Origin of the sequence: uncultured Metabacillus sp., assembly GCF_947503125.1 — a bacterium.
In the GTDB taxonomy this organism is placed as follows: domain Bacteria; phylum Bacillota; class Bacilli; order Bacillales; family Bacillaceae; genus Metabacillus.
Genome location: NZ_CANNCR010000035.1, coordinates 1 through 45,608 on the forward strand (window position 1 = coordinate 1; position 45,608 = coordinate 45,608).

The 45,608-nt window shown below is 38.3% G+C and carries 42 protein-coding genes, 2 pseudogenes and 1 riboswitch; of the genes and pseudogenes, 12 read left to right on the plus strand and 32 right to left on the minus strand.

Going from position 1 to position 45,608, the window contains the following annotated elements; all coding sequences use genetic code 11:
* Positions 1 to 152 precede the first annotated feature (152 nt).
* Together Q1B07_RS18315 and Q1B07_RS18320 are read right to left on the minus strand one after the other, a co-directional pair.
* A pseudogene (locus Q1B07_RS18315) lies at positions 153 to 836 on the minus strand (TerC family protein).
* Between the two features lie 354 nt (positions 837 to 1,190).
* Positions 1,191 to 1,862: a hypothetical protein gene (locus Q1B07_RS18320; protein WP_299833238.1), complete on the minus strand. Its 672-nt coding sequence runs from the start codon at positions 1,860 to 1,862 to the stop codon at positions 1,191 to 1,193.
* Between the two features lie 1,083 nt (positions 1,863 to 2,945).
* On the opposite strand from Q1B07_RS18320, the gene Q1B07_RS18325 reads away from it, so the two are divergent.
* Together Q1B07_RS18325 and Q1B07_RS18330 are read left to right on the plus strand one after the other, a co-directional pair.
* Positions 2,946 to 3,542: a carbonic anhydrase gene (locus Q1B07_RS18325; protein ID WP_299092856.1), complete on the plus strand. Its 597-nt coding sequence runs from the start codon at positions 2,946 to 2,948 to the stop codon at positions 3,540 to 3,542.
* Between the two features lie 143 nt (positions 3,543 to 3,685).
* Positions 3,686 to 4,948 carry a SulP family inorganic anion transporter gene (locus Q1B07_RS18330; protein WP_299092909.1) on the plus strand — a complete coding sequence of 421 codons (1,263 nt, stop codon included), beginning with the start codon at positions 3,686 to 3,688 and terminating at the stop codon, positions 4,946 to 4,948.
* A gap of 475 nt (positions 4,949 to 5,423) precedes the next feature.
* On the opposite strand, the gene Q1B07_RS18335 is transcribed toward Q1B07_RS18330, so the two are convergent.
* Positions 5,424 to 5,747 carry an AzlD domain-containing protein gene (locus tag Q1B07_RS18335; RefSeq protein WP_299092858.1) on the minus strand — a complete coding sequence of 108 codons (324 nt, stop codon included), beginning with the start codon at positions 5,745 to 5,747 and terminating at the stop codon, positions 5,424 to 5,426.
* Positions 5,744 to 6,469: an AzlC family ABC transporter permease gene (locus Q1B07_RS18340; RefSeq protein ID WP_299092860.1), complete on the minus strand. Its 726-nt coding sequence runs from the start codon at positions 6,467 to 6,469 to the stop codon at positions 5,744 to 5,746. The genes Q1B07_RS18335 and Q1B07_RS18340 overlap by 4 nt, the downstream gene beginning before the upstream one ends.
* Positions 6,470 to 6,568: 99 nt before the next feature.
* On the opposite strand from Q1B07_RS18340, the gene Q1B07_RS18345 reads away from it, so the two are divergent.
* On the plus strand, positions 6,569 to 7,120 hold the full coding sequence (locus Q1B07_RS18345) for a helix-turn-helix domain-containing protein (protein ID WP_299092861.1): 552 nt from the start codon (positions 6,569 to 6,571) through the stop codon (positions 7,118 to 7,120).
* 222 nt (positions 7,121 to 7,342) lie between these two features.
* Here Q1B07_RS18345 and Q1B07_RS18350 read toward each other — a convergent pair whose 3' ends face one another.
* From Q1B07_RS18350 to Q1B07_RS18360, 3 genes are all read right to left on the minus strand, one after another.
* Positions 7,343 to 8,206: an ATP-grasp fold amidoligase family protein gene (locus Q1B07_RS18350; protein ID WP_299092911.1), complete on the minus strand. Its 864-nt coding sequence runs from the start codon at positions 8,204 to 8,206 to the stop codon at positions 7,343 to 7,345.
* 226 nt (positions 8,207 to 8,432) lie between these two features.
* Positions 8,433 to 9,764: a 5'-deoxyadenosine deaminase gene (locus Q1B07_RS18355; RefSeq protein ID WP_299092862.1), complete on the minus strand. Its 1,332-nt coding sequence runs from the start codon at positions 9,762 to 9,764 to the stop codon at positions 8,433 to 8,435.
* Positions 9,748 to 9,939 carry a hypothetical protein gene (locus Q1B07_RS18360; protein WP_299833239.1) on the minus strand — a complete coding sequence of 64 codons (192 nt, stop codon included), beginning with the start codon at positions 9,937 to 9,939 and terminating at the stop codon, positions 9,748 to 9,750. Before Q1B07_RS18360 ends, Q1B07_RS18355 begins: the two co-directional genes overlap by 17 nt.
* Before the next feature lie 103 nt (positions 9,940 to 10,042).
* Positions 10,043 to 10,141: riboswitch (purine riboswitch) on the minus strand.
* 221 nt (positions 10,142 to 10,362) lie between these two features.
* On the opposite strand from Q1B07_RS18360, the gene Q1B07_RS18365 reads away from it, so the two are divergent.
* Positions 10,363 to 10,539: a hypothetical protein gene (locus Q1B07_RS18365; RefSeq protein WP_299092864.1), complete on the plus strand. Its 177-nt coding sequence runs from the start codon at positions 10,363 to 10,365 to the stop codon at positions 10,537 to 10,539.
* Positions 10,540 to 10,653: 114 nt separating this feature from the next.
* Here the strand turns inward: Q1B07_RS18365 and Q1B07_RS18370 are convergent, their stop codons facing one another.
* The 19 genes and pseudogenes from Q1B07_RS18370 to Q1B07_RS18460 all read right to left on the minus strand — a co-directional run bounded on the left by Q1B07_RS18370 (position 10,654) and on the right by Q1B07_RS18460 (position 31,420).
* Positions 10,654 to 11,892: a DUF1343 domain-containing protein gene (locus Q1B07_RS18370; RefSeq protein ID WP_299092865.1), complete on the minus strand. Its 1,239-nt coding sequence runs from the start codon at positions 11,890 to 11,892 to the stop codon at positions 10,654 to 10,656.
* A gap of 14 nt (positions 11,893 to 11,906) precedes the next feature.
* Positions 11,907 to 13,808, minus strand: a complete 1,902-nt coding sequence (locus tag Q1B07_RS18375) for a glycoside hydrolase family 3 protein (RefSeq protein ID WP_299092912.1) — start codon at positions 13,806 to 13,808, stop codon at positions 11,907 to 11,909.
* 68 nt (positions 13,809 to 13,876) lie between these two features.
* Positions 13,877 to 15,226, minus strand: coding sequence for a penicillin binding protein PBP4B (pbp4b, locus tag Q1B07_RS18380; RefSeq protein ID WP_299092866.1), 1,350 nt, complete (start codon positions 15,224 to 15,226; stop codon positions 13,877 to 13,879).
* A 340-nt stretch (positions 15,227 to 15,566) separates the two neighbouring features.
* Positions 15,567 to 15,668 (minus strand): annotated as a pseudogene (locus Q1B07_RS18385) (carbohydrate ABC transporter permease); the annotation flags it as partial.
* 575 nt (positions 15,669 to 16,243) lie between these two features.
* On the minus strand, positions 16,244 to 16,723 hold the full coding sequence (locus tag Q1B07_RS18390; RefSeq protein ID WP_299092867.1) for an SRPBCC family protein: 480 nt from the start codon (positions 16,721 to 16,723) through the stop codon (positions 16,244 to 16,246).
* Between the two features lie 390 nt (positions 16,724 to 17,113).
* Complete coding sequence (locus Q1B07_RS18395; RefSeq protein ID WP_299092868.1) at positions 17,114 to 17,608, minus strand: hypothetical protein; 495 nt, start codon at positions 17,606 to 17,608, stop codon at positions 17,114 to 17,116.
* A 266-nt stretch (positions 17,609 to 17,874) separates the two neighbouring features.
* A complete protein-coding gene (locus tag Q1B07_RS18400; protein WP_299092870.1) occupies positions 17,875 to 18,030 on the minus strand; it encodes a hypothetical protein in 156 nt (51 codons plus the stop codon).
* Between the two features lie 233 nt (positions 18,031 to 18,263).
* Complete coding sequence (locus Q1B07_RS18405) at positions 18,264 to 18,401, minus strand: hypothetical protein (protein ID WP_299092872.1); 138 nt, start codon at positions 18,399 to 18,401, stop codon at positions 18,264 to 18,266.
* Positions 18,402 to 18,462: 61 nt separating this feature from the next.
* Entirely contained in the window at positions 18,463 to 18,723 is a 261-nt protein-coding gene (locus Q1B07_RS18410; protein ID WP_299092873.1) for a hypothetical protein, read from the minus strand.
* A gap of 46 nt (positions 18,724 to 18,769) precedes the next feature.
* Positions 18,770 to 20,017, minus strand: coding sequence for a hypothetical protein (locus tag Q1B07_RS18415; protein WP_299092875.1), 1,248 nt, complete (start codon positions 20,015 to 20,017; stop codon positions 18,770 to 18,772).
* Positions 20,018 to 20,027: 10 nt separating this feature from the next.
* Positions 20,028 to 20,858, minus strand: a complete 831-nt coding sequence (locus Q1B07_RS18420) for a hypothetical protein (RefSeq protein ID WP_299092876.1) — start codon at positions 20,856 to 20,858, stop codon at positions 20,028 to 20,030.
* Positions 20,855 to 21,544, minus strand: coding sequence for an ABC transporter ATP-binding protein (locus Q1B07_RS18425; RefSeq protein ID WP_299092878.1), 690 nt, complete (start codon positions 21,542 to 21,544; stop codon positions 20,855 to 20,857). Before Q1B07_RS18425 ends, Q1B07_RS18420 begins: the two co-directional genes overlap by 4 nt.
* Positions 21,545 to 21,559: 15 nt before the next feature.
* Positions 21,560 to 21,922: a GntR family transcriptional regulator gene (locus tag Q1B07_RS18430; protein WP_299092880.1), complete on the minus strand. Its 363-nt coding sequence runs from the start codon at positions 21,920 to 21,922 to the stop codon at positions 21,560 to 21,562.
* A 491-nt stretch (positions 21,923 to 22,413) separates the two neighbouring features.
* The gene (locus Q1B07_RS18435; protein WP_299833245.1) at positions 22,414 to 23,526 is read right to left on the minus strand and encodes a GerAB/ArcD/ProY family transporter; all 1,113 of its coding nucleotides are present in this window, start codon (positions 23,524 to 23,526) and stop codon (positions 22,414 to 22,416) included.
* Positions 23,527 to 24,254: 728 nt separating this feature from the next.
* On the minus strand, positions 24,255 to 24,965 hold the full coding sequence (locus Q1B07_RS18440; protein WP_299092882.1) for a FadR/GntR family transcriptional regulator: 711 nt from the start codon (positions 24,963 to 24,965) through the stop codon (positions 24,255 to 24,257).
* Positions 24,966 to 25,194: 229 nt separating this feature from the next.
* On the minus strand, positions 25,195 to 25,953 hold the full coding sequence (locus tag Q1B07_RS18445) for a 3-oxoacyl-ACP reductase family protein (RefSeq protein ID WP_299092884.1): 759 nt from the start codon (positions 25,951 to 25,953) through the stop codon (positions 25,195 to 25,197).
* A gap of 310 nt (positions 25,954 to 26,263) precedes the next feature.
* Positions 26,264 to 27,619: a gluconate:H+ symporter gene (locus Q1B07_RS18450; RefSeq protein WP_299092885.1), complete on the minus strand. Its 1,356-nt coding sequence runs from the start codon at positions 27,617 to 27,619 to the stop codon at positions 26,264 to 26,266.
* Positions 27,620 to 28,295: 676 nt separating this feature from the next.
* On the minus strand, positions 28,296 to 30,665 hold the full coding sequence (locus Q1B07_RS18455) for an immune inhibitor A domain-containing protein (protein ID WP_299833248.1): 2,370 nt from the start codon (positions 30,663 to 30,665) through the stop codon (positions 28,296 to 28,298).
* A gap of 386 nt (positions 30,666 to 31,051) precedes the next feature.
* Positions 31,052 to 31,420: a GtrA family protein gene (locus Q1B07_RS18460; RefSeq protein ID WP_299092887.1), complete on the minus strand. Its 369-nt coding sequence runs from the start codon at positions 31,418 to 31,420 to the stop codon at positions 31,052 to 31,054.
* A gap of 270 nt (positions 31,421 to 31,690) precedes the next feature.
* Here Q1B07_RS18460 and Q1B07_RS18465 point away from each other — a divergent pair, with 270 nt between their 5' ends.
* Together Q1B07_RS18465 and Q1B07_RS18470 are read left to right on the plus strand one after the other, a co-directional pair.
* On the plus strand, positions 31,691 to 32,617 hold the full coding sequence (locus Q1B07_RS18465; RefSeq protein WP_299092889.1) for a hypothetical protein: 927 nt from the start codon (positions 31,691 to 31,693) through the stop codon (positions 32,615 to 32,617).
* A 5-nt stretch (positions 32,618 to 32,622) separates the two neighbouring features.
* A complete protein-coding gene (locus Q1B07_RS18470) occupies positions 32,623 to 33,396 on the plus strand; it encodes an SH3 domain-containing protein (protein WP_299092891.1) in 774 nt (257 codons plus the stop codon).
* Positions 33,397 to 33,561: 165 nt separating this feature from the next.
* On the opposite strand, the gene Q1B07_RS18475 is transcribed toward Q1B07_RS18470, so the two are convergent.
* Positions 33,562 to 34,065, minus strand: a complete 504-nt coding sequence (locus tag Q1B07_RS18475) for a ferritin (protein WP_299092893.1) — start codon at positions 34,063 to 34,065, stop codon at positions 33,562 to 33,564.
* Between the two features lie 214 nt (positions 34,066 to 34,279).
* Between Q1B07_RS18475 and Q1B07_RS18480 the strand changes: the two genes are divergently transcribed.
* Complete coding sequence (locus Q1B07_RS18480; protein WP_299092894.1) at positions 34,280 to 34,954, plus strand: hypothetical protein; 675 nt, start codon at positions 34,280 to 34,282, stop codon at positions 34,952 to 34,954.
* A complete protein-coding gene (locus Q1B07_RS18485) occupies positions 34,954 to 36,240 on the plus strand; it encodes an HlyD family efflux transporter periplasmic adaptor subunit (RefSeq protein ID WP_299092895.1) in 1,287 nt (428 codons plus the stop codon). Before Q1B07_RS18480 ends, Q1B07_RS18485 begins: the two co-directional genes overlap by 1 nt.
* Positions 36,241 to 36,713: 473 nt before the next feature.
* On the opposite strand, the gene Q1B07_RS18490 is transcribed toward Q1B07_RS18485, so the two are convergent.
* Positions 36,714 to 37,712, minus strand: coding sequence for a hypothetical protein (locus Q1B07_RS18490; RefSeq protein ID WP_299092896.1), 999 nt, complete (start codon positions 37,710 to 37,712; stop codon positions 36,714 to 36,716).
* Complete coding sequence (locus Q1B07_RS18495) at positions 37,699 to 38,046, minus strand: PadR family transcriptional regulator (RefSeq protein WP_299092897.1); 348 nt, start codon at positions 38,044 to 38,046, stop codon at positions 37,699 to 37,701. Before Q1B07_RS18495 ends, Q1B07_RS18490 begins: the two co-directional genes overlap by 14 nt.
* Positions 38,047 to 38,443: 397 nt before the next feature.
* Here Q1B07_RS18495 and Q1B07_RS18500 point away from each other — a divergent pair, with 397 nt between their 5' ends.
* On the plus strand, positions 38,444 to 38,647 hold the full coding sequence (locus tag Q1B07_RS18500) for a helix-turn-helix transcriptional regulator (protein WP_299092899.1): 204 nt from the start codon (positions 38,444 to 38,446) through the stop codon (positions 38,645 to 38,647).
* Entirely contained in the window at positions 38,647 to 39,327 is a 681-nt protein-coding gene (locus Q1B07_RS18505) for a DUF3169 family protein (RefSeq protein WP_299092901.1), read from the plus strand. The genes Q1B07_RS18500 and Q1B07_RS18505 overlap by 1 nt, the downstream gene beginning before the upstream one ends.
* 46 nt (positions 39,328 to 39,373) lie before the next feature.
* Here Q1B07_RS18505 and Q1B07_RS18510 read toward each other — a convergent pair whose 3' ends face one another.
* Complete coding sequence (locus Q1B07_RS18510) at positions 39,374 to 40,126, minus strand: MerR family transcriptional regulator (protein ID WP_299092903.1); 753 nt, start codon at positions 40,124 to 40,126, stop codon at positions 39,374 to 39,376.
* Between the two features lie 146 nt (positions 40,127 to 40,272).
* Here Q1B07_RS18510 and Q1B07_RS18515 point away from each other — a divergent pair, with 146 nt between their 5' ends.
* Positions 40,273 to 42,177: an excinuclease ABC subunit UvrA gene (locus Q1B07_RS18515; RefSeq protein WP_299092905.1), complete on the plus strand. Its 1,905-nt coding sequence runs from the start codon at positions 40,273 to 40,275 to the stop codon at positions 42,175 to 42,177.
* Between the two features lie 412 nt (positions 42,178 to 42,589).
* Here Q1B07_RS18515 and Q1B07_RS18520 read toward each other — a convergent pair whose 3' ends face one another.
* Positions 42,590 to 43,102 carry a CBO0543 family protein gene (locus Q1B07_RS18520; protein ID WP_299833254.1) on the minus strand — a complete coding sequence of 171 codons (513 nt, stop codon included), beginning with the start codon at positions 43,100 to 43,102 and terminating at the stop codon, positions 42,590 to 42,592.
* Between the two features lie 409 nt (positions 43,103 to 43,511).
* Between Q1B07_RS18520 and Q1B07_RS18525 the strand changes: the two genes are divergently transcribed.
* On the plus strand, positions 43,512 to 44,564 hold the full coding sequence (locus Q1B07_RS18525; RefSeq protein ID WP_299092908.1) for a hypothetical protein: 1,053 nt from the start codon (positions 43,512 to 43,514) through the stop codon (positions 44,562 to 44,564).
* 277 nt (positions 44,565 to 44,841) lie between these two features.
* Here the strand turns inward: Q1B07_RS18525 and Q1B07_RS27065 are convergent, their stop codons facing one another.
* Positions 44,842 to 45,096 carry an ABC-2 family transporter protein gene (locus tag Q1B07_RS27065; protein WP_366945228.1) on the minus strand — a complete coding sequence of 85 codons (255 nt, stop codon included), beginning with the start codon at positions 45,094 to 45,096 and terminating at the stop codon, positions 44,842 to 44,844.
* Between the last annotated feature and the right edge of the window lie 512 nt (positions 45,097 to 45,608).

Genomic DNA, 45,608 nt, shown 5'->3' on the forward strand with positions numbered 1-45,608 from the left:
CGCTCGAGGTACAAAACTTATTTCATTACGTTTTGTGCCTTGAGCGAAGCGAAAGGAATGGGTATAAAAATGAAAAACAAAAAAGCAAAGGAGGCCAAGTAACCATTTCGATTTCTCAACCTCCAATAAAACCTCTAATTTCATTTTGCATTTTAGCGCGCGCCGACAGTCCCCTTTTCCTTTGCTAAATGTTCGCTAAATTTACCAATTATAATAACTAAAATAGCTAGGATAATCGGGATGGCAAAGTGAAGGGTATGATTGATTCCCTCTAGGACATGTCCAACAGCCTTATCTTTTAAGATCATTTCACCAGCAGTATATCCTAATAATCCAGCTCCAATCATGACAATAATAGGGAATTTCTCCATAATTGTCATTAAGATCTGACTTCCCCAAATAATTAATGGAATGCTGATCACTAAACCAAGTATAATCAACAGAATGTTTCCGTTCGCTGCACCTGCCACAGCGACAACATTATCCAAACTCATGACCAAATCCGCAATAATAATCGTTTTTATAGCTCCCATAAGGTTTGAATTCGCTGCAATGTCTCCCTCTTCTTCACCTTTTAATAGCTTCACTGCAATCCACAGAAGCAATAATCCGCCTATAAAATTTAAGTAAGGAATCATTAATAAATATACGGCCGCAAACGTTAAAGCTACCCTTAGCGCAATCGCTCCAAAAGTACCGAAAAATACTGCCTTCTTTTTATATTGTTCCGGTAAATTACGACAAGCTAGCGCAATGACAACAGCGTTATCTCATCTTAAAACGATATTGATGACAAGGATTTCTAAAAGATTAAGTATAAAAGCACTACCGTCCACTTGAAAACCACCTTTATTCTTTCTATTTTCTCCATTTATCTTATTGCTAATTTCTGATGTATAAGGAAATGGAAGTATACTTTAATTGTATAATAATTCACTAGGTTAATAAAGTATCCGATTGCTTGTAACAAAATCCCTTCTTCAATAAAACTGTACTTTAACTTAGCCTATTTAATTTTACTTAGTTTTTCACGTCACTTATTCAATTATCGGAGGCCCGATTGCAAAACAAAAAAAATCCTGCATACCAATACAGGACTTTTGATCAAACTTACAAATGAACAATACTTTTTATAGATAGACTCATTTCTATTAGAGAGATGCACCCTTTAATAGAAAAATCTTATTCATTTAAGAACGAATATATGGAGACCACGCAGGAGAGGTGTCATTTCCTTGTGAATGAGTGAGACGGGTCTGATTTGTTCCGTCCGCATTCATCACATAGATGTTCTCGATCCCGTTCCGAGTGGATGCAAAGATAATTCTCTGTCCATCCGGCGACCATGCCGGATCATAATCGTTCTTATCTCCATCAGGACTGCATACATAGTCGTCTGCTGATTGATCGATCAGGCATGTCTCACAGGTTCCATCCAAATTCATGACATAAATATTATACTTCCCGTAGAGACCGCCTGTTGAACGGCAAAATACAATCTTCTCCCCGTCCGGCGACCACGCGGGACTAGCATCTTTATAAGAGCCCGAGGGCTTGGAAAGAAGGCGGATCTGACCGGTTCCATCGGCATTCATCACATAAATTCGGTCCTTTCCTTCACGGTCGGATACAAAGGCGATCTTCTTCCCGTCTGGGGACCATGCTGGCTCTTTGTTATTGGCCGAATCATGGGTGAGAGGGGTCTGATTCGATCCATCCGCATTCATTATGTAAATCTGAGACATTCTTTCTCTAGTAGATGTGAAAGCAATTTTCTTTCCATCCGGCGACCACGTAGGATCAAAGTTTTTGAACGAAGGGTCGGTGAGCAGAATTTGATCCGACCCGTCCGCATTCATCACGTAAATCTGAATATACTTGTCCCTTCGAGATGTAAAAGCGATTTTCTTTCCGTCCGGTGACCACATAGGGTTAAGATCAACGGATGTATTCGGAATCCGAATTGCTTTGCCTTTTTCGCACTGAACACTACGAATGGAAAAGCTGAATCATACTCCCCTACACGAAGCCATTTTTTCTGATCTTCCCCACGATCAAGCAACATAAAGAGTGTCTGACATATGGAACATCGATAGATATAAGTGTAAGTACTATAACGGGTCGAAACAACCTCTTTAGATAACAATAGGGCGTGAGAATTCTGGCACCCGCATGGACAGTTCAAATTATTTTCAATCATATACACAGCCCCTTCCGGTTTTCGTTATCACTTCAAAGTTTCATTACACGATCCTTCCCTATTTCTTATACAATTATTTCAAAATTCAGTGATTTGAGCAATCGCTTTATTCATAACAGATAGGAAAGGTGTTGACAATACCGCCCCTTTTTCGCTGCCAATTTATACTTAAAGTGCAAAAAAATCATCAGATTCGTATAAAATCTGATGATTTTTGATTGCTTCCAATCAGTGTTATGTTAACTAATGATGAATACATGTGAAAAAGCCAAGCGCTTTCTTAAGAAGGCCTTGGCCATTTCGTATGTTTCCAGATCTCGTGTCATAACACAGGATAATTAGGTTTCAAAATAGATGACCATAGTTCTAGTACTTATCTTTGAAAAAGGGCTAGAGAATAATACCAATAAGAAACGATAGTCTCAATTTTTACAAATCAATTAGGTTAAAAGAATCAAAATGATAAAATACACAATTTCTCCAAATTTACATATTAAATTTTTAACTATCTTCCAAAAGATTTTAGAAAGGAGAATGTTCATTTGGTCATCTGAGAAAGCAATTAAATTCTCATTATTTTCTAATTATTTTCTAATCTACCCCTTATATGAATTTAATTTAACCATTCTAAGATGGGATGGTAAAGAAAGTTTTAGCACATACCAAATAGCGCCACATTAGGAAAAGATGACGATAGAATCATAGTTTTAGCAAAAAAATGTAATGGGAAGGAAGGAGAAAATCAATGTCTATTATTTCTAACATTCTAAAGTATAACAAGACTTTTGTTGATCAACATGGTTATGAAGAATTTCAAACAACAAAGTATCCAGATAAAAAAATGGTGATTCTAACCTGCATGGATACCCGTTTGCTGGAGCTGCTCCCAAAAGCGCTCGGTTTAAAAAACGGTGACGCAAAAATGATCAAAAACGCCGGCGCTGTAATATCCCATCCCTTTGGCAGCATTATGCGAAGTATTCTTGTATCTATTTACGAATTAGGAGCTGAAGAAGTATGTGTGATTGGACATCACGGATGCGGAATGGTCGGCCTTGAACCTTCCTCCGTTCTTGAAGCCGCAAAACAAAATGGGGTTAGCAAAAATCGGATTGAAACTTTAATGAATGCCGGCATTGATGTATCCAAATGGCTGACGGGTTTTCAATGCGTGGAGAAGAGTGTCCAAAATAGCGTTCATTTAATCAAAAATCACCCATTAATGCCAGACAAGATTGCTGTTCATGGTATGGTTATCTGTCCTGTAACGGGGAAATTGGATCTCATCGTGGATGGATATAACGATGCCAACGCTAAGAAAACAGAACCAGCCAGTATGTAAAGGGAACGCTATATTGATTTCTTCAAGAAGCAGATTCCGGAAAACCCCTGGAGCATTACTGAAATTTACTTGTATTAACTCAATTCAGTTTTATATAGCATAATCACCTTTTAACTATTTCAAATGGGAGGATAGCAGTGTCTATGAACTTAGAAGCGTTCGGAGGATATTCCTTACAAAACTTAAAAAAAGATATGTTATCGGGTATCGTTGTTGGAATTATAGCTATTCCTTTGGGATTAGGGTTTGCTATTGCTTCTGGAGTAGCTCCCGTCACGGGGCTTTATACAACGATTGTGGCCGGTTTGCTGATATCGATTTTAGGTGGATCCAGATTTCAAATTGGTGGGCCTACCGGTGCTTTTGTTCCCGTTTTACTCGGAATTGTTTTGCAATTTGGATATGAAAACCTATTAATTTCCGGGTTTATGGCGGGTATATTACTTATCATCTTTGGGCTATGCAAGGTTGGAAGCTTAATTGAATTTTTCCCCAAGTCTATTATTATTGGTTTCCAGTCTGGTATTGCGGTCATTATTTTCAGCGGACAAATCCCCAATTTTCTAGGACTACATACGATTGAGAAACACGAATATTTCCATTTGAATATGAGGGAAATTTTCAGCAACATTCACCAAGTAGGCCTCTTTAGTATCATCACTGCACTGCTTTGTTTGCTCATTATTTTGGCTGTGCTGCGTTTTTTTCCAAAAGCAGGAGGTCTTTCCTATTTATTCGGAATCCTTGTCTCAAGTCTAGCTTCGTCCTTTTTCTTTTCAACTCAAATTGAAACAATCGGTTCGATTTATGGGAAAATACCAAATCAATTCCCTATACCTCATTTTCCTGAGGTGACCATAGAAAAAATCCTGGCTCTTTTGCCATCTTCCATTGTTATTGCCATCCTTATAGGATTACAGTCTTTGTTAACGGCTCGAGTTGCGGATGAAATGACTTGTACAAAGCATAACAGTAAAAAAGAGCTAATTGGTCAAGGAATTGTAAACATGGTTACACCTTTATTTTATGGAATTCCGGCAGCAGGAGAGGTAGCACGAACTGTAACAAATATTAAGAATGGCGCCTCTTCACCTATTGCGGGAATCACACATGCTTTATTTGTTTTATTAGTATTGGTATTACTTGCACCCTTTGCTTCACATGTTGCGCTTGCAAGCCTAGCTCCGGTTTTGATGGTAGTGTCATGGAAGATATGTAAAAAGGAACAATTTGCTAGTATCCTAAAAGAAAAATCGGGACATTCATTGGTGTTAATGATTACCTTTTTGTTGACAGTCTTCACTAATTTAACAACGGGAATTGGAGCCGGATTATGCTTTTCTTTCTTACTCTATCTTAAAGAGAGAATGAAAAATAATCGAACTCAATTAGAGAAGGCCAGTTAACGGACTTGATATGACCAATGTTTAAGCCGGATAAGCGAGGGGCATCCTTGCGTAAGCTACACTGTACGAATGCAACTTCTTGTCGCACCATAAGTGCAGCTTTAAAATAAAGAGTGATCAAAAATAACCTCGCAAACCCGCATTTTACGTTAAAGAAAAAGAACCTGTTTTGAAAAAAGATTGATCAAAACGGGTTCATTCTTTGTGAAGCTCTATACATTTTTTTATAAAAAAGTATGATCATTCATCCTATGATCTGCGCACATATCTACAAGAAAGAAATTCCGAAATTCTTTTACCAAAATTTTACTCTTTTAATTTAGAAGTAGGGTTCTAGGAATTAATCCTTCATCATGTGTCCATTTAAAATAGTGATTTAATGCAAAGAACTCTATGCCCTAAACTTGAAGGTTTTAAGTGATCTCCTGCCTGTATCAGATACCCTTTTAGTTTATCCGTAGTAAACTGGCTCATATTAAAACAAAAACCTAACAGTAGCCATACATACGATGCCCGCTGTAACTGTAACGGACAAACTCTTCGTCCATATGGCTACAATAAGAGTTGGTATAATAGCAGCAAGAACACTCCAATCAATCGATAATAATGATTCATTTTCGATGATAAAGTTATCAACGATTAGTGCAGCAAAAATACAAATAGGAATAAATGAGAGCCATTTGACCACAATTTTCGGGAGCTCAATATTTCTTATAACGATAAATGGAATAATTCTCGGAATAAAGGTTACAATAGCACACCCTAAAATGACTAATAAAACGGATAAATTAATACTCATTTGTCTTTTACCACTCCAATCGTTGCAACGATTATTGTCGATAAGATGATTGCTATATAAGATGGAACAAGCATACATAGAACCAGCATCAATAAAACTACATAAACAATTAATGATAGATAAAACTTCAATCTACCATGATCAATATTTTGCAATTGTAAAACAAGCAATGCCAAAAACATAGCTGTTAAAGAGAAATCTAATCCAAATGCTTCTGGATTTGAAATCCATTTACCAAAGATAGCACCTAACATACAAGATAAAATCCAGAATATATAGGCCGTTACATTTAGTCCATTCATCCATTGAGCATTAATAATTTCTCTTTTAGCCATTTTATTAACGGCTACACCAAATGACTCATCTGTTACAAGAGCTCCAATCCCGATATTTTTCGTTAAAGAATATTTTGTAAAGTGGGGAGCCAATGTCATACTTAATAAAAAATTCCTCAGATTTACTATGAAAGTTGTAAATAAAATGACTGAAATAGGACTTCCTGATACTAACAGTGCACAAATAATAAATTGAGATGCACCAGCATAAACTAATGCCGATAAAAGAGTTACTTCTAAAATACTTAGATTTGATGAAGCTCCAACAATTCCCGCAGCAATTCCAATGCTGATATAACCAATTAAAGTAGGAATACAATCTTTTACTCCTTGAGAAAATGTAGGGAGAATTTCTTCGCTGTTTATTTCGTTTGCTAATTCATTCATAGTTGCACCACCTTTTAGTCTGTTATGTTAAACGTTCGTCTGTTATGCTGTATGCGTGTATGTTATAATAAACATAAAAAAGAGTCAAGGAGATTTTTTATGGAATTCATTCAAGAGGTTATAGCTAATAATCTTGCCCAAATGAGAAAAACGCGAGGATTGAGCTTAGATAAGGTAGCAGAACTGACTGGAGTTAGTAAAGCGATGTTAGCTCAAATTGAAAATGGAAAATCAAATCCAACTGTCACCACTCTTTGGAAAATTGCAAATGGGTTACAAGTATCTTTTTCAGCATTTTTAAAGGAAAATGATAAGCCGCAAATTGAAAAGATAAATATTAATGAACTTAATCCAGTAATTGATAATGATGGAAATTATCTTGTATATTCTATCTTCCCTTATCATCCAGAAAAAAAGTTTGAAATTTTCACTGTAGACTTAAAACCTGGTTTTAGTCATGTATCTGAAAAGCATCTAGGGGAGGAATATGTACTTTTACAACGAGGAACACTTACACTTGATATTCAAGGAGAGAAGTTTGAATTAAATGCTGATGAAACTCTTAAATTTAATGCAAATACTGAACACATTTATATAAATCCAACAGATAAACTGGTTAGATTCTACATAATTATTTTTTATCCTGATTAATATAATTGAATGAAAAGTTGTGTAAACAATACGCAACTTTCATTCAACTAACCTTCCGTTACTTTATTTTTTCATCTCTTCAAAAGTGATCTTCAAGAATATGCTCTCCGTAATGTAAAACATCGAAAGGGTTGCAATGAGAGTCAAAAATGGTGGTCACGACATTCCAACTGAAGATATCATTAGAAGAAATACTACTTCTTTCAAACATCTTTACCACCCTTAATACCTGGATAGATCCAATTTCCCTCCATAGTAAAGGTCATACTCCCTCGGATCGTAAGCAATAAACCCGCTTCCCGGTGTAAAGGTCAGTTCCCCAAAATAGATCCGATCAGATGTTTGATACAAATCAACTCGAACAAGAGGGAAATCCTTCGAAAGCGCTTTAGCAATCGCCATCATTTCTTTCAACAGGGCAGGCTTCTCAAGTGGTTCCTCTGACTTCGGGTAGAGCAGCCGAAAGTCCAATGGCTCCCATTCGGTTGTAAACAGATCCCGCTTATGCCCGTCAAACCTCTCGCTATCAACCTGGATAAAGAATGGCTCGCCATGAAAGCAGAAAAACTTGTAATCTTTTAAATCACGGCCTACTTCTCCAATATAGGTTTCAACAATGATTCTCCCTTTAAGAGGCCGATAATTCGGCTCCCCGCTGACATCATAAAAATTCGTCGCAAGCCAATTTTCACATTTCCGCTGCAATTCCGCTAAATCGAGCTCACGTTTATTCAAAACAATCTCATTCCACCCGGAACCGTGTGTGGCCTTAAGCACAAATTGCTCTGGCAGCCTGTCAAAGTTCATTTCCTCGAAGTTTGAATAAACACCCAAAAGAGGGATGACATACTCGTTTCCAACTGACTTCTTAATAAACTCTCTCACCTTATACTTGTCAACGAAACGTGAGAACTGTTCTAGGTTTCCATGCAGCTTCAGCCACTGGATTTTCTCTGATAATGTCTGAGGATTGTCCAGGGAACATGGATAGCCATGGTAGTGCTGAAAATAAAATTCAATAAATCGTTTCAAGCCATATTTATTGAAATAGTCCTTTTTGGCGTCTAAGCTTCTAACATTGATCACATTTTCCAAGACCCGCACTCCTTGATTTATTGATTTATAATAATAAGGACACACATAAACTCGATGAATGGCTGCCAGCTTACCTTACAGGCAGCCTAAATAACATTGTTAAGCATTGCTTTTTTCCTAGTTCGTTACTAGATATATACTCCCCTGATAGGTGATATTCCTTTATGAAATGGTTCGTTAATAAACAAAAATTTTTCACTTGCTAATCTAAATCTATTTATTTCATTTTTGCTCTCTGCAACAATCTCTTGATACTATTATTTGCCTCATGTAACACAATACTTTTATTAATCGTCTTTAAGAGACCATTCTCCATCACAATTTCACCGTTAATAATCGTTGTTTCCACATCTGCACGGGTTGCAGAGTAGACAATTCTTGAAATGGGATCAACGCCGTACGAGGGATACGTATGAAAATGATTCAAATTTAATATTGCTAAGTCTGCCTTTTTCCCAACCTCAATGCTGCCAATTTCATTTTCCATGCCAACAGCTTTTGCCCCGCCGATCGTTGCCATTTTAAAAACGGTATGTGCATCCATTGCAGTAGGACCGTGGGCAGGTTTTTGAATGAGAGCTGCTAATCTCATTTCATTAAACATGTCTAGATTGTTATTACATGGTGCTCCGTCTGCACCTAAACTTAAGGAAACTTGCTCCGATATCATATATGGAGTTTCTGCTATACCTGATGCTAACTTCAAGTTAGAGCCGGGACAATGACTAACATGAACACCTCGTTCTCGAATGATTTTCTTTTCCTCGTCATCTAACCATATACAATGAGCAAGAATAAGGCGGGGATTCGCCAGTCCTAAATGATCTAAATACACAATGTTCCTCATTCCGGTTTCCTTTTGAACAATGTCAATTTCTCCAAGGTTTTCAGAGGCATGTGTATGAACCATTACATGATAGTGTTCTGAAAGAGATTGAACTTCTCGAAGCAGCTTCTCCGTACAAGACACGACAAATCTAGGAGAAAACGCATATTTAATCCGGCCATTATCATAGTTGTGCCATTTTTCCAAGAGGTCGACACTTTCTCTAATAGAGTTTTCCGTTTTCTCCTGCAATGGAAGTGGCACTTCATCGCCTTTGTCCATCATTACTTTCCCGGACAAAGCTCTAATTCCGCTTTCTGCAATTGCTTTAAAAGCATATTCAGTATGATGAACAGTCTCCATATCAACAATCGTTGTCGTTCCACTCTGGATAAGCTCCCCAATTCCGAGCATGGCAGAATAATAGATTGATTCCTCATCATGTGCAGCCTCTAACGGCCAAATTCTCTTTTTTAACCAGTCCATTAATTCAAGGTCATCACCTTGGCCGCGGAAGATTGTTTGGCATAGATGAATATGGGTTTGGACAAAGCCCGGGATAACTGTCTTTCCTTTTGCATCGATGATTTTATCAGGTTGCGAAACCTCTAGGTTAGGACCAATGTTCATAATGATATCGTCAACGATGTGAAGATCGCCTATCATGATTTCTTCCTCTTTATTCATCGTCACAATTTCTGCATTTTTAATTAGTAGATTCATAACATATCCCCCTATTTTCATATAAAACGGTATCCACGCAATAACCTTGCCGCCAAAATAGACACGACATCCCCTGCTCCTTGCAAAAATTGGCTGCGAACGAGATGGTAAATTCATTGATTAAAAAAACTCCGATGACAAATCCGGCAGTTACATATAATATGATGTCTTTCATTTCTAAATTCCTCTTAATTGATGCCGCTTCTGCCTTCTTTAGAGTCATCCCATTTCAATCACTTTCGTGTATAGGATAAAAAAAGCAACGAGGAAAATATGCTTGTTAAGCAAATTTTCCTCGTAGCCAGAAATTTACGGTTTCTAGTAGAGACCCTTAATCCGATTATTAAGGTTATACGAGAAAATTAGTTTTATAATCCTAATCATAGTAGCCTTTAAAACTTGATACAACAACATCGTTAGGTTTTCTCCCTAATGTTTTAACAATTTCCATTTTTTCATCTTTTCGGTGTATGGAAAGACATTGCTTGTTCCTTCTATAGAAAAAAATGTGTAAGCAATACGAACAACCTAATGGATTACCTTGAAAACTCCCCTTAAAATCAGTAGTATACCGAGTTCATAAAAGGGGTGTTTAACTTTGAAACAATATGTATTCACAGTGGAAACAAACGATTGCAAACGTGAACTTATTTTCAATGCAAATGGGATTGTCGACGCGGTTAATCAGCTAAAGCTAATCATGGACGTGATGCGAAACGAAGGGGAGTTTCAAATGAAAAGTGTTTACTACAACGGGGTTATGTTTAAGAATTAGTTTTCCAAAATATCGATAAAAGGGCTGAATCACATAGATTCAACCCTTTCTAAACGATTAAATCAGGCTGCTCCTCCAAAGGAACTGACCCTATCTTGAGACAACCCAACGTATTTATTTATACATCAAATACTGCTCACGAATCTTCTTAAAACGTATGAGGTCATCTTGATATTCAGTCACGATGTCAGAAACAGATGCTCCCTCTTCAATCATCGTCCTTACCCAGTCATTGCCGATTAAGCGGCCAAAGTTGTTTACTGCAAGAAATTCAAAGTCATCTGGGTACAAATCATGGATCGTCTTGATGATGTGCAAGCCGGTCGGCACAGCTTTAAATGTGTCACAGTTCGTGACATAGATTTCCACCCCATGGCTAAGCTTGCCCGCATGCTTTGAAAAAGCAGGTGTGAAGGAGGCAGCTCGGAATGTGACACCGGGCAGGCCTAATGAATTTAATGTTTCCGCTAGCTCTGTACTGTTTATATATGGGGCGCCGATTAATTCGAATGGCTTTGTCGTTCCCCTTCCTTCAGAGACATTTGTTCCTTCGATTAAGCCTGTTGCCGGATAAACAATTGTCGTTGACACGGTAGGCATGTTGGGCGATGGCAAGACAAATGGCAGCCCGGTCTCATCATAATCCATTGAGCGTTTCCAGCCCTTCATTTTTACCACCTTTAGATCTGCGCCAATGTCAAATTCTTCGTTGAACAGCATTGCCAGCTCGCCCACCGTCATGCCATGGATGAGCGGGATCGGATATAAGCCCACAAAGGAAGAGAATTCCGGCTCAAGCACAGGCCCATCCACCGTAAGCCCGCCTTGAGGGTTCGGTCGGTCAAGAACGATAAATGGAATATCATTTTCTTTCGCTGCTTCCATCGCATAGGCCATTGTGTAAATATACGTGTAATAACGTGTGCCCACATCTTGAATATCAAAGACAAGAACATCAACGTTTTCAAGCATTTCAGGTGTCGGCTTTCTCGTTTGCCCATACAGGCTGTAAACCGGCAGGCCCGTCTTTTCATCCACATAAAAGTCAACATATTCCCCAGCCTGCGCATCCCCGCGCACCCCATGCTCAGGTCCATAAAGAGCGGTTAATTCAATGTCCGGATCCTCATGCAGCAAATCGACAATGCTCGTTAACTTTGAATCTACTCCGGTTGGATTTGTAATCAGCCCAACCCGTTTCCCCTTTAATAATTCTTTCTGATCACCTAAAAGCACCTCAACGCCAGGGGTAACCTTTTGTTTTTTCTTTTCTTTCAAGGCTGATACATTGGCAGAGGGAACCATGCTTAAAACCAACATGCCAATTACCATCAATAAAAGCAGCTTTTTCATCGTAACTCTCCCTCCTAGTTTAATTCCTTGCAAGAATTAAGATGCAAGCCATGCCCAAACTCATATAACGTCTCAGATGGATTTGTGACAGATGGGATATCTACTGGCAATGTTCCCTTCGGTTTTGCTTCGCCAAAGATGACTTCGATGCCCGCCGGAATATTCGGTTGTCTATAACGGTCATTTGAAAAGCCTTTAAATCCGTAAACAGCAAGCACCGCCTTTGCTTCTTCAAAATTCGCCACATCATACGGATTTCTTAAACTTATTAACACAAATTTCTTGTTCTTTTCCTGGGCATCCTTCATCACTGCTCTTGGAAAGGCGGTTGCCCATTTGCTTGAATCCTGCACGCTGTCATCGATCACCCCATCATTCACGACAGGGTCGTTTTTCACAACATAGGAACCTGTAATGACATAGTCAGCTTCATTAATAAGAGAACGAACTTCATCATCAACTGTTTTTCCGGAAAAGTCCATGCCCGTTACCGCAACATTCTTCCATTTCTTTTTAGCAGCGATTTCTTCAATGCTCCTTGTCATTGCTTCAACCTGATCGGCAAACGGAGCAAGAACTAAAATGCGCTCACCCTTTTTCGGTTTAAAAGGCAATGTTTTTTCTTCATTTTTAATAAGGGTCACTGCATCCTCTGCCATTTTCTCTTCCTGCTTTAGATGCTTTTTATTTCCTATCACTTGAATCGCGTTGGCAATCTTCTCATCAAGCGGAGCATCTTCTCGGTCTTCACCAGGCTTATAGATGCCTCGTTTGATTTTCAACTCGAGTATTCTTTCCACCGATTGATCGACCTGCTCCAGCGGTATTTCTCCTGTTTCAATTGCTCCCTTCACTGCTTCAAAAACTGATGCTAAATTCTCTTCCATTTCCAGCGAGGTCACTTGTGCTGGCATCAGCGCGATATCCACACCTGATTTTAAGGCTAAAACAACCGCTTCTTCCTGCCCAAAATGATCAGCAATCGCTTTCATATTTAACGCATCGGTTACGACGACACCATTAAAGCCCATTTCTTCCCGTAGCAGGCCTGTTATGACCTTTTTAGATAATGTTGCCGGAACCATGATTTCCTGTCCGTCCTTTTTGCTGATATAGGTTGTATCATCGAATGCAGGGAATTGAACATGGGCTGTCATCATCATATCAACACCCGCATCGATGGCCTGTTGAAACGGAACGAGCTCAACCGAACGCAACCTCTCCTTCTCATATGGTACAAGCGGAAGTCCATAATGACTATCTACCGCGGTATCGCCATGGCCCGGAAAATGCTTGGTTGTTGCTGCGACATTCTGGCTTTGCAACCCTTTTATCGTTTGAATGCCAAGCTTTGCAACAAGCTCCGGATTTGAGCTAAAGGAGCGAACACCAATAACAGGATTTTCTGAGTTATTGTTAACATCAACAACAGGACCAAAATTAACATTGATCCCTAATGCCGCTAATTCCTTTCCGATGATTTTCCCAGTCTGATAGGCGTATTTTTCATTTCGCGTGGCTCCTACGGCCATATTTCCAGGAAGATTTGTCCCTGATTGCAGGCGGGTTACAATACCGCCCTCCTGATCGATCGTGATCAACAAGGGAATGTCCTTGCTAGCCTCCTGCAACCCGTCAACAAGCTTTACCGTTTGCTCGGTATCTACCACGTTTTCAGCAAATAAAATCACACCGCCTAAATGGTATTTTTCAATGATGCTTCCAACCTCATCATTCATTTCCGTAAAGCCGGTTGCTTTGGTTTCCCCAGCTTTTTGCCAATTTCGGAAATCCGGCATGAGCATTTGCCCAACCTTCTCCTCTAGCGACATCTCCTCCACAATTGACTTTACATCAGTTGCCGCTGTTTCTTTAGTGGTTGCTTTTGCTGACGTAAAGCCTGTAAATGCTGTCAACGCTAAGGCTGCCGCTAGCCCGGCCGATAACCATTTCTTTTTCTTCAATGTGACATCCACCTCTCACTTTACTTATTTTTCTCTAACGCTTCATAAATTGCCGTTACAACACTTCCATAGCTTCCTGTTTGAAAAAGGTCACCGATAAACTGATTTGGATTACTTTCAGGATTGACAAGCGGTGAATGCTTTTTGTTTGTCAGCAGGACGATCCCTAAATCGAATTCAGGATCAATGATCGTCACCGTACCTGTCCAGCCTGTATGACCGTAAGCGCTTTTACTTGCATGCGGGCCAAACATCCATTCCATGCTGTCATGGCGGTTAAGTCTCCAGCCAAGACCATAAGTAGGATTCACCATAGATGGCTCAGTAAATGTTTTAACGATGTCCTGATCGAAAAAGGTATGATCGCCATATCCTCCGCCATTTAGCATCACTTGCAGAAGTACGGCTATATCACTAGTTGTAGAAAAAAGGCCTGCGTGTCCCGATACACCTTCCATGGAGTAGTAAGCCTTTTCATCGTGAACTTCCCCTTGAAGGGTGTATGTGCGAATATTCGGGAACTCAATGACCCCGTCCCTCGTATTTCCAAGCAGCTCCGTTGCCGCAAAATCCTTTGGTTTATACCCTTTTTGCAGCGGATTAAACATCGTATGCTTCAATTTAAGCGGCTTATAGATTTCATTTTCAACATAAACATCCAACGGCAGTCCTGTGATTTTCTCGACAATGGCACCTAACAGCATATAATCGACATCACTGTAAATATTTTTTGTGCCAGGTTCGTAGATAAGCGGAGTATCGGACAAGAACTTAATTGTTTTTTCCCGTTCTTGTGAATACAAGTCCTTGGCAACCTTCGGATTATGGTATTGCGGATCAGGAGTAAATCCTGCTGTATGATGGAGCACATCAATAATGCGCAGTGTATCCTTGCCTTTAATCACATCGGTTTCTTTGTCCTTGAACTCAGGAATATATTGCTGAACAGGTGCATATAGATCAAGCTTCCCTTCAGCAACTAATTTCTGCAAGGCGAAATTTGTCGCGTACATTTTCGTGTTTGATGCAAGGTCAAACATCGTAACGTCCTTCATTTTAAGAGGCCTTTTCAACGGTGTATGCCCTGCGAATTTTTGTTTATAGCCGTAGCTTTCCTTTTTTACAATTTTCCCATCCTTAATGACGATCAAGGATGCACCAGGAAATCCAGCCGCCACTTCTTTTTCAATTAACTGATCGACTTTTTCCAATTTTTCAGAGGAAAACCCAACATCCTCCGGCTTTGCAGCTTTTTCTAGAACCTGATGGAGATCAGCTTCATCCTGATTTGACTTCGCTAGCGCTGCTGAAGGCATGATCAATAAGAGCCCGACAGCTGAACAAAGTACGCAGCGAATCCATTTCTTCATTGTTTTTCTCCCTCCCCATTTTATGTATCCATCGCCTTATTTTTAAAATATAATTTTAAATAAATTTTATATTTATTAAAATTATATTTTATAAACTTGATAGTAGCACCCCAAAAATTGAAAAACAAGGTGCTTTTGTCACACTTACATTGTATAAAAATAGTTTAACCAACCTCATTAAGGAACCGACATCCTTTTTAACAAGTTTAATTAATGTTATCGGTATTGAAATAGAATTTTCAAAACGAAGAACATGTTATAGTGTTGTTCTACATGGGGCAACGTCAGGAAAAATAAAAGAGACTGCCAAATTTGACAGCCTCAAGTAAAATATTATTCTTTAACCAGAATGTAATGCAATTCCATGAGTGAAAAACCTTTGCAGGAATGGATATACAATTAATGCAGGGATCATCGCTATAAAAATTTCTGCAGCATTCAACAAATTTATCATATGAGTGTTTATTTCAAATCATTAATATAAAACAGGAGCTTTTTTTGAAAAGATGACTCTTACTACTAATATTAAAAATGAGAAATGACCGATGTTTTTCATTGTAATTTCCTCATAATTTTTCTGAACCTTTTGTGAATTCAAAAATATCACTCTTTTTAAAATATCCAAACAAACATGTGAGGAAATATAACATGAAATTTACACAGGAACTTCTCACCAGTTGATTTTCTCAATTTTACATATCCATTTTAAATAACTCAAGACTTTTATTTGCTCTTTTGTAAAAGATTGATGTTTGATCATAGTAAATCGGTTAACCTCTTTTAAAGTTATCCAAGCACTCGACTGGTCAAATAGTTAATGCTGCAAAAGTGTCTCCCTGTATGCCAAATGAGCCTTAGAAACGATTCTAGAGGCTCGTTTTTCTTTTTTCATTTAAAAAAACTTCCCTTTTATAGTGTCCTCTGTTGCGGAAAAGTGCACGATTGCCGAAGATTGATTATTTTATTCTAACTGTATTTCGTTAGTACAATAATAGTAAAATTAGACGGTGAAACAGATTAGCTAAGGTCAAAGGCATCTTTGTAGGCTTTACGCAAATCAGCTGAGTTATCAGGCCACTCGACAGGTTTACCGTCAACTATCATCCCAAAGGCATCGAGACATCGATGCCATCCGGCAGCAGTATTGACCGCCATGGATTGATCATCAAAAGTGTGAGTGAAGATCATTCGGCATCCTTGATCTTCAGATTGCAATTCAATGTGAAGGATGTCATCAATCTCACGGAAAGCAAAGACTCGAGGAGGTTCAAACTCAGTGATGATCCCTTCATACGTTGAACCTTCACCGTCATCAAAAAAGATAATACCACCAAGTTTAAGTTCCATCTCCCCTGTAGCAAATGGGTACCACTTAGAAAAGTGAACAGGATCAGTAAGGATTCGCCAGACATTTTCAACCTCTTGATGGGGCAAAAAACGATCAAATCGTAAAGTGTAACGACTTTCGGTTTTATGGAAAGTACCGTATTCAATCATTGTTTTTTTCTCCTTGTTCCATGTTTTTTTAGATTGCTTGTTCGCTTCCTTTGCTTATTATCATAAAATATTAACAGCTATTATTCTGTTACTCAAGTCAATTGGAAATAAAATGCGTATGATTTTTACTAACGTTGGATATGTAATCTGCACATGATGTGTTTGCTTCAATCTTTTTTGATAACACTCTACTATTTACTTATCTCTACAAGAAGCGTATCAATCTCAATTAATGCCTGCGTCCATTTATCTCTTGCTTGATTCCTCTTTTCAACATTAGCAAGAAATGAGCTTTTTTCAATGCGTTTTTTAATGATATTTCGATCCAAACATGTTTGATATATAGAAAAAGTATACGGGATTTAAGGTGAATTTATAAAGAAACTATAATTAGTAGCGCCGCATAAATTCTGGGAAGAGAATCGAAAGTACAATAAATACAATCTCACCCACTACGAATGCAATGGCCCAGATTATTGCTTTGCGTGATGGAGGCGGGCCGTCGCGCAACACTTTGACACCTAGCGGGACTAACGCTATACAAAGTCCAAGTATCAGGAATGGAGACTCGAATCTTGTGCCTTTAAGGGTGCCCAAGGGTAGGAAGAACATGGAGGCCAATCCTACCGAGCGAATGAGTCCTAATGTGCGTGAACGGTAAGCACCGATTGCCAATAGTATCCAGCCAACCATCATCATGCCATTAAAATAACGGACGATATGGAATGCGTGGTACGAGTCGCTTACTGCGTTTTTTGCGAGATCAAGGCTTTGTACATTGACGAGTTGGAAGGCCATATGATCAATGCCGCCATGAAAAACACGGCCTATTAGCCCTAAGATTGTAACCATGCCGCCCCAAATTGCTAAAGCGGGATATTTCATGCCGATGAATCTTACTAAGGTAATGAATGATCCCAGGCCAGAGGAAGAGACAACCTAGCACAAAGCAACTGTAGGCGGAAGTGATGAGTACAGGATGATCGGCGTAGGCAGCAAGCTGCGCATCATAGAAAAAATGAAATTGTATCCTAAGAAGAGCGGCCGCTAGTAATAAGAGCGGTCCAATGATTAAGGAGAGGCCTCCGATCCAGCGCCCGGGGAACCAAAAAGCAGCATCATCTCTTTCAGGGGATGAGTTTTCTTGTATTTTATGATTCATAAACACTTCCACCACCTAAACTTCGTTTTAATTGTTTTACTCCTTCTTTAATATTCCATATCGCAACACCTAATATGATCAGAGCGAGTAAGATCATGCTGCTGCCAACTACTGTGAAATTATAACATATCATTAACGGTACCAAACCTTAATCTGCTGAGTTTAAAATAAATCTGGATAGCTCACCACATTTTTGATTAAAGTTCAACTTGATTGGGTGAGAAGCAAAAAAATTAACCCCATTTTTTATAATAGGGTTAGTTCCTTCTCTCAAAATATTGCAGTGTTTTATTCCATTAACCTGCCCCTTGGTTCATCTATCCTTAAACCTCTTTATAGTCATCACATATAAAACCGGCTAATGATAAATGCAATTCTTTAAAATGAAGTATCTTCTTGTTCCATTTCTTTTAACTTCTTTCTGGTATATTTGTTAGAAGATAATAATAGCAACAGGGATAATAGTAAAGTTCCGCCTCCTATCCCTAACAACCATGGCAGAAAAACAAATTCCATATAAAATCCTCCCTTATCTTTATATATGGTTTCATAAGTTTTCTTGTCCAAATATCCACGTTTATCTTTTATGGATTATATGTCCTTTCACATTACTTGCAAGTTCTTCTATTTCAGCACCTTCATCGTACAGATTTCCGCTTATTTGCCCTCTAATCAAAGCCTTGGAGAACTTCATTAATGTAACGTTCCCTTTCACTGGAGCTATTAACTCTAATTTAGCTCCTGATAAAACGACAACATTGCCCACAATTTCTCCCATAACCGTTGTATCGGCTTCTATAATCACATCACCTATTTGTTTTTCAAAAGAGAATTTCAATTATTATGTTCTCCTTTTTAAAAATAAATTAGAAGGAAAAAGATCCTTATTCTATATTTAAAGAATTAATACGTAACGTGTAATCTTCCTCGCTTTTACTACTATTTGTTGCTTCAATTGCACCTTCATATACTGTTTTCCATGTTTTCAAATCAGCAACCAATATGACTGCCTCTGTTTTTAAATCTTTATAAGGACTGACAACATACATCCTATTATTTTTGAGTTTGATCGTTGGAGAGCCGCTTTCGTCCAATCGTTCCGGTATGTTGATGTCGATCGTTTGTTTTGTGGAAAATTTCCCGTTTTCTATTTGATATGGAAGGATTTCAAGACCATTTGCAGTTATATTTATAAAATAAATCGTTGAACCATAAAGATAAATATTCTCAAAATCCATTTGTTGCTTTTCATTAAATAATTCTTTTTGCTCATTTGTTTCATAATTATATAACGTAAATGTTTGATCGATTTCTTCTGTACTGGACTCATCACCCTCTTGAACTTCTTTGACTTTTACTTTCTCAATTAACAGATAATGTTGGGGTTGAATAGTTTCTAAATCATTAAAAATAGACAGGCGATTCGAGATCGTTGAATTCTCATTTTGTTGACTGCTGCCAGAAGACACGACAATATCATCACCAATTAAAGTTTGACTTTTAAGATCAAATGTATAGATGTGGATTTCTTCAACAGTCTCATAACTTTGATTTATAGCTGACTCTATCTGAACAAGTACTTTTAGCTTGTCATCGAGCTTTTGAACATCAACAACATATGCAAAGCTATATTCTTTCTGTTTTGGTAGAGTCTCGTTTATTGATGTAACCTCCTTTGATTCTTTGTCTAACACTTCAATTTCAAATGTAAAATTACTTTGTCTATGATCTAGTTCATAATAATCCCCTTCGATATTCGCATAAGCTAAATAAGCTTCGTCCTCATAAAACAAAGTCGGATTTAATTCTTTTCCGCGCATGAAATTTCGATAATTCCGTTGCAGTTGTTTTATTTCAGGTGTATTATATACTCCGTTTAAACTTTCAATATAGGAGAGTTCATTTGTATAGATAGTTTCCTGTTCATCAATGCGAACAGTATCTTGGTGTATGCCTTGAGTAATATAATCGCCAAAAACACTAAGTTTCTTTCCTTCATCATCACTCCCACTCACCTTTTCAATGATAAATTCCGGATTATTACTCATCGCCGTACTTGATTGAATATAAAAGAAACCAATTACGAAAACGGTGATAAGTACAATTGAAATCAGCTTCCAATATCGATTCATGTTCATTCTCCTAAACTGTTATTTTATTTTTCAATAAATAATGGCTCATCCAAATCGATCCCGCAATAACAATTAGTCCTGTGATTAATTCTAGTCCTAATAATTCAATAGGATAAAAATAATTGACTAATAGAAAGGTATGTATAAGCAATGGTGAAAGAAAAACAAAAGCAGATACCAAACAATAGATAACGGCAAGAGCAATTCCTTTCCAACGAAAACTTCGTTCAAATAAGATTGCGGTGAATAAAACCATCACAACTAGTAAACCAATACCATAATGAATGAAAAACTCCATAAATGTTTTCGGAAATAAAATCGTAAACCTGTTATACATAAACGTCTCATGCACTGTGAGATCTGTTCTGAAATCAGCTGGGACAATCAATTGTAGGATCTTATTTTCAACTGGCAGTAATAATAGTTGTAATGCGATTAATCCAAAAACCATGATCATAATAGTGGTTACCTTCGCCAGATAAAGATGAATGCGTGCAGTTGGCAACATTAATAGACGGTAAATGAACGTGTTTTTTCCTATCCAATCGCGATACCAAATAAAAAATAAATAAATTAATAATGTTACAATACATAAAGCAATTGGTCCTACAAACCAGAAACTGTCAATAATCTGTTGCAAAGACATGCTTCCATATTGATTAAGAAATTCCTCTTGTGATAATGATCCCTGATAGATCATTTCATTGACTGTATTCACATAACTTTTTGCTGATACAAAAGCGCCTATTAATTGTGAAATAATAGTGATCCCAATTAAAATAAAGTACATGTTCGCAAAACGATTAAATTCAAAATGGACTAACTTAAAATACTTGCTCATCTTTGATACACCTCTCTCATGACATCCACGACAGATTTCCCTTCATTTTCACGAACGTCTTCTGTTCGGAATTCTTTCAAAACGGTTCCATCATTTAATAAAATCACCTTATCAATTAAATGTTCAATATCATTAATTTCATGTGTTGTAATAATCACTCCGCGATTTTCTACAAGATGGCTAGTAAATACATCTGCTATTTGTTCACGACTAAACAAATCGATTCCTGAAAAAGGTTCATCCATTAAAATAAAATCTACATCAAGTGATAAGCCAAGAAGAATATTTACTTTAGCGACATTCCCTTTTGATAACCTAGAAATCCGTTCATTTTTGCTTAATGAAAAAAACTCTAGTAGATCATCTGCTCTTTTTTGATTCCAACCAGAATAAAAATCATCCATAAACTGCATCGCTTCTGAAATTTTCATTTGTGGTAACATGGTAATCGCATCTGGAATATAACAAATTTTTTCGTAGCTTTCTTTATGTATTCTTTCTCCATTTATAAGAATCTCCCCATCTTGAATAGGAGTTAATCCCATGATGGCATTTAAGATTGTTGTTTTACCTGCACCATTTAATCCAATTAAGCAAGTTATTTCCCCTTTATTCGCAGTAAAAGAAACACCCTCTAAAACTTTCCTTCGTCCAAATTTTTTCGCTATATTCTTAAGTTCAATCATTTCGATCCCCCAATTTCATTGTTCATTTTTATATTTTTGTTTTACTAGTTCTAAAACATCATCCAGTGGAACTTGAATAGAACGTATAGATGTTATGAAGGATTCTACAGCATTTAAAATAAGTTCTTCTCTCACTTCACGTAAAACTTGTTCATCTTTTGTGATACGACTTGGTACATTTCGTTCCGTATAAATCAAACCTTGTTCCTCCATCTCTTTATAAGCTCTTTGAACCGTATTCGGATTAATTTTCAACTTGTTTGCCAAATCCCTGCGCGACGGAATTTCTTGACCCGACTCAAGTCGTCCTGTTGCAATCTGCTCTTTAAAATGGCGGATGACTTGTACATAGACAGGTTCGCGATGATTAAAATTCATAAACCCAACTCCTAAATTCCTTTATCAAGTGTACTAACCAATTAATACACACTTGATAAAAAAATATGTAGTTAGTGTATTAAACTTATAATACACTAGTAACAAAAATGTGTATCAATACTTCAATACACCAATATATGTATATTTTATCTTCATTTAGCTTCAACTGTCAACATAATCATTAAGAAACTGATTTCGAAAATCGTTTAGCAGATGAAAATATAACAGAAGTTTCTTTAATCAAGGATGTATTTCACGATACGTTTGGAATGGAAAAAGCACATTCTTTTCAAGTTAAAGTCGGAGTGAAATCTGCTGGTGCTGTATTCAACAGAGCTATTGTTTTTGCTATTGGTGGGGGATAGGAGCTATTCAATCATTTATTATAAAAAAAGGGTATGTTGTCACCATAACGATGATCAGTAATCAAAAAAAAACCCTCGGTATTTGTTTAAACCCGATGGCTTTTGAATATAGCATTATAACTATTATCATGCATTTGATTTGGATCTAACTTTCTTTTTGAAATGATTGCGAATCAAGGTAACAAGCAGCATTAGCAATGGAAAAGCAAAATGAAAATAAACAGTAACGTAACTGCCAACATAACTACTTTCCTCAATGTGTTCTGAAAAATCGGATGCCCTAATCATTGACCAATAAAGGAGAATACAACCAATTGGTAAAATAATCTGTTGATGATTTTTTAGTTTGAACAAATCTACGATACCAATTAAGGCACCATAAAAAAAGATGGATGCTTTGAAAAACACCGTAATTAATAAGGTAAAAACAACAATAGCATCCAGTCGTTGTATAAACTCGAAAAGGTTGACTTTTCCAATGGTTGATAACAAAGGAAACGTAGATCTCTCCACTTCTTCAACACCAAGAGCAGCGACATTTAAACTTATTGTCCAACTTAAGATAAGACCACTTGAAATTAAGGCAGACAACCATACTTTTTTTACTAATCCGGAACGATTTAAATAAGGAAGCAGCATCATAAAGACAACCATTTGACCAAAAGGAGCATTGTTAGTCTCTGGAAATGCAGTTATGATTGGTTTCCATCCATTTTCAAGAAACGGCTGCAAATTATGAAGATCAACATTACCTGAAATAAGGACGAAAAAATTCCCTATTGCTCCTAACACAAGTAAAATAACAATGAAGACCTCTGCTGTTCGCCCTAATACTTCAATTCCTAGATAAAGTACATAACACATCGTAAGAACGAACAAGAGATTGATTGCTAATAACGGTGTTTCTGTCATTGCCGAGGTAAGCAGCAAATCCCCGAAGTCACGTACATTATCGGCAGCAATCATCAAAAAGTAGAGAATGTATAACAGACCAATGGTCCACCCCAGGTATTTACCAAATATTTTTCTAGTAAGTCCAGTAAGGGGTAAATTGGGATATTGACGAAATAAAAAGTAGTAAATGAAAAATAAGACAATTCCCCCGAACATTCCTAAAAGAATGGCCAGCCATGCGTCTTTTTGGGCGGATATTCCATGACTTTCAACCAGTGTAGTCCCCATATCCAATAGAAACATTAAGGCAAATAGTTGAATAACACTAATTTTTGCTTTCTCCATTGTCTAATGGTCCCTCATTCCTTTATCTCAATACATGGTTTGATCTATAAACTTGTTTGACAGTGAGCGCTTATACTTCTTATCTAGTTATTCATCCTCCCCAACTTTGCTATGCTCAATACTTTTAAGGGTCGAGGAATGTATGCTCTATACAAATCTAGTCACCAAAAGCGATGTTATTGGTAATTAAAAGGGATTAAATATCCCTTTTTTTCGCTTGTTAAATAAAAGAAGTTAAAAACTCAATTTTGTCTCGAATCTCTATTATATAGATCTACACGTTAAAAGGAGAGGGAAAGGAAAAGCTTGATCACAGTGGTTTAGTTCAATACTACGAGAAACTTGCTAATTTTGAAGTAAAAAGGAAACAAGAATATGAGCCGAATACTCTTTAAACATGGAAAAGGGACAAATAATTTAACACAAGGTTGAAAACTTATGGAAGATTCAATGGTTATCTGGTGGATGTCAAACAAGCAGTACATAACGTGTGTTTAATTTACAGAAAGCATTTGATTGATTATAAGGCGATGTTTTTAATTTTTCAGCTGATAGGAAACCCGCTGAAAGGTGAAGGCAAAGGCGCAGTTGCCCCTATCCTTTATACTTAAAATTGGCCACTACGTCGCTTTCCCTTTACGCTCCATTATACTTTTTAAAGTGCAAAAAAATAATTCCTCTAAAAACGAGGAATAGCAAAGGTTTACCATAGGGGAATTTGCGGACTATTAAACTTTCCAATACCGATTATATAAGTTTTGCATATGGTCGGTCATTAGTTTGACTGCTTCTTTTTCATTATGTTCTTCTATCGCTTTTATAAGTAATTTATGCTCATGAAAATTAACTTCTCTATAATCAGGTCGAGTTACCGTACGATCCCGAATAAATTTCCACATTTTTTGCTGTTCCATTGCATTGCTGATCGCTACCATAAAATTAATAAATAAATCATTATGAGAAGCCTTTGCGATCCCTTTATGCAATTTTTCATCGGTTTCAGGAACATAGATTCCGGCCTCAGTCTCTTCCTCCATCTTTTTAATAGTAGAACGCAGTTCCTCAATATCCTCCTCTGTGGCTCTGAGAGCTGCATATTTTACTATAAGCGGCTCGATATTCATTCTTGCTTCGACAATATCCTCCGGGGATACGGCCTCTACTATTATGGCTAAATTTTGACTTTCAGAAGCTGATTGTTTACTTTTAACATAAACCCCTTCACCTTGGCGGGAATAAATATACCCATTTAACTCTAGTGCACTAAGCGCTTGTCTAATGGGAGCGCGACTAACACCAAACTGTTCGCAAAGCTCTCTCTCAGCAGGGAGTTTATCACCTATTTCAAATGAACCGGATTGTATTTCTGAAAGAATTTGGTTGTAAATTTGGACATATAATTTATTACTAGAAACTGGATTAAATTTAATGTAAACCACTTCTTTCGATCATTATTTACTTATTTTCAATACACTATTTAAACGTTATCATTATACCGATTTCTTTCATTTATAGCAACCACATAGACTCTATAAGACCGATGACCTTATGACTCCAAAAGTAAAGGATAGGGCATACCTAATCAGAATATCATGTGATGATAATCAATGTGTGTATACATAAAACAGGCATCCCATTTTGGAATGCCTGTTTCATAATAGTGACTAATTAATCCATATGTGACCCACCGTTAATATCGATTTCCTCACCTGTAATATAAGAAGCTTCTTCTGAAACTAAGAAAGCAATGGTTGATGCAATTTCTTCTGTTTCACCTGGTCTGCCCATTGGTATAGCCGAAATAACTTTTTTCGCATCTTCTTCCGGAAGTGATTTCCAAATCTCAGTATTAATAAGACCTGGTGCAACACAGTTAACAGTAATGCCCTCTGTTGCAACTTCACGAGCTAAGTTTTTAGAGAATCCTAATACAGCAGCTTTAGATGCAGAATAGTGTGCCCCGCCGAATACCCCTCCTCCTCGTTTAGCAGATACAGAGGAAAGACTTACAATTCTACCAAACTTTTGTTTTTTCATCGTTTCTAGTACAGCTTGTGTACATAAGAATAATCCAAACATGTTGACATTAAAGATTCTTGTCATATCTTCAAGCGTCATATCTTCAACAGTAACTTTTTGTGAAATCCCCGCATTATTAACAAGAATGTCAATACGTCCATACTCCGCTAGTACTTTTTTAACCATCGCATCAACTGATTCTTTGCTCGTTACATTCAGTTCTACTCCTAATGCTTTTCCGCCTTCTTCCTGAATTGCAGAAACAGTATCTTGAATTCCATCTGCATTTAAATCAGCAACTACAATAGCTGCGCCCTGTTTTGCAAGTGTTAGGGCAATGGTACGTCCAATCCCTTTTTTTGAACCGCTTCCTGTAACGACTGCTACTCGATCATTTAATTGAAACATGCTTATTCTCTCCTCAGATTTAAAAAATGTTATGATTATGCAAGCAATTCTTTAGCTGTTTTGATAATATACTTATATGTTTCATCTCTATCATCCCAAATAGGATATTTTTACATTTAAACCTTATAAACTTAATAGATTATCTACTTGTATACTAAGTTAAGCTGCAATTAGGGTATACAATAGTCAATTGACACCGTTTACATTTTAACCCTTCTATTAAAAACATTTATGATCTTAAATCCTTCCCTCATTTTATCAAAAGATTAAAAGGGAGTTACTATTTTCCCAAGGGAAGATCCTTTCTAAATCACAAAAACATGCTGATCACAAGACAAAGAATAAAACCCGCAATTGAAATAATGGCTGTAGCAACAGTCCATGACTTTAAGGTTTCTATTTCGGTTAATCCAAAATAACGTTTAATCATCCAGAAAGCTGAATCATTCACATGAGAAGTCATGATCGCTCCACAACCAATTGCTACTATAATTAATGCCAGCATTGGCTCTGACACTGGCTGAAGTTTAATAATAGGCAAGATCAGACTTGCCGCAGTCACGATAGCAACTGTTCCTGACCCCTGAGCAGCACGAATCAATGCCGCAGTCAAATAGGCAAATACAATAATCGGAAGACTTGATCCAGCAACAGCATTGGCAATAATGTCACCGATACCTGAGCTTACTAATACTTCGCCGAAAACGGATCCTGCACCGGTAATCAAGATAATTAGACCTGCAGGTTCGAGAGCTTTTGTCGTAATTTGCTGTATATCAAGCTTGGAATATCCTTTTTTTGTTCCAAATAGATAAATGGTTAATAGAGCAACAATCGTCAAAGCACCAAAAGGATGACCGATTAAGGTTAAAATCCCTCTGACCATACTGTCTTCTGCTAATACATTTTCTGCAATCGTTTTGGCGACCATCAAAAATAGTGGAAGTAAGATAATCCACACAACACTTGCAAAACTTGGAATTTCCCTCTTGCTGTCTACTTCTGCTTCTACAGTAGCAGCAACTTCCGATATCGCACGTTCAACGCTCATTTTTTTAGCTATAAAACTACCAAAAAGTGGCCCGCCAATAATCATTGCTGGTATCCCTACAATGGCTCCAAGTAAAATATGCCATCCTAAATCAACTCCTAAGATTGTAGCACCAGCAAGCGCCCCTGAGGCTGGAGGAATTAACGAAAACGTAGTAGCGATCCCTGCCATAAGCGGAAGAACAAAGTATAAGATAGATTTTTTCGAATTTCGTGCCATACTAAGGATTAAAGGGGCAAAAATAACGATTGCTACTTCAAAGAAGATAGGTACAGCAACAATCATCCCTACAAACCCTAGTGACCAATTCACTTTACTTTCCCCAAATTTTTTAAAAAGGGTTGAAGCAAGACGTTCAGCACCGCCAGAAACTTTAAGCACTTCTCCAAACATGGCTCCTAACCCAATAACAACTGCAAGAAATCCAAGGGTACTGCCCATCCCTTTTTCCATGGCCGCATAAATCTCTTGAGGCGGCATTCCAACACCAATACCTACAAATATACTAACGAGAAGCAAGGCAAGAACTTCCTGCATCTTTACACGTAAAACTAGAAATAACAAGAGTACAATTGCAAGAACAGCTACAACAATTACCGAAACTGAGTCTCCCAATATAACCCCTCCTTTTTATATTTGTATACTTGCTGATTTTCATTGGTTCCTATCCTGCACATTTCGATTGAGATTGGGCATTCCATTATTTTTTGTACTGGTTTCTGCCTTATCTCTTCCTTAGCGAATGATGTTTCATATTCTTGTCCTAAGCCAAAAAGAGAGAACACCATTTTTAACAAATGATTACCAAATCCTTTTAATCCATTTTTGAAACCGCTATCATAAAGCATTAAAAAAATAAACCTTAACATAGTTGACAAGATCGGTTAAAAAACGAAAAACTTATCACATTAAAACTATTATATTATCGCTATCCACCTCCATCATTCAGTAGTTGTTTCCAATCCTGTTAGATTAGAATGTCATATACTTGTATACTAAGTTGACCTAATACATAGTATACATACGCTATCCAAAATTGTCTATATCTTTTTAACTGTTATTTTTTCATTTTCGGCAGCAGAAGATTATTACCAACGGTAAGACATTGCTACACTGCTTCGTATGCTGCGTTATTCGGCTTTATTCATTGTTCAATAGAAGCTATAAATGTTTGTATTTCGACGCTGATGACTTCGCCAGGCTTTATAAACGATTGGATAACAGCAAATTCCAAGGGCAAAAAGATGAAAAGGGATTGAACCTTCTACTGGTTCAATCCCTTCATGTCATCTTATTTATAAATCAATACCTTACCAACAGACCCATCCCTACTCTCACCAACAACGCGGAATTTCAAGCCTTCTTTTGGCAAAATACGCCCTGCATCAACAAGGCCTTTGTTGGTGTAATCTTTGCGATCATCAAATAATGGATTTCGCTTTGTATGGTTATCCTTCATTGTTAGACCATTAATACTTGAATAATCCAAGAACATTTTGCTGGATTTTTGCAGGCTAAATGCAGCGTCATGCAGTTGATAGCGCGCAGCACCGACACTTCCGTCGCTCCAGTAGTTTGCCCGCTGATCAGCATCTACGACTCCAAGGAAGCCTTCTCCAGGATGAACGCCTGTCCAGTTATTGTCAAAAGATTTGTCCACATACCAAACAACAAGGCCTTCGTCATATTTCATGAGACTTGCGCCGCGGCTAATATGTGCCAAGCCTTTATCAACATCATGATGACTTCTCCATTCTAATAGATAGTAATTTTCAGAATAAAAATACCCTTCATCCTTTTTAAAGCCAGTTAATGTAAATGCGGAAGCCCCCTCGGCATTATCTGAAACAAGTGTGTTGCCGTCCGCTTTAATGGCAATGTCATCGACATAGAAGCCTGGCATCGCAACGGCTACATCTGTCCAATAGGTAAATCTTACGTCAATTTTCTTGCCTGCATACGCAGAAAGATCAAAGGCTGCATCAACCCATCCATTCGAATTTCCTGTAATTCCATGTCCTGGGTTTTGCTCATTCGGATTGGCATCAGTGGTGATATTTCCTTTTACTGTTGCCCATTCGCCTGCGCCCGCTTCTTTCACTTGAACAGACGCGTAATCCCAATCTGTTTCAATATCATACCAAGCTTTAAAGGTAAGCTGGGCATTTGCTGCATTTGTTAAATCAACAGTCGTGGTCATCGAATGATTAAGCTCATCACCGCTGCCGCTGAAATATTCATATTTTCCGCTTACCGGCGTGTTGACAACGGTCTTTTTATCAGGCAAGTTGATTCTGACAGCATCATTATTTACACCCTTTGTTACCGCTTCATCTAATAAAAGCGTTGTTCCTTCTTTCGTGATATATTTCTCATCAATGGTTGTTCCAGTTAACCAGTTACCACCATGGGCAGCCTGTAAAAATTCTCTTGCAAATGGGCTGAATCCAGTTGGCTCTGTACCCGGAATTTTTCCTGCCCAGCTGCCCGATGACATAATTGACCAGTAGGCAACAGGCTCACCGGCACCACTGTAAATCGTGTCGTACTCATCAGGAAGCCCAAGATCATGGCCATACTCGTGGGCAAACACGCCCGCCGCGCCATCCTCTGGTTCAATTGTATAATCCCAAGCTCCTAATAAGCCGTCAAAGCGATCACTTTCAGATGTCGCACCTGGCACTGCTACCGGGCCTGTGCCAAGCTTTGAACGGTGCGACCAAATCGCATCACCTGCAAGCTTGCCCCCGCCAGCTTCCTCACCAACACCGGCATGGATCACCATTAAGTGGTCAATAATCCCGTCCGGCTCCGCATATACACCGTCTCCATCATAATCATCGCGATCCCATTGATCATATTGTGTTAGATTGATAGAAGGGTCCTTTGCAGCTTTTGTCAAAGCCTCGTAAACGAGCTCACGCGGGCGCGCATCATTGCCGTCCGGAGCGGGAACATTTTCCCCATAATAGTTCGCAGGATGATCAGCTGTGTACCAGCCAGCTACCTTCCCTTCAACAGTATAGCTGCCGCCTGATTGCTTCTCATAATATTGCTTCATTGAAACAAGGTTTTCTCCATTTGGCCCAGCGTATCCTTTGTCACCAAAAATCATATCCTGGAAGTGACTAAGCGGATAATTCTCATAAAACATATCTGTTTCTTCTTTTGTAATCGAGCTATTTTGATAGTCAGGAAAATCAATCGCGAGCACTAACACCTTATCCTTCCGAACCTCACCTGAATAGTCCTCTTCAACCACTAGAGCAACCGACTGTGCTTGTCCAAGCTTATTCCCTTTTCCATTTTTCAAACCTTGCTTGACCTTCTCCTTTGACCCCTCAAGCTTTTTCATCGGTTTCGGAAGCTTATCCTTAGTGGTAACAGCTTTCTCTTTGCTTTTCAGGTACTCTTTTAAAACCTTTTCTGCTTGAGACGGTTTAGCGTTCTTCGCAAGCTTCCCTTCCTTTTTCAGCATTTCAATTAATCGTTCATCATTAGCAATGCTTACATCTACTGTAGCCCCAAGTGATGGTGCTGTTGCATCCTCTAGCGCCGCCCTTGCAGCCGCCTTCTGAACAGGCGTAAACGCACCAAAAGCAACCGTGCTCATCCCAAGCGCCACCGCCATCGCCGTTTTTATCATCTTCCCCTGCTTCAACCAAATCTCCCCTTTGTCTTTTAATCGAAATCCTAACAAAATGAATTTCGACCTTCGAAATAAGGAGTCCTTTTCAATATGGTAAAATGAAGTAATAGTCCCGAATCATTCTATTAAAATAGTACTTTTGACCAAGGTGAATAATGTCTATTTTTGTAGAAAGAAGGGATAGGTATTATTTTAGACAATTTTTTTGATCACCCTTTTGCTGTTCCAATTATATAAATCACCTATTATGATTATAATCTATTACTATATTTATAAATTTTTATCCATTGCTGCTTTTAAGCGTTAACTCACTAGCCTGCATGAACAACTATCTGCTTAGATTTTTCTACAAAAACGATTACCAGTCTTCGAGCGGCGATTTCACCACTCGAATTCCGTTATTTTTTAAACGTCCACTTTTGATTAAGAGCATAATTAACCACCAACCCGCAGCCTGTTGCAAACACCTGGGCAAGCAGCGGCTGCATAGAGAAACGGTCAACAAGCAAATAAAGAAAGAATGTAGTTAAGCAAAGTGTGATCAGATTGACAAGAACAAATCGAATGAAAAAATCGGTGTGCCTGCCTGTCCCTGCTGCAAACACCCAGTTTTTATTCCAATAATAGCTGTTGATTACACCTAGACTATAGGCAAGGATATTGGCAAAAATATAATCCATTCCGAGCATCACGAGAAGCGAATAGCTGCCAATGGTGATCAATGTATTAAAAATACCTACTGTCCCGAACTTTAGGAACCTTTTCATGGCATAATCCCCTATAATTGCATTATTTCTATCCATTTTGGGGAATAAATTCATTTTTTAATCAGCATCAAGCTAATCTTTAAAACTTTCTTAAATTTTCCCTCCCTCACTTTGCAACGCCAGCTTGACTGATACAATAAAAGCAGGGACTCTCAACCTTGCATAAGCACATCATTCATGCATAGAATGAATAAGAGATTAGGAGAAAACAAGCTGCTAACGACCAGGCTTTTTATAAGTGATAGAAAGATCTAAAAAGGAGGATAACAGATGAATTTAATTGATGTACAACCTGTTAAATTTAGCTTTTTTGAAAAGCCGCCAGCATCCTCAATGACACAGGCATTTGTCTACACAAATGCGGAAAATAATTACCTCGTTGTGAAAAACGGCGACCGCATCTCCCGCAGTGATCTGCGCGCAGGAAAATACAACAAGGTTTATATCGTGAACATGTCGACATTGAATTTTCATTATGAAAAAGAGGTTCCTTCACAGGATCGCGGCCGCCAATTCCTTGTTGACCTGTCCATTGATTACAAGGTCGTTGACCCGATTTCGCTGATTCAGCAAGATGCCGGGGAAATTGTCAGCTATATGAAAAAGAAGCTTCCATACTGGTTGGAGGAAATCACTGTTGACTATCCAATCACAGAAGCTAAACGGGTGAAGCGTCATATTGAGGACCTGCATGAGCATTCCTCAATGGTTACCGGTCTAAAACAGGTCGGGGTCGCGATTAAGGATATCAATGTTCTTGTCAAGCAAAGCGAGGATGATCAAGAGCATGATAAGAAATTCAGAGCCATTGATCAAGAGGATGAATTAGAACTGTACCGCCGTGAGAAAAAACTAAATAAAGCGCGTGTTTTGGCAAAAAGCATCCAAGAAGCGATTAAATCAGGTGATCTCCTTACCGCATTATTAATCGCTGAGGAAAATCAAGATGCTTTGGCGATTGTGAAGAACCGATTACAGCATGAAGAATCTTTCCGCCTTGAAGTCCAGGACCAGGTCAGAAAAATGTTGCTCGATCCTACTGTTAATGAGGCTGAGGTCAAGCAGCAGCTTGCAAAAATAAGAGCCTATTTCCCGCATGAACCATTGAGTGGAGACATGCCTGATTCACATGAACAAAGCGTGGTTGACCCATATGATGAAACAAGGAATATGTATCAAACAACTAAAGGGGAGTAAGAGCCGTGGAAACCATTATCAATCAAGTATTTTGGCTTTGGGTCCCACTGTCTTTCCTGCCGGTTTGGTTAAGGATTGCGATCGTCACCTATTTTGGGATTATCATTGCAAGACCGCTTCTTGTCGGCCTCCTTCCGAAGCTGATTGGGTGGTTCAGCCGCTTTATGAAAAAAGCCATTGAGCTGCTGTCCTTTCCATTGATGGTATGGATACATCGCTATTTAACAAAAAGAAGACTGTCAGGCTACCACGACATCCCGGCCTGGGTGGATTTTCTGGAAGATACATGTGCCATTCTCATAAAAGGCTTTAGCAAAACCGAAGGCCTATCAAAGAAAAAAACGCGGCACAAAGTCCGTCTGAAAAGGACATTTCGATTTGCAGCATTCGTTCTAGCCATCCTTTTGCCGCTTGCCATTATCAATAACCCAACCCAAGCCTATTCAAAAACATGGCATAAATTTGATGCATGGATGCTGGAAGAAAAGGTTCAGAAAACCCTCGGTTTTGAGTTCCCGCAACTCCCAGGCAAGCTCCTGGAAACGGTGGAATCGGTCAACCGGACAGAGATGAAGCTTAAGGAAGAATATGAGGAAGGTGGAAACATCCGCGCCACCCCTTCCCTTAACGGAAAGGTTGTTGCGGAATTAAACACAGATGAAACGATTACCTACTTAGATGAAGAAGCCACAGATGACAGAGGAATCACCTGGCTTAAGGTTGAAACAGAGTCCGGCACTCAAGGGTGGATATCTGAGAGGATTGTGGAGGAGTCGTAATAAATCTTAGATCCTTTTATTTTTTTAGCATAATGGAAATATAATTAAAGAGAGAAGTGCTCCAACACTTCTCCCTGCAACCTCTACCGTCAGGGTGGTTGTTGTCATTAGGTATTTTTCTTTTGAGAACCACCCTTTACCTTGAGACGGCATTTCTACTTCATTCTATCCCTCCGGCACAAACGTCCGTTTCCCAAGCTCATTATCAAGCATGAAGAATGCATTGCTATCAGATTCAATCCGCTTGAGCTTTTGAATGAGATTATCAAAGGTTGCTTCTTCTTCAACCTGTTCTTCAATAAACCATTTCAAGAAGGTCATTGTCGCATGCTCGCGTTCATCTAAAGCAATATCAGCAAGCTCATAAATCCGGCGGGTTACCTCTTTTTCATGCTGAAGTCCTTTTTCAAACACATCAAGAACTGAATCAAATTCGTTGTTCGGAGCAGGAAATCCCTCAACAATCGCACGCTCTCCCATATCATTAATAAAGTTATAAAATTTCATCGCATGATAACGTTCCTCTTCGGCCTGGACAAGAAAGAAGTTGGCAAACCCATCCAAGCTCTCCGCTGAGCAATAAGCTGCCATTCCTAAATAAGAATGTGCCGAATAAAACTCATAATTCATCTGTTTGACTAATCCCTTTACCAGCTTTTCACTAATCATACAAACATCCCTCCTTATATAGCCTAGTTTATCACATGCGATTTAATCTTATGAAAAACGACAACTTTTCTTAAGCCTCTACTACTCTACAACATTGCTAATTTTGTGACAATTGCCCGATTTTTCATAGAAAATGTCAAATAATTACTCACTTTTCCTCCAACCTAAGATAGAATGGGAAGTGATGAATTATTTATTAAAAAGGGGACCATGTATGTTATACCAGATGAAACTATTTAAAGGACTCTTCCAGCCGGGGACCAGCCTTTATCAACTGCAAAAAGCTGAAGCTCTTTCAGGATTGGCTCCGAGACTGTTATGGTTATATCTGCTTAGTTTAATCAGCTTTGCCATCAGCACCTATTTCGGAATTGGAACAGAGTCCTATTCCGGCGCCATTACAGACAGAACGATTGCCGAATACGAAGCCGGCAAACTGCTGCTCCTTGGCGGGGACCTTGCTGCAAGCCTTTTATATACAACACTGTTTATTTGGTTTATCGCCTTTATTTTTTGGCTGATGCTTGATGTTCCATACATGAAGGCCGTGATTGTGCAAATGTTCGTCTTTGCGATTCATTTAGTCGGACAAGCGATCACCATCCCGGTGCTTGTTTTCTTTGACTTGAATCAGCTCAGCAATCCCTTTTCCTTCGGCGTGATCGGCCAATATATAATCGACCATGACTTTTGGCAGCATGTTTTCGGTGCCATTACGCTATTTGACTTTCTAGCGATCTGCTATCTTTATTATTACCTAAAAAATTTAACCGAAAAGAATAAATTTGGAACACTCATTCTCATCGTATTCGTCTATCTTTTCATCTGGATGATCACAGCTTTCATGTCATTTCTTGAGGTTCCTGTTTTGTTAAGGGGGTGGTTGTGATGAAACGATGGAAAATCATCTTATTAACGGCTGTAACAATTAGCTTCATCGGCTTAAATGTCTTTTTAATTGGAAAGGAAGACAGCAAGGTACAACATACCGTTCATGTTGAAAAGTGGACTCGCGTACAGAAGGACGATGTCGTTGAAACCTTTGAGACCAATGCCGTCATGAAGCCACAGGAAGAAGTTGATGTTTATTTTCATCCTGAAGATAAAGAATTTCAGCGTTTTCTCGTAAAAGAAGGGGATGAAGTCACAACAGGAACTCCATTGTTAGAATACACAACACCAGAACTGGATCAACTGCGCGAGACACTTGAGGCCGAAAAGGAACAAACAGAGGGTGAAATTGAAGGAATCGATGACTACATCAGCTCATTGGAAGATTATCAAGCGTCCATCCCCTCTTCCTCAACAGGTGTAGAAGAGACAATGACCACATTTGAGGAAGACCTGAACTTTGACGAAAATGAGAACTTAAATGAAGATCTGAACATTGATGAAAATGCCTCATCAGATATGATCATCAGTGTGATCCAACAGGAGATTTACCGACAGGAGCTCGAAAAAAGCAAGCTCGAAGCAGTGGTTGAAAAATATGATAGCCAGCTAAGCCATCTTAACGAGCAAAGTGAAACAGCCGTCCTTGTCAGTGAAATAGATGGGATTGTCAAAAATGTCGATGACAAGCTTGAAAACCCTGTCGTCACCATCGCCTCTCATACTCTAACAGTAAAGGGTGCGCTGACAGAAGCACAATTTAAAAAAGCCGAAACAGGCATGAAGTTTACTGCAAATGTGGCAGACGAGAAAAAGCCGCTTGAAGGAACGCTTGGAAAAATTAGCCCATATCCGGCTAAGGAGCCTGAAATCGGACAGAAAAATCACTACCCTTTTGAAGGCCAACTGACAGAGCAATCAGAAACGGTCGCAATCGGCGCACAGGCTGCGGTTTCGGTCGTGACAGCGGAAGCAATCGGGGTGCCGACACTCTCCGATCAAGCGCTTCATGGCAAACAAAATAATCTCGGATATCGACTAAACGAAAATGGCCGAATCACTAAGCAAACGATTCAAACCGGACTGGGCTTTAACGGTATTCAAGAAATAACCAAAGGTGCCGAACTCGGACAAGTCATGATGCTTCAACCTGATCGTGTGCCGCAAAACAAAGCCAGCTTTGTAACGGAAATGAAGCCTCGCCGGATTGATAAAGCGGCGTTCAAGGCCCTTTCGAAACGTGAAAGATGGGAAGCATTTTTGATTGGGTTGGTGGAGAAATAAAACTTCAGTTTGATCTGTTTCAAGCATTAAAAATATTTCATTCACTCTAAATTGATCATAATTGAACATAAACATTAAATTAAACACTTATTAACTGTCCGACTCGCTTAAGAGTTGGACTGTCTCTTTTTTGTTGATTTCAGAATACGCTGAGGTGGAAATCCGTCGGATGAAAGACAATTCGATTTCACTGCGACTCGGTTTTGTCCTTCATAAGTCTGATGAAAACAAAGTGGTTCCACTGCTGCTCGGTTTTGACTAGAGCATGACTATTAAACATTTGCAAAGTATTTTTAAAGGTTACGTTTTTGTCCTGTGAATCACAGCTGGAATTAAGATAAAATAATAACGCACAAGGCTTTTCATTGCAATGAGCGTTTTATACCAATTGCTAATTCTGTTGTGATTTCAACTTGAAGTTTTGTACTCTAAATCGAAATCAAGGTCGGCCTTACTATACTTCTCTATTACTCTTAACGTATACCAGCCTTGCGAAAGCCATCAAACACATTGATTGCAGCTGAGACCGCAAAGAGGAAAATGCCGCCGCCAATGATCCACGCTTTTAATTCATTAGACGTAATCGTAAATAAATCTGTCATATACATAATGAAATCATGACTTAGTATATTTGTATTTAGCAAGATGATGATAAAAACGACCGTTCCAATTAGCTGGAGGACCGTATTGCATATGGCCATTTTTCTCGTCCATTGCCCCTTTACCAATTTATAAATGGATAATGCGATTTCCAAACCAATTAAAATGACAACGATCGGCCAATACTGAAGCAGAACCTCTTGATTAAAAGCTGGAGCCACCAATTCAAGCCCGTCTCCGCCACCTTCATATACACCTACAAGATGGTACGCATAAAAATATAGGGTTGCCCAGATCGCTGTCCACATTAACCCCCCAAATACCTCACATTTCGAAATGGCTTTTTTCTTAGGGATATAAGCAATATTTTTCAAATCATCAGGAGTCCATTTTTGCAGGCTTGCTGTTAATGGCTGCTGATCGTTTCCTTTATCTATCCTTTCGATAACAGCAAACACAACGGTTAACCAAAAAAATGTTTGGATTCCAACTTCAATCATTCTCCATATACCAAACCCGGTAATATCAAGAGCCACATTTATGACTGCTTCCTGACCATTGTAACCAATAAAATATTCAGCAATTACCGAGATCAAGGAAATGACCGTGGCAATCGGCAAAATCATTTTTAATAACGTCACATATACATCGAAATAACGCGGTCCAATAAGGTGCATTGGCCGATCTAGATACCCGCTTGCTAATGTGACCGGACTTCCTAATTTTTCAAGCACCGACTTTACATCTTCTTCACTGTAATCATCTGGCAGCATATCCTCTATCGTTGACCGTAATTCAAGGGCAATATCCTTACGATTTTTTTCAGGCAGCCTTCTAGTAACCTCCTGAATATAAACGTTAATTAAATTCATTATCTTCCTCCCCCTTTAATAAGCGATAAAGCTCTTTCGAATTTTTAAGCCATTCCTTTTTCAACTCCAAAAATACCTCTACTCCATAGTCACTTAACACATAATACTTACGCGGCCTGCTCTCAGATGTATCCCAGCTGCTCGACACCAGCTCCTGTTTTTCTAAGCGGCGAAGCAATGGATATAAGGTACTCTGATCAATAGCAATGCCTGATCCCTCCAATAACTGGACAAGTGAATATCCATATTGGGGGGTTTGCAATTGGCTTAAAACCGCTAATGTCAACGTTCCTCTTCTAAGTTCTGTCGTTAATGAATTCAATAACTGACTCATTCACCCACCTCATTTTTATTACTATATGTCATACAGTATATGTCTTATACTATGCATCATACACTATTGTTGTTACAAAAACAATTGAATTTATAAAATATTATTGAGTTTGTTTGCGCAAAAAAAGAAAACACAATTTAAAAACTGACTAAAAAGTGGTTTCTTTTGTGTTTCTGGTACTAAATGTCCTTTCAACTATATTACAATTAAAAACAATTTATTTTGATTGACTAAAAAACATCATCTTATTCCTTAGATGTATCTACGAATTTCGTATTTACCCAGGAAATCGCGATTCTGAAAACACCTATTTATGACTAGGTTAATGTTTATTTTGACAAATATAGTTGTCAAAATGAACATTATCGTTTACAATACAAATAAGAGGTGATTCCATTTGAAAAGTCGTCTTAAGGAGCTTCGAGCACGTGAAGGATTAAATCAGACCCAGCTTGCGAAGCTTGCAAAGGTTTCAAGGCAAACAATTAGTTTGATTGAACGTGAAGAATTCATTCCTTCACTTTTAATTGCCGTTCGGATTGCACGTATTTTTAAGGAACCTGTGGAAAATGTATTTATGTTTGAGGAGGATGAAGTGTAATGAAAAAAGTTTGGATACAATTAATAATAAGTGGTGCAGTTGGATTTATTGTGGCTATACTTTTGCTAAATTATTTTACATTTGACCTCTCAAATTATGCCGATACAATCGTCATCAGTATTCTTGTCATGATTTTCATCCTTTTGGGACTGAGTGTATTCCTTTATAAACAAATAAAGAAGCTGAATCATACCCAATTTACAGGGGATGAAGAAGATGAAGCAGATGTATTAATGTATAAGAAATTCATGGATTACTCATTTTTTGTTCAGATGAGTAATACACTTTCAATTTTAGCTTTATGTATAACTGTGATTACTTCACAAAAATTAGTCTTCACCATTATAGCAGTTGTCACATTGATTCTTAGTTATATACTCACTGCTTTAATGACCAGTTTAATGCAACTCGTCTATCCTGAACGGAATCTTCCAAGCATTTCAGAACCGAATTATTCAGAAAAGCTCTTGGACATTTCAGATGAAGGTGAAAAACATGTCATGCTAATCGGACTTTACAAAGCTTATCAATTATTAAGTGTTGCTTTAATTTTCGCCATTGTCCTTTCAACACTCTATTCCCTTTCTACAGGCAACTCCCAGCTTTTCTCTATTATTATCATGAGTATAGTTTTATTGCTTGTGAATGGAAAATATTGTTTATCTGTTCGGAATAAGTAATGTAAATCGTTCTGTATTAAAATCTGCAAAAACCCCTGCTCTATGATCAAAAAGGGGTATTTTTGCAGGTTGAATTCTTTAAAGATGAATAATCGCTTTTCCCCTCTTCTACCATCGCACATAACCGATATAAATAACTCATCCCGCGCAGTTGTACCTTCACTAAATAATCCAGGTACATGAGTGATTCTCTTGTGATTCTTATCGCTTCAGCTAGATTATGCTTATCCATTTCAGCTAGTACATCCCTTACCACATCCAATGAGTATACAGCGTTTTGAAGCGTGCGGATGACTAATAATTTTCTTACATCATTTATCGTATATTTCCGATATCCGTTTTCGGGATCCCGCTCAGGCTCAATTAAACCTTCCTTTTCCCAGTGTCTTAATGTGGATTTGGCAACACCAATGGCTTCCGCTGCTTCCCTGATTGAATACCAATTCTTTTTCGGCATGGGCTTAACAACTTCATCGATCCGATCCTGCTCTAGTATTTTGAGTGCTTGCTCAGCCTTCATTTTATCCTCATATAACTGAGCCTGAATCTCACTTACCTTCCATAATGCCTCTGTTATGTTCCTTTTCTGAATCATGGGCATAATTTCCCGTACCAGCTTCATACCAAATCCCGCATTCATGGCACGAATACAATCAAAATAAGCTGCATGCTCCTCTGTATAGATTCGGTACCCATTTTCTCTCCGTTCGGCCTTTGGCACAATTCCCCAGGATTCATAATGGCGCAGAGCGCTTGTACTTATGTTAAGCCTCTTGGCAATCTCAATTGGTTTATACATGTTTTATTCCTCCAAACATTCTTGTAAAACCTTAAACAACTATGACGGATTGAATCTTATTATATCAACATATAACTCCTTTAACATTAGCAATTGCATGAATGTTGTAGAATGGATGTGTAAGTAAAATTTTAGGAGGGAATTACTTGAATCAATTTATCGAAATTAATGGTGCGCGTGAACATAATCTGAAAAACATTTCACTTCGAATTCCAAAAAATAAGCTTGTCTTACTAACAGGGCCATCAGGTTCCGGAAAATCAACGTTAGCATTAGATACCCTTCAAAGAGAATGTCAGCGGCAATACATGGAATCAATGGGTATGACAACAGATGCTGTCAGTAAACCCAAGGTAGATTCCATCATTGGATTGTCCCCTTCAATCAGTATCGGCCAGCACATCACGAACCGTAACCCTCGTTCAACAGTTGGTACCACGACAGATATGTACACCTACTTACGTGTAATTTATGAAAAGCTCGGAGAACGCCCTTGTCCACATTGCCGAAACAAAATACCTCCACGATTTGATAAGGAAATGTATGAGGAGGATGCTGGTTTTAAACAATTTATTGATTGTCCGCATTGCAAACAGCGGGTTGAAAAATTAACACGCAGCCATTTCTCCTTCAACAAACCAGATGGTGCCTGCCCTACCTGTGATGGCCTCGGAAATGTTGCTGAATTGGATTTCACATCTGTTTTTGATGAGGAAGCTAGTCTAAATGAAGACTGTGTCCGGATTTGGAAAGGTCAATTCCGTGAATATCAGCTGAATATTTTAAAGGCGGCAGCCGATTATTATGGCATCCCTCTCGACCTTAACCTGCCTTTGAAGGAGTTTACCGACATTCTGAAGGAACTAAGGGACCTAGGAAATACGGTTTTAGTGATTGAACATGATGAAGAAATGATGCGAGGAGCAGATCATATCATCGACATCGGACCTGGCGCTGGGAAATACGGCGGAAAAGTCGTTGGCGAAGGAACTGTCCAGCAACTAATGAAACAAGAGCAGTCGATTACAGGTGCATTCTTAAACAAGCCGCTGAGCTCCCATTTCAATCGACGTGCCGGGAATGGAGAATGTTTAACGATTCACAATGCAACGAAGCATAATTTAAAAAAAATGACCGTTTCTTTTCCGCTAGGAACCTTTATTTCTGTAACTGGTGTTTCTGGTTCTGGAAAATCGAGTTTAGTTTTTGATGTGCTTTCGTCTGGAAAAAACGGAGCACCTGATGGCTGTGATCGCATAACCGGTTTTGAATTGATTGAAAGCATGATTACCGTTGACCAATCACAGCTAACACGTATGCAGCGATCAAATGTCGCAACGTATACAGATGCTTTCACATTCATCCGAAATCTTTTTTCCTCCCTGCCTGATGCGAAGAAAAACAACTTAAAGCCAAAAGACTTTTCCTTTAACACGCCTGGAGGAAGATGTGAGCATTGCCAAGGACTAGGGTTTGTAACAACAAACATGCATTTCCTGCCAGATCTTGAAGTAAAATGTCCGGTTTGTCACGGAAAACGATTCAAAGACTTCATTCTTGCCATTACTTATAAAGGGCAAAGCATTTCTTCGATTCTTGACCTGACAATTGAAGAAAGCCGCCCTCTGTTCAAGGATGTTAAAAAAATCGGATCGATCATTGAGATCTTGTGTGAAGTAGGTCTAGGCTACCTAAACTGGGGACAGTCGGTGACAACCTTATCTGGCGGGGAAGGCCAGCGTCTGAAATTAGCAAGAGAATTATACAAGCAAAACTCGAACCATACCCTTTACTTGCTTGATGAACCGACAACAGGACTTCATCCATCAGATGTAAACAAGCTGCTTCATCTCTTAAACAGACTGGTTGATGCCGGAAACACGGTTATTGTCGTGGAACATACATTGGAGATGATTCGCGCTTCTGATTGGGTGATTGACATTGGACCAGAAGGCGGAGCAGCTGGCGGACAAGTTGTTGCTCAAGGGACTCCTGAACAAATTGCTCTTGCTGAAGGATCACATACTGGAAAGTTTTTAACCTTTCACTAAAAAATGATAAACGATCAGCTTGCGCTTATCCACAGTATAAGAATTTTATAATTTCCTGGTGTATAAAAAAGTAAGGTCCTCTCCAACTTTATGTGAGTGGACCTTACTAACTTGCCAAAACCTTACCACTTCTCATTAATTCGCCTCCTCACATTCGGACATTGCCAAATAAGAATTTATATCTATTAAAACACGTTCTTGTTATAGCGCATATATAACCTTTATAACGAAAGATAATGAACTTCCTATGAAAAATTATTCACTTTAAAATGACATAAATAAGGAACAAATACCTACCCTAACATTTGAAAACCCCATCCTATAAGGACGGGTTTCTCACAGTTACCATAGCATAAACTTAGGTTTTCTAAGCATTCGACTTAACCGTTACTAGTATGATCTACGTGCTCCTTTATTTAAATACCTCAAAAGGAACCTGAAAATAGGAGATCAGAAAAGCAATAATAAAGATCGAAACAAGATAAGCACGAACTGGATAATAGTGATGTAAGGCGATGACGGAGAACATCACGATATCAAATAAAAACGAATACCCGATTCCCCACCCATGGTCATATGTGATTCTGCCGGATTGATCTAAAACAAACTCAACCGCTATGTATATGAAGGACCAAATGAAAATATAAACGATGCGCTGAAACCATTTCGAAGGAAAATGGGACAAAAAAAGAAAAACACTAACCGGCATGGTAATAACCGCGTAAATAATGACGATCATTTTCACGCTAAACAACCAATCAGCATGAAATTCCCATAGGTTATATTCTTGCACGATATATTCATAAAGCAATCCATAAGTAGCGATAAAAAACATACTTGAATGATATTCTTTCCAGTTTTTCCAATTTCCCCACTTTAAAGAAGCCAAAATCGTTAAAAGCGTGATTGCAAGATGCATACTCATTATCCCTTCATTAAACTTTATAAGGTAGTTTCCCCCAATCATCATTTTTTTATTGTTAAGAATGTTGATTATTTGCATGCCGCACAGTAAACTCTTGTGTAGATTTGAAATAAAGATTTATAAAAAAGATGTACCGGTTTACCCCTTTGGATATGTTCACTAAAGGGGTGTTTTTATAGTGCAAAGGACAAAAGAAAAGAACATCTGAATTGAAAGATCGATTAGGAACTGTTGAGTGACAAAAAAGTTGTTCCGTTAAAGGGCCAGATTATGAGGTTAATTTTGAAAGAAAATAATGGTAAAATTAGTAAGAGAGTTTTTGGGAGGTTAACTAATTAATTGAAAGGGTTACTATATCTTGGAGTATGACATTTTAATTTTTTTATGAAAATGCTTTAGGGAGGGCGAAATGGAACCGAAAATAAATATCAATCATTCAACTCATTTTTCCTTGCTGTCGCGATGGCCACAGTGGACTGGGTATGCCGCAGCTCTATGGTCCCTAATATACGGGTTACTCGGGCTGTTCTGGTTATTAGGTGGCAAAGGATTTCCATTCGGTAAAAACGATCCAAAGGCAGAAATGATGGGATCATTTTTATCAAATCTTAATGTTGATTTCGGGGGACCAGTCATTGCCATAGCTGGATTGGTAGGAACAGTAGTAGCTCTAGCGATGGTAATGACATGGGGACGTCGTTTTCCTCGTACACTATTGCTCTCCTTCGCGTGGATAATGAGTGTGACGCTTATATTTTTAGTTCCAGATTCTCGAATTGCACAGAACTTTGCTTATTTGTTCTTGCTTCACTTTGATCTGCTGGACTGGAGGGTTGTTAATCAAGTTTATTGTATAGTTGGTGGGTTCATATGGGGCGCTTCTGCAATAGCATACTTTCGTCTTACACGGGATACTTGCGGCAATTGCGGCAGGAATGACGCTGATAAAGGATCATCAGCAAAAGCAGCAGCAAAATGGGGAAAGTGGTTTACCTATTTAGCTGTCATTACGGCATTTCCATACGGTATTGTTCGATGGGCGTGGGCCTTAGGTATTCCTTTGGGGACAAACGACTTATCAATGGTTGGGAATGAAGACAATTTAATAGCTGAAGCCATATTGGGAGGATTATGTATTGGCGGTGGAATTCTGACCCTTGGGCTTATTCAAAAATGGGGAGTGATTTTTCCACGGTGGTGTTTATTTCTAGCAGGTAAACAAATTCCAATCTGGTTTGTTATGGTACCTGCTATATTTATGTCTGCTATTATCACGATTACGGGGTTAAAGCTCACTCCACAAATCATATTTATGATAATGAATGGTTCCATTACACATGAAAATTGGGGACAATTTGTTCCATTTTTGTTCTGGTTACCCTGGGGAATATCTCTAGGGATAGCAATTTTAGCCTATTATTTAAAAAGAAGGGGAAGATGCAAGCATTGTGGTAGACTTTAACTCATCATTCTAATGGTTGTTAAAAGACTAAAAGTGGCGAATTTAGATGAATAATAACCTGTTTACATGAGAGTTTTTATTTTCCTTCAACTTTCTATTAGTTAAAATAGATTTAAAGGGCGCAATCTGCGAAAAAACCCCACTTTCAATTTTTATTGGAAAATGGGGTTTTTTATATCCATCTCTTAAGAATCACATGTTCATCCACCTGCATCTTGATATCTATTGACACAGTTCATAAATATCTTATACGCAACCCAAAGGCAAATCGGACCAATTAATGGAGAAATCCAAGCTCCCCAATTACTAAGTAATCTGGTTGTTTTCGAAAGTAAAAAGCACTTGGATAATAATTTACAAAAGCAAGTGGCACAAGAAAGATGATCGTTATTTGTACCAAAGTACCATAAACAGAAATAGGGTATGAAATAAAATCTTTCAGCCGAAAGAATAGACTGAATAAGAACCCTGTTCGTACCACCACAAATGACCAAGCACCTATTATTGATAAGATAGCAGCTTGAATCAACATGGGGATCAAGAGAATTCGTAGCAAAATTACACAGAAAATGAATATGCTTACCTTCTCTCTTCTCTTCAATACTTGCCGATGTATTCGCACATCCAATTAATAAACCGGCTAGGATGAATAAGATGCCTGTTGTTGAAACATGTTTTTTAATGTATGTATAAAAACGGTTAAAAATCATACCACGACCCTGATGATGAGTTTTTTTCAAACTGACTCCCCATAATACGAAATTATTACGATTTACATTTTATCGGAATCATTCCTATTTGGTAAAATTAATAATTTTATAAATTAATTCTTTAACAGGAAAAGTATTTGGATTCTGTCGGTGAATTCCAGGATATTTCGGCGGAATTCTGATTTTATCAGCGATTTCCGAATTTTATCGGCGAGTTTCTGATTTTATCAGCGATTTCCGAATTTTATCGGCGAGTTCGGTTTGGCCCCCTTATTTTGGACACCAATCTTTTGTTTTCTCGTTCTCTCTTAGTTTTTCATTTTCTGTTTTTCCT

Coding starts and splice junctions, on each gene's coding strand:
- Q1B07_RS18325 (WP_299092856.1), top strand. CDS start 2,946: ATGTCTATTATTTCTAACATTCTAAAGTATAACAAGACTTTTGTTGAT.
- Q1B07_RS18330 (WP_299092909.1), top strand. CDS start 3,686: ATGAACTTAGAAGCGTTCGGAGGATATTCCTTACAAAACTTAAAAAAA.
- Q1B07_RS18335 (WP_299092858.1), bottom strand. CDS start 5,747: ATGAGTATTAATTTATCCGTTTTATTAGTCATTTTAGGGTGTGCTATT.
- Q1B07_RS18340 (WP_299092860.1), bottom strand. CDS start 6,469: ATGAATGAATTAGCAAACGAAATAAACAGCGAAGAAATTCTCCCTACA.
- Q1B07_RS18345 (WP_299092861.1), top strand. CDS start 6,569: ATGGAATTCATTCAAGAGGTTATAGCTAATAATCTTGCCCAAATGAGA.
- Q1B07_RS18355 (WP_299092862.1), bottom strand. CDS start 9,764: ATGAATCTACTAATTAAAAATGCAGAAATTGTGACGATGAATAAAGAG.
- Q1B07_RS18360 (WP_299833239.1), bottom strand. CDS start 9,939: ATGAAAGACATCATATTATATGTAACTGCCGGATTTGTCATCGGAGTT.
- Q1B07_RS18370 (WP_299092865.1), bottom strand. CDS start 11,892: ATGAAAAAGCTGCTTTTATTGATGGTAATTGGCATGTTGGTTTTAAGC.
- pbp4b (WP_299092866.1), bottom strand. CDS start 15,226: ATGAAGAAATGGATTCGCTGCGTACTTTGTTCAGCTGTCGGGCTCTTA.
- Q1B07_RS18390 (WP_299092867.1), bottom strand. CDS start 16,723: ATGATTGAATACGGTACTTTCCATAAAACCGAAAGTCGTTACACTTTA.
- Q1B07_RS18395 (WP_299092868.1), bottom strand. CDS start 17,608: ATGAAATATCCCGCTTTAGCAATTTGGGGCGGCATGGTTACAATCTTA.
- Q1B07_RS18405 (WP_299092872.1), bottom strand. CDS start 18,401: ATGGAATTTGTTTTTCTGCCATGGTTGTTAGGGATAGGAGGCGGAACT.
- Q1B07_RS18415 (WP_299092875.1), bottom strand. CDS start 20,017: ATGAATCGATATTGGAAGCTGATTTCAATTGTACTTATCACCGTTTTC.
- Q1B07_RS18420 (WP_299092876.1), bottom strand. CDS start 20,858: ATGAGCAAGTATTTTAAGTTAGTCCATTTTGAATTTAATCGTTTTGCG.
- Q1B07_RS18425 (WP_299092878.1), bottom strand. CDS start 21,544: ATGATTGAACTTAAGAATATAGCGAAAAAATTTGGACGAAGGAAAGTT.
- Q1B07_RS18430 (WP_299092880.1), bottom strand. CDS start 21,922: ATGAATTTTAATCATCGCGAACCTGTCTATGTACAAGTCATCCGCCAT.
- Q1B07_RS18435 (WP_299833245.1), bottom strand. CDS start 23,526: ATGGAGAAAGCAAAAATTAGTGTTATTCAACTATTTGCCTTAATGTTT.
- Q1B07_RS18445 (WP_299092884.1), bottom strand. CDS start 25,953: ATGTTTCAATTAAATGATCGAGTAGCAGTCGTTACAGGAAGCGGTTCA.
- Q1B07_RS18460 (WP_299092887.1), bottom strand. CDS start 31,420: ATGAAAAGGTTCCTAAAGTTCGGGACAGTAGGTATTTTTAATACATTG.
- Q1B07_RS18465 (WP_299092889.1), top strand. CDS start 31,691: ATGAATTTAATTGATGTACAACCTGTTAAATTTAGCTTTTTTGAAAAG.
- Q1B07_RS18475 (WP_299092893.1), bottom strand. CDS start 34,065: ATGATTAGTGAAAAGCTGGTAAAGGGATTAGTCAAACAGATGAATTAT.
- Q1B07_RS18480 (WP_299092894.1), top strand. CDS start 34,280: ATGTTATACCAGATGAAACTATTTAAAGGACTCTTCCAGCCGGGGACC.
- Q1B07_RS18485 (WP_299092895.1), top strand. CDS start 34,954: ATGAAACGATGGAAAATCATCTTATTAACGGCTGTAACAATTAGCTTC.
- Q1B07_RS18490 (WP_299092896.1), bottom strand. CDS start 37,712: ATGAATTTAATTAACGTTTATATTCAGGAGGTTACTAGAAGGCTGCCT.
- Q1B07_RS18495 (WP_299092897.1), bottom strand. CDS start 38,046: ATGAGTCAGTTATTGAATTCATTAACGACAGAACTTAGAAGAGGAACG.
- Q1B07_RS18505 (WP_299092901.1), top strand. CDS start 38,647: ATGAAAAAAGTTTGGATACAATTAATAATAAGTGGTGCAGTTGGATTT.
- Q1B07_RS18510 (WP_299092903.1), bottom strand. CDS start 40,126: ATGTATAAACCAATTGAGATTGCCAAGAGGCTTAACATAAGTACAAGC.
- Q1B07_RS18520 (WP_299833254.1), bottom strand. CDS start 43,102: ATGAGTATGCATCTTGCAATCACGCTTTTAACGATTTTGGCTTCTTTA.
- Q1B07_RS18525 (WP_299092908.1), top strand. CDS start 43,512: ATGGAACCGAAAATAAATATCAATCATTCAACTCATTTTTCCTTGCTG.
- Q1B07_RS27065 (WP_366945228.1), bottom strand. CDS start 45,096: ATGTTGATTCAAGCTGCTATCTTATCAATAATAGGTGCTTGGTCATTT.